This window comes from Paenibacillus sp. 01T442 (genome assembly GCF_056398345.1).
This window is the reverse complement of the sequence record NZ_JBFTPF010000034.1, coordinates 1-57,671: the sequence shown is the minus strand read 5'-3', so window position 1 is coordinate 57,671 and position 57,671 is coordinate 1. Positions and strand designations below refer to the sequence as shown.

Genomic DNA, 57,671 nt, shown 5'->3' with positions numbered 1-57,671 from the left:
AATGAGGATTGATCTGCAGCTGCAGAGATTGATACTCCGCTTTCTGGCGTTCCATCCGAATCTCAGAGTTGCTGATTTCAACCTGAACCACACGGTCAACGGCTTCGGATAGCCGCTTAACCATCAAATTGTAGCGCACCATCAGCTCAACAATCTCATCCTTGTGAGGGGGGAGTGGAATCGTAGCCCAGTTCCCTTTCTCCGTCTCTCTCATCCCGCTTTTCAATACTTGAATCGGCTTCGTAATCGATCTACCGAATCGGTATGCAAGTAAAATCGCCAACATCAATGTAAATAAACCGACAATCAACGTTGTCGAACGAATGTTCATCAAAGGCTTACGCAGTTCACGCAACGGCATAGAAACGACTAGCTGCCAATCCGAATAATCAGACTTCCGACTCACATACATGCGTTCATCCCCTTCACTGCTGTCGATGAAGGAAGAAGTGCCAGCCTTTTCCATCTTTTCTACAAACGCTTTTGGGACATCGGACCCGACTTTCTCCCCATCTGGATGATAGATATATCGGCCTTTATTATCAATGATAAATAAGTATCCATACTTACCTAGATCAATCCCTTTCCATAGGGCAGACAGATCCGCCGATCGCATCTCAATAGCGAGTATGCCGCTCAGTTCAGGCGAGGTGAACCCTCGAAATCGACGAACTAACGTAAGCATTTGATTCTCTTGACCTTCAATGATGGTATGGTTCAAAATACTTAATTTACCGTCAGCCGCTGTATTGGCGAGAAAATATTCGCGCTGCTTCCGCTTATCCTCGGCATTGAAGGATTGTTCACCTACACCGTTATAGTAATAGATGGCATTCAGTTTATCGCTAAGTACATACACGGATGACAACTTTGGATTACGGATAAATAACGGATCGACACTCAGTTCACGAATCGTTTTCCGAGCAATATAATAGTCATATTCCTCTCGGTCTGCCTTCAAATCTACAAACTCCATAACCTGTCTGTTTGTCAAAAGAGAGACAATCGACCGCTCATAATCCTTCAAATACAAATCCGTATGATGAACCGCATTTCCGACGATTTGGTTCATTTGATTCTCAACCATCTCAGCTAACTCTCCGGAAGAAGTCATGTAGGAGAAGATGCCAACACTGCTAAGCGAAAGAATGATAACAATCAAGAAATAAACGAATATTTTCTTCGTTAACCCTCTAATTTTCATTTGATACCCAATCCTGCACGATATTCAGAAGGGGATACGCCAACAATTTTTTTGAAGGTTTTTGTAAAATGTGGGTAATCGTCGTACCCCACATCTGTGGCTACATCCACGATTCGGACATAGGGAATGGCTAACATTTCCTTCGCTTTCATCATTCTTTTATTAATCCGATACTGAACAAAGGTCTCTTGGGTTACTTTTTTAAAAAGCGAGCTGAAATAGGTCGGTGTCAATCCGACCATGGCTGCAACTTGATCCAACGTGATATCCTCAGATAACCTGCTGTCAATATAGCTTTTGGCCTCTTCCATCGGATCTTTAAAGCTTCCACTTCGAACGGCTTGCAAGCCCTTGGCCATTTGAATTAACCCTTTATTAAATGTGTCTACAGCTTCCTTCACACTATCTGCCTGCAAATAGGCCTGCGTGATTGAAGGTGAGTAGTTACGGGCTTGGAAGCGCTTGACTAACAGGGCGTAACAATCATCCAATAGTTCTTTAAGTCCAGCCAACGATAGTTGCACAGAGAGACAATAGTCACGCCAACGATCGATTAAGCTGCCAAGCTCCTCCATTTGCAAAGCCCATATTTGCTGCTCCATCTGATCAATCCACTCAATATAACGGGAAGGCGGCATGTAGCCGCGTGAAGGCTCTTTGATTAACTGATTCAGCATGTCATGGACATCCGCTGTCGTAACAGGTTTTAACATATAATGACGTACACCATAATTCATACTTTTCTGCGCATATTCAAAATCACTGTATCCGGATATCACAACTGTTTTGATTTGCGGGAAATCCTCATGAATGATTCTGCAGAGCTCTAACCCGTCCATTTTCGGCATACGAACGTCTACTAGCACAAGATCAGGCTCGCAAGCTCGAATTCGCTCCAACGCTTCCACGCCATTCTCGGCTGTCTGAATGCGTGAGAAAGCAGGTTGGTACATTTCCGCCATCTTCACGATTCCTCTGCGTATGACAGGCTCATCATCTATGATCAATACATGCATGTCCAGACCCCCTACCCATGTTTCAGAATCAATATCCAATTATGATAACTCACCGTGATCAGTTCTTCAACGGAAGGTGCTACAAACGAATTTGTGCGAAGCGCCACGTGACAGTGCTGTAGGCTTGCGGCTTCTCAGTCGGTCCAGTAAGTTGTCCMTCGTAGGAACCATCTGAATGTTGGATGACAGTTGCTTTCCACAAGCCGCATACCCCGGCCTCATAGTCAAACGATTCCCCGTCATCGTCATATAAATTCCCTTCACCTACCGCATCACCGAAATGAATCAGCTCAAGTGGAACTTGCGTTCCTAGCGGTGGGACATGCGACAGCGCAGGCATCATAGGAATGATTGATCCATTTCTAACAAATACTGGAATTCGTTCCAGACCGCATTGAATCCGAATGATACAACCACCTTCGTATCGTTCCCCCGTCTCTAATCCATACCAGATTCCCGAAGGGAGCAGGACTTCTCGCTCAGTTTCTCCTTCGACAAGTGGAGCAACTAACAGGGCGTCGCCGACCATGTATTGGTCGTCCCATTCCCTCACTTTCTTTTTGCCATAAGCGCCATCTGTCGTGTTCAAAGTTTGCTCAGCTGCTTCAGCTTGGATTGCCTCAGCTTCTGCGATTTCTGCTGGGGACATGACGAATGGCATGGCACGGAAAGGTGGAATTCCCTTCTCCCGGTAAGCGGCGAATGCCGTATACAAGTAAGGCAGCAGTCTCATCCGCAGCTTGATATAGTGGCGAACCGTGTCCTCAACCTCTGGGAAAGACCACGGTTTCGTGCCGTCCCCCCAGGCATTGAGCATCGCAAGGGGCGAGAAGATGACCGTTTGCATCCGTCTGACCCAGTCTTCGGCATTCCTAGCTCTGCGCACTTCCGGCGTCCACAGCAACCCGCTGAAAGAGGCGTTGCATACACCACGAATGAATTGCTTGTGATCGTAAAGATCTGAATACAAGACATAAGGCATGGAGGAAGCCGCGGTATTCGAAGCCCTGACAAGCCCATACGTTCTCCGATTCTTACTGCGGAATAATTCCGTCGTCATCTTTTGAAACATTAACCCGTACATTTGTCTCATCTGCTCGCCATCAAGCCCCGATGGGAACTGAGCGTGCCCAGGAAACATCCATGAGTTGTTGGTCAGATCACTGCCGTCACATTCATCCAGCTTGTAACCCGCTACCCCGATATTGACATGCTCCTCTTCATGCTGCTTCTTATAAAGCGACACAGCTTCATGCAGCGAATAATCTGGCGCAAGCCCTCCCCATACCGAGTGACTCCCCGACAGCGGCTTCAATTCCACATACAACTCACTCTTTGGTGATACAAAGGGATGCTCCCACAGGTTCACACGAAAGCCTTTGCGATCCAGTTCCTTTACGAATTGTTCCGGTTCAGGGAATCGGCTCTTCTCCCATTCATAGCTGACCGGGTAACTGTGGCTGTGCCAACCAGGTTCGAGTCCAATGACATCACAGGGCATATCGTGCTGACGGAATTGCTCTGCTTCTTCGAGCACTTGTTCGTCCGTATACAGCGTCGGAACCCGATGCCAGAAGCCCAGTCCCCACTTCGGAGGCAGCGTGCCTCCACCGCAAAACAAATTATATCTAGCTACGACATCGGATAGGGTTGGTCCACCAAACAAATAAACGTGTGCACCTTCCCTGGGTAGTTTGATCTCCACCCGCGATGCCACGAGTGTCGCTTTCCATCCCTTATCGGTGTTGCGATCCCGTATATCCTCACTTCGTGTTTCCTCTTGTCTCATCGTTGAGCCGCAATACATGGTCACGATGCGCGAAGTATCCACCAACACGCCATACCCGAGATCGCTTATATAGAAGGGTACTGGCGCATGCGTCTCGCCTGTATCTTGCTTAGGATCGCTGTTTACACGCAAATAACGGTTTCTTCCACGTTGATTCATTCTTAATAATTGTAAGCCTGTCCCATATAGCTTTTCTGTGCGATTAAGCGGTATGGATAGTAAAAGATAATCACCAAGATCCTCGATTTCGATGCTTTCTCTTGTAAAAGGAGGATTCACTTGCGGAAGCTGCTGCAGCGCCTCATCTTTCGGTAACACCCTCATCAAAGAGAGCGGTGTTATGCCCTGCGGATTTCCAATCGTAAGGCGCCATACGCCAGGTGCTGTTTGTTGCCAATTCGATGTTTGCACACTCATTTCCCCAATCCTTTATATTGTTGGAACCTCAATGGACATCGTTCTACCGGACTCATTAGCCAGCTTCGTGTAATGAACAAGTGCTTGGGTTTTCAAATAATCCCTGCCACTCGTTTCCGCTTCGCGTCCTTCACGGAGTGATGTCAGAAATTCGGCCAGTGTATCTGTTTCATCAACACCACTTATGTCATCTATAACTTCAACTTTGCCGTCCCGAATAAGGCGAATTTCTTTATCGACGACTTCCATAGCGCCCTCCGTTCCTTCGATTCGCCAATTGCCGCTCCATGGCGTCTCCGTCCCTCTGGCTGAGATCGATGCGTTGTAGCTCACTGTGATACCACCCTCCAATTCAAAGAAAGCATACGCATTAATAAGCGCTCCTTCTTCTTGCCAAGCGCCAATTGGATTGTACAGCTTCGATTGCACCGACTTCCCTTCACAACCCGTGAAATAGCGTATCATATCTAAGTGGTGCACTCCGATATCATCCAGAATACTAACGGTATATCTCCGCTGAACATGGTGGTATCTGTAGAACTGTATGTCCATAGACGAAATACGGCCGATGACACCTTCGTCCAAAAGCTGTTTCATTTTACGAATATAAGGCATCCTGCGGTAATTCTCTGCAATCATAAACGGGAGCTTATCCCTGGCAGCTCGAGCTACGATCTCGATGGATTCCTCATAATCAAAGGAAATCGGTTTCTCGCACAATACAGCCAACTTATGATCAAATGCCGCATGGTTCACTGCTGTGTGCCGCATAGGTGAAGTTACATTGACTAGAAAATCAGCCTTTTCGTTCTGCAAAGCCTCCTCTAATGACGTGTAAAAAGGGAACGGATCATCCAGCATCTTCTCTCTCATTGCTAGATCAACCTCAACAACTGCTGCTAACAATCCTTGATCTCTTAGTCGTTTATACCAACTGAACCCGGCTGAACCTAAACCAACCAATATCGCTTTCATGTATAAAATACCCCCTTAAAGTTCCATAGATTTAGTTGCCTTCATTATAGGAGATTGACCGTCCAAGAAAAACGTATTAACTTACGGCAGTATGTGTTTTTTTACGATTCCTGTATGAGAAAAGACACCCCTCCGCGCATTACATTGCGAGAGGGATGCCTCATTAGACATGCATTTATTTCGTGTCAATCATAATCGCGCCTTGCTTCTTATTCCAACGCTCTGTCGCTTCTTTAATAATCTCAGTGCCGCCTTTGGATTTATACTCTTCGATGACTTTCGGCCAATCGGTGATTGGCTCTTTGCCATAAATCATTTTGATCATGTGATCCACGATGATTTTCGGACCTACGTCTGGTTGAGGCGCTGCAAGATCCGGGAATTTAGCGAAGCTGCTCAAATCCGGATAGAATCCAATACCAGGTAAACCTTCCTTCGAAAGAATCTCATCAAATGCTTTCAAGGTCGTTTTTCCATCATCGTTTAACTGCATTCTTGGTTTATTGTAGGTAGAGTCATGTACCGCCCAAAGTGTTCCGCTGCGGAACCCTTCTTCATCAATTTCTTCCTTCGTTACTGGGAATTTATAGTTGATCGCACCACTGCTGTCTTTGGTATAGGTATCGCCTTCAATCCCGAAGGTAAAGAATATTTCTGCATCCTTGGAAGTCATCATCCAATCGAACATTTTGATAATACCGGCAGCCGTATCTTGCTTCACATTTTTATTGATATAGAACGTACGAACAACAGGTGAATAGTAGAAGTAACCGCCTTTGCCTTCCGGACCCTTCGGAGAAGCAATGATATCCGCTTTAAAGTCTGGGTTGAGCGCTCTTAGCTTGGTTTTGGCCCCTGGTAAACCGGAAGCATTCTGTGACCAAATTCCCGCTTTCCCCGCATCTAGGCTTTTGTTGTAATCTGTTGCGGAAATGGTAGCGAATTCCTTCGGAATCAAACCTTCTTCGTACATTGTTTTATATGCGGTTAGTGCTTTCTGTACATTTTCCGAATCGAAAAATTTAGGAACCACTTGACCATCTACGAGTTCAAATTGATCTTTATACGGCAGTACGTCGTAAGCTCCTAGAAGAACGTCTGCATACTTGAAATTCTCCCTCATTTGATACGGACTCTCGACACCTAACTTCTTGAAAGCCCTTAGGACATTCAGAAACTCATCTACCGTTTTGGGAGCTTGAAGTCCTGTTTTAGCTAGCAAATCGGTACGAATGTAAGTGGCACGACGGGAAGGATTGCTCAAATATTCGGGAATGCCATAAATCTTTCCGTTATACGAAACACTCTCCCACGCTGCTTTGGGTACCATTTTCAACAAATTCGGTCCATACTGCTTCAACAGATCGTCCAGCGGCATGAACACACCATTCTCAACCGAACCTGACATCGACTTACTGCCTGGACCACCGATACTGCCAACAACATCGGGAATATCGTTACTTGCGAACATCACCCCGAACTTGGCATCTTCGACAACCCTAACATCCAAATCCGTATTCGTTAATTCTTCCAGCTTCAAGACCCACTTGTCCTTGTTTAAATCGGGAATTCGAGTGTGGTAACCTGTGCTGACTGTCGTCGGAAAAAGTAACGAGAACTTGACTGGTGCTGCCTTTACATTGCCTGATGGTTGTGGTGAAGCTGTGCCTGCCACTTTTCCATCTGAGGAACWCGCGGTTAGTGCGGTAGCTGCCATCATGACAGCAGCTAAACCTAGACTCATTGTTTTTTTCATTGAAAACCCCTTCTTTCTTCATGTACTGTAAGCGATTCCATCGATCTGTGATTATCATAACGATTAGGATCCGATTTCTGAATGTATAAATTTAAGACGCTATGTGATTTTATACGATTGAGAAAAGAGGCGGCTTGCGCCGCCGTGCAATGGCCGACGGGACGACTTCCTTGCGCACAATATTTATGCGCTAGCGTGCGATGGCCGACGGGACGACTTCCTTGCGCACAATATTTGTGCGCTAACGAGCGATGGCCCGACGGGACGACTCCCTTGCGCACAATATTTGTGCGCTAGGGAGCGATGGCCGACCGGGATTCTTCCCTTGCGCACAATATTTGTGCGCTAGCGAGCGATCGCCGATCGGGTTACTTCCCTTGCGCACAATATTTGTGCGCTAGCGTGCGATGGCCGACGGGACGACTTCCCTTGCGCACAATATTTGTGCGCTAGCGAGCGGTAGCCGACCGGACAGATTCCCTTGCGCACAATATTTGTGCGCTAAGCGTACGATGCCCGACGGGATTCTTCCCTTGCGCACAATATTTGTGCGCTAGCGTACGATGGCCGACCGGACGGATTCCCTTGCGCACAATATTTGTGCGCTAGCGTACGATGGCCGACGGGACGACTTCCTTGCGCACAATATTTGTGCGCTAGCGTACGATGGCCCGACGGGGACACTACAGCTTTGGCGGTCTGGGTGTGAATCAGTTAATAAATTGTAGCGATTGCAGCATGCGCTTCAGCATTGTGGCCGCTTGTGCGCGTGTGGCAGGCTCTGTCGGTGCGAAGCTATTGTCCGATAAGCCTTGAACAAGACCTGCTGTCAGCGCCTGTGCGACGGCTGCCTTCGACCATTCGCCGATCGTCGAACGATCGGCGAAGCGATCAATCACTGTGCTACTGGCTTGGATTTCCTTACCTCCAACTTTCATCGCGCGCATCATCATCGCCACCATCTGTTCGCGAGTAATGTTGGCATTCGGCCTAAAGGTACCATCCTCATAACCGTTAATCAACCCGGCTTGATGCGCCGTGCTAACGGCTCCAGCGAACCAGTCGATCGACTTTACATCACGGAATGCATCTGCTTTCTTCTCTACGAGTCCAAGGGATCGAACTAGCATAGCCGCAAACTCAGCGCGCGTAACTTGCGCCTCTGGTGCAAACTGCTTATCCGTGATTCCGTTAACGATCCATTTATTGGCCAGCAGCTCAACATCCGCCTTGGCCCAATGCCCTGCTAAATCTGCAAATGATTGATTGGATTGGATGACCGTGTACGTACTGTTGTGCGGCGAGCGAATCGTAGCTTCAGATGATCCATTCTTCGTCGTAAGTATGGCTGGTACGAAATGGATCCCATTATTCGCATCGATCCAGAGCGCAGTTACCTTGCCAGGGTCACCTGTCCATGTCCCCAAGCTAAGTGTGCGGTTCACGTAAACGCCACCAAAATCATTCATTTCTTTCCCGTTGACCGTGAGCGTAAATTCGATCGGGTTTGCAACGAGTTGCTTCGCGTTCAACTTGTTCACTGCGGCAGTGACATCGTCTCCGGTTTTACCCGAAACTTTTGAAATTACAACGCTTATGGTTGAATCCTTAGCTATATCTTTAAACAATTGAACTGGCAGCTCATATATGGCACCATTCGCTTTAATCTGAATTACTGTGTTGTTATGCTTACTGATTGCGTTCAGGATCGCTTGGCCTGGCAGTTCCACATTTACGATGGAAGCACCGTCCTTCACTTCAATCACGACGACTGGAATCGCTGATGCTTTCTCCAGTTTATCCCGATCTAAGGTGACTTTCGTAACCGTCTTCCCATCTGCCGTTGTTTCTTTGGTCACTTTGGCATCTTTATCAAGATCGATGATCCCCGTAGTTCCTGAACTTGAACTTGAACTAGTGCCAGTGCCAGTTCCACTACCTGTCCCTGTACTAGGTCCTGGATCCGTCGTACGTTGTGTAACTGTGATTGTTGCTTCTGCCTTCAAGGAGGTGCCCCCAACTGTTCCCAGCACCTTAAAGGTACCTGCCGAGGCATATTGGGAAGCCTCTATATTGCTCCAGACGACGCCTAACTGCTTAGTTGTATTGTCGCTATAAACCGCTGTGACAACCGTTGGCAATACGGGTGCTGTACCCGCTGTTGTCGTTATGCTGATTGGCGAATAGCTGACAATAACAGGTAGTGGAATGTCTATGGCTGTAACTGTAATATTAGCCAAAGCCTTATACGTTACGCCGATGACGGTTCCTTGCACGCTAAAGCTCCCTGCTACAGCATATTGGGATGTATCAATAGCGTCCCAGATAACCCCTCTTTGTCCCGTCGTGTTGTCACTATAAACCGCTGTGACGACTGTTGGTAAAACAGGAGCTACGCCCACGCTTGTTGTGATGCTAATCGGTGCAATCCCTACGATGTCCGTTGACATGTTAAGTAAGGTCGGTGCCGAAATCATAAACTTACGTGAATACAGGTCTGTTCCTTTGGACCTTACGGTCACTTTGGAGAAATCAGTCAGGTTACTCGGTAACAGATAAGTAGTTACGCCTGCTGGTAAATCAGCCAATACTGTTGTCTCATTGTACACCGTATATCCTTCGCTTAAAACATTAGCATCCCACTTCAGCATGTTACCTGAACCGCTAGCTTCCATCGTCAGATGCTGCGGAGGAAGTGGCGCATTGAACACTTGTACTTGTGTCAAGCGTGGAGGTCCCGTCAGATCTGTGCCTGTATTACCACCAGAAGCATTCTCCACCGTTACTTTGAGATATCTGGCATGATAGGTCTTGCCCAAGTTAATAGGGTGCGAACTATCTGCTGAATCGATACCACCATTACTAGTGCCTGTCTCATACGTATAACCTAGGGCTGTCTGCTTTTCCACTTGTTGAAAGGTCATATTGTTAAAATCAGCACTCGATGAATGATCTCCGATCTCATTGGATACAAACACGGTTGCACCCTTTAACCTCGTGGATTTCGCAAACAGTCTAATCTGGCTGAAATCCATCGCCTGCCCAAGGTCGATGACAAAGCTGCCTTTGCGCTCCCCGTCGGTACCCAGCCAAGAATAATTGCCGATTTGGTCCAAATTGGTAACGTTCGTTACCGTCCATTTGGTCGAGTCTTGTAATACACCATTGGTCAATTTGTTAGCATTTCCGTACATATTCGCCGTAGCTGATTGCATCTGAATCGGATTAGCACCACCTGTTGGCCCAACATTGTACGCCTTCTTATTAAGCGCCAAGTTAACAGATGACAACCCTGATGCAACTTTGCTTATGGTGATGTCCGATAGCCCGAGCTGAACGTCATACGCAGAGTTGGTACCGTTAGCAGAGCTGCGGTAGATCCCCCACTTTGGACGCAAATATTGATCAAACGCAGCCGGATACTCGGTCTCAAAGCCACCTGCTCGTTCGGGTCTTCGCCATAAGTCTTTGACACCGTCACCCGTACCTTGATTACCGAAGACTTGATAGACATCCGGACTGTCAAAGGTATATGCCTTGCCCGTCACTTGATCGGTAATCTTAATGGTCAGCCAGCCGCTGTCCGAAATGTGAGCTTTGAGCTCAACTTTAATCCAGTGCCCATCGATTTCTCGTAATGGAATTCGCATTAGCGTCTTATCGCCATCATAACGGTTATGATTGACAACTAGATCACGGTTCGTCGTTCCAGAAATGGACATCGCAAGAATATAGGCGCCGTTCTCCCCGCCATTATTGCCGCCTGGTAAAGTATCAGGAGCTTGTCGATTCGTAGCCTTCAACTGGAAGATATGCCTGAAGTTAGACTGGTTCCACTGGATGCCGTCCGGAATATTCCACATCCACTCATAGGAAACCAAATCGCCTTCGTATGCAACAAAATCGTTATTCGAATCTTCGCTTGGGCGAATCTCAACTCTTTGTCGATCGGTAGTAGCTGCGCCGTCAACGATATAGCCTACACTCGGGTCAAATACACCTTTGTGACCGTACTCGCCATCACGCGTTTTATCCAAGAACTCATTATTCAAACCTCTGCCGTATTCAAAAATCTTGAACACATTTTTTTGCAGTGTGCTATCCCACACACTCTGGATATGATCATCCGCGGCTGTCGCCCGAGGCTGATTACCATAGAAAGCGTGATAAGCGTCTCTAATTCTTTTCGTAACACCTTCTACAGGTTCGTCGGTACCCATGGCTCCGCCTAACACATTGTAAGGAGATACGCCTTCGATTGCGTTCATTTTGATCGTCTTATCATTTGCGCCATAACCACGGGCTATGACATCCAATGCAAATAGCGAAGGTGCGCCGCTGTTGAAGTTGAACGTAAATTCATTCGTGCCTAGTGGCAACTTGGCAAGGTAGGGAGGTGTGAAAGTAACCTTATTGCCAGCAACCGTGTAATCCGTATTTATTAGAAGCGTAGTGTCACCCTTCGTAATGCTCGTAAGCACTTTCCCACCCAGGTTAATCGTTGTCGATATAGGTGCAACCTGATCCCATGTGCTATAGGTGTCCTTAGCTGGCACTAGTGCGGTTGTGTTCGTATACGGATTTTTACCATAAATCGCTAAGGCGGATAGACCCATCATGGAATTGGTATCATTCGCACGCTTATCGCTAGGACCAACCAATACGGTGTTTATCATCACATAACGTGCTGTAAACGGATACAGAAAACGCTTCGTATCATAGCCCCATTGTTGACCATTATACGTCACATAGGACCACAAACCTTCAGTCTCTGTACCACCAGCTAGCGTCCAACCGTTAGCTTTCCAGTCATAGAGCTGTGCCCCAACTGAAGACGTAGGTGAACTTGACCATGCTGCAGGGTCATTGGTGTAATAGACCTCAAATCTTGTAGCATTACTTTGAATATTGGCGATAGTGTTAGGGATTTCAAGGTAAAGCTTATCAATCGTTTTAGGCGCGCCTAAGTCAAGACTTAATGAAAGTGAGGATGGTGAGTAGTCCCCTTTATAAACATCAGGGTTTGCATTCCGCCAATACCCGCTGCCGCCTGACCGCAAAGCATCTACACCCGGATGATCATTGGCTTCCGAGCTTACCTTGAGATTGACACCAGCCTGCGGTGTAAAACGAGATGGATCTAGCAGATTAACAGAGCCTGTCGGTATAACCGGAATAACCGTTACCGAAGGTTCACCGAAAACATTGAATACATTCGCTTTAATTCCGCCAGCACTATTATCGAGTGTGACATCGGATACAAGCAATATATATTGCGCTGCAATCGGTACAGCCAACGTATGATTGGCTTTTTCGTTATTTTCTAGTTGTGTCGTTTTTCCCACGCCTGCGATTGGTTGCCATAGGGCACCATTTGCCGTCTCAAGCGGTTTACGCGTTGCATCTGAAGTCGCTGATAGGGCATTTCCCTCTTTGAGTTCATTAAAAGCTGCAGCATCATTCGCGTAGTATACTTGATAATTTTTCAAAAACTTACTATTACTCGTCCATTCAATTTGAATGTTACTCACATCTATTTTCTTTTCCAGTTGTACGGCCGCCCAGTATTGATAACCATCTGTCTTAGTTAGAGAGCTGTTGGCCTGCCAAGCTGTCGTAGCATTATCATCAATAAAGTTGTTTTTACTATTGCTGCTGCTAGACACAACTTTAAGCGTAGCTCCGGGAGTTACCGCCCAGTTTTTATAACTAGAAAGATTAACTTCAATGAATGGTTTAATATTGGTTGAGTTCGTAATACCCGAGCCATTAAACTCACCATAAATCGTATGAATGCCCGTATGATCTGGATTATAGCCCGATGAGCTCCATGTTACATTCACCGGCTCTATTTTCCCCGTGCTCAGGGTGACATCTAACTTTGAAGGTAAAGCTAAATTGCCAAATGCCGTACCTTGGGAAGCTGAAATCGCAGCTGGCCTTGCCCATGCAACAATATCTTTCGCTTGTGTATTGGGGTTCCAACCGTCAGGGAAAATATAGCTGTCCTCATCCCGTTTGATTAAATGTACGTCAGACAGGTACATGGTTGCTGCTTGCCATTCATCCGCATAAGCTGCATCAGCCGGACTGTTATACAACCCCCGGTAAAGCCCCCATTTGGAACGATTTTGTTGACCCGCTTCAACGGGTAAATCCGTTCTTTCAAGTCTGCCTGTTGTCGGATTGCTCACTTCAGGGCGTCTAGAGGTTTCGGCCGTCATCCCGCCTTCGAACAGCACATCGCCCGACTCCAGATCGACAAGTTTACCGTATACATAACCTTTATCTGCCGTTAAGATCGTTACTTCGAAATCCAGCCAGCGATCTGCGACCTTTTCAAAAGGAATCGTGAATAATGGCTTAATGCGATCTGCATTGCTACCATCTGGATTGTTCCTGAATTCAAGCTGCCCTTTGCCTTCGCTGGAAACTAAGGTCAGTGTAGTCACTGGTTGGCCGGCTGCGTTGCCGGCGATTTCTTTCAATTGGAAGATGTGCCAAAACCGGTGCGGTTCAATGAATTCACCTGCTTTTTTCTCACCAACATCTTGTTGAAACCTTAACGTTTCCGATGGGAGCATAAGTCTCCAATGATGGGTCATAATATCGCCGCCTACGCTATTTGCATCGATGTTGGCTGCGCTGGTATTGCTCTTAATCTCCAATCTCTGCCGGTCACTGCCTACGGCTCCGCGATCACCGTCGTCCCGACCTACACCTCCTGGCGTCACAAAAGGTTTAAATTCGTGAAACCGCAAAATGTCCGAGTTGAGCTTAGACGTGCCTGGTACGCCTGCAATGCCATATTTCGTAAGCGCATTCAAATCATTTCGTCCAATCGTTTGCAAATACATATTGTCTCCCAACCATGATTCATTCACAGTCGAAGCCACAGGGTAGTCACCTGAACGGTCATATACAGATTCTGACCATGGTTTCCCACTGTAAGAAGAAGGGCTCGTTGGACCTTCGATTGAACCTGTACCGCTGCCATTGCCAATTTTGGATGCACCCATCACATCCCACGCGGACTCGCCTGCCTTAATATTCAGTGGCAAGTATTTATCATTTGGCCCCATTGGGCCACTTAAAGAGGGCACTGCCATATCTACCGTAACCGTTATCGTGTATTTTTTGCTATTACTGCTATTCTGGATATCCGTCACTACCAAGTAATATGTCGTGGTTCCGCTTGTTGAAAATTGGTCCATTTTCGCATCGCCTTTGTTAATGCCGCTGGCTGCAAAAGGGATCACCGTTGTTTCGTCTCTTCTGTATAGAACTGCGTTTGCACCATTTGTGGTTATATTCAGCATTTGATAGATGGTACCGTAGGGTAAGGATACGTCAATTGTCGCATCATCGAGATCGACAACTGCGCCCACTGGCTTGTTCACGTGTATGTCCAAAATGCCCAAGTTGTCCTCCGGCGCTGCGTAAACCGTTTCTACTGGATTCATGTTAATTAATGTAAGAACAAGTGCTAAGGAAAGCACTATGCTTACCGCCTTTTTAAGTACTTGTTGCTTCAACATCTTACTGAACATTCTAAAGCCTCCTTAGAGTCAGTTACACCTACTTGAAACAAGGGGTTATCATTCATATTGCAATCGCTTCCATTATAAATGTTAAGATCATCTCCTTCCTCCCCTGCTTGCCTAAGTGTAAATCACATTCTTATTTCCATAGATGGAAAAATTTACGATTGGGGTTGTTTTATTTACGATATGAGCAGCAATCCGTTAGGTCAAAAAAACCACCCCATATACGCTTACGGGGTGGCCGATTTCACGCTATTTGCATTAAGATTTCACCGAACCCACCATCATACCTTGGATAAAATGCTTTTGTAGGAACGGGTACACACACAGGATTGGAATCGTAGCGACGACAATGACCGCCATCTTAATTCCTTCTGGGGATAGGAGCTGCAGAAGTTCCGATGATACATCCGATTGCCCCATCTGATCGGTAAATACAATTTCCCTCAGCCGCACTTGCAGCGGTATCCATTGACGATGATCAATATAGAAGACGGCCTCCGCATAACGGTTCCAGTGACTGACTGCATACATAATGCCCATTGTAGCCATCGCAGGCTTAGATAGCGGCAAGACGATATTCCAGAGTATACGGAACTCTCCGCAACCGTCCATTCGTGCCGAATCCAGCAGTTCCGATGGTAGATTCAAGAAAAATGACCGCATCACGAATAAATTAAAAGCGCTAATCGCCATTGGCAGCATTAAGGCCCAGAGGGTATTCAACATTCCTAATTGCTTGATCAATAAATAGTTGGGAATTAACGGTGCGCTGAAAATTAAAGTAAACAATACCAAAAGTAGAATCGATTTACGAAACAAATATTCAGGTCTGGACAACGGATACGCAAGCGTTGTTGTCATAAATAAATTAATAAAAGTACCAAATACTGTAATAATGACACTATTCCTGAACCCGATCCAGATCGTCGGATCCTCCAAAATAAGTTTATAGCTGCCTAATGTGAAGCCCACAGGCCAAAATGATACATCTCCTGCATTAATGGCCGTGTTATTGCTTAAGGACTGCGCAATAATGTGAATAAGGGGCAGCACCATGCTCAAACCGAGAACACCTAACAATATAAGGTTGAAGATATTAAAAATTTTATGGCCTCTTGTCATAATCATAGCGATTCACCTCCGGTCTCCTTCCGTATCAGTACAAGCCTTCGCCCGTCATTTTTTTACTAAACATATTACTGATCATGATCAACAGTAGACCCACAACCGACTTGAACAACCCAATAGCCGTCGTGTAGCTGTATTGACGATCAACAAGCCCTGCTCGGTACACAAACGTATCAATAATCTCCCCATTCTCATTGTTAAGCGGGTTAAGAAATACGAAGACGCGTTCGAAACCGAAATCGAGGAAATTACCAATTTGAAGCAAAAATAAAATAACGATGGTTGGTAAAATACTAGGAATCGTGATGGAGAACACTTGACGAATCCGACTGGCTCCATCGATTTGTGATGCTTCGTACAGGTCAGGATTAATGCCTGCAATCGCTGCCAAATAGATGATCGTTCCCCAACCGCTATCCTTCCAAACGCCAGAACTAATGAGAATGGTTCGAATGTAGCTATTTTCCCCCAAGAAATAGATAGGCTCAACGCCGAACAAGGAGAGTAGATGATTGACAATTCCCGTGGAAGGGGATAACACCCCAACAACGATGCCTCCGACGATGACCCACGACAGGAAGTGCGGCATATACACCACCGTTTGTACAATCCGTTTATAAGCCATGATGCGTACTTCATTAATGAGAAGAGCCAAGACGATTGGAATCGGAAATGCGAAACACATATCATAAATACCGATTAATATCGTATTTTTTAAAATTTGCAGGAAATCGGTGTAAGCAAACATGCGTTGGAAATGCTCTAATCCTACCCAGTCGCTTCCTTTTATCCCTTTGAAAATGTTGTAGTTTTGAAACGCGATGACCGAACCGAATAATGGGATATATTTAAAAAGTAAGAAATAAATAATTCCCGGTAATGAGATCACATAAATCGGCCAATGTTTTCGCATAAAAGCCCATTTCTGACTCTGCGATGAGAAATTATACATTGATTGATCGGATGGCTGTACTTTGCTGGCCATGTTTTCCTCCCCTTCTTGCATGCTGCATCGATTTGACTTCTTCATCTTACTAGGGTTGTTCCAAGGCAGACATGGTGAAACTTATAGCGCGCTGTGTTTTTTTACGATTAGAACTATGGGAGCGGCGGGAACTATTACAATAGGATCAATGTGCAACCCCGTAGCGCTTCGCTGCACTGTGGTAGAGCCAATGCTCAGCCACATAGATTGCCGTGTCATAATCTATCCAGCCTGCCTCGATCTGACCCCATAGGAAATCGCTCACAATCCGTTTAACAAGCAGAATCTTGCCGTAGCTCCACTCCATGCACCTGGCATCGGATACAATGAGGGAACTTTTCATTGCCGGAAGCGCCTCTAACCGATACTGCATACTATCGCGATAGGTACTCGCACGGAAGTTAAACCACCAATGCCCACCTACATGAACATTCGGAAAATTCCATGCCGCTTGCACAATATCCAAATTGTTAAGCTCGGAGGCCACCACGAGTTCAAAGGTGCAGGCATACGATTCAAACAAGGCAGAGAGCTTCAGGATACGAGTGGGGTCATTGACTGGCGTCGCTGTTCCACACCAAGAACGTTCCACGCCGAGAAACAGCTGTATGAGAAGTCCCCGTTGCTCAGCAGCAGCCCCTAATTCGTGCAGAAGCATCATTAATATTTCATCCTTCGTATTGCCTTGCCCGACTATAACCTTGCGGTTTGCGCTGGCTTCATAGCTCGGCAACGTGGTCATAACACCTGCGTAACCGGCTTCCTTATAGGTATCTAATAACTGAGTTAGTTTCTCTCGCACTTGTGCGAATACCCCAGCTGGATTAGGCGATGACTCGATTTCCTTGACCCAGCCCCCTATTCTCCCATCAATTCGCGGGATTAGGATGGCGTTCTCACGCATGCCTTGAAAATCTGCGTGTTCGGGTATATTCACGACGAATCTGCTCACGTTCAATCGGTCTGCCACCTCTTGCGCCCACGTAACACGCCCAGCGCTCTGTTTCACGGCAGCGTCAGCTTCCTTTACCGAGGCCGCGTCGCGGATGACAATGCCGTATAAATCTCTGAAAATGTGCGTCATCGCCACATTCATCATCGTATTTCGCGATCCATGGTAAGCTTCCAAGAAAGCAGCGATCMGTTCGTCTTCAGGCAGCTCCATGGCATTCGCTGGGTAACCAGCAGCCTGTAGTTCACGAAACAACCAGAAATAGTGGGCAATCTCCCAGAAGTCGCAAGCACAGAGTCGATCCCCCACGAGGTGGGTGTGCGTATCTACAACGGGCAGCTGCATAATCTGTGCCTCAAAATCTTCCTTTCCCTGCTTCATCTGACTATTCATTCTTCTTCCTCCTTCTACACGTCGTATGTCCTGATGGTACATGGATTGTCTGATCTGTTACATGGGATAACTTCCACAGGGTTGTGATTTTTTATGATCGTTGAAAAGGAAGATAAACCGCCGCTGTCCTTGTAGTACTCTGCTCCCATTGCCTCCCCTGCTCGCGAGTTAGTCGATTTTATCGACTAACTTACCTCGCATTACCCCTCAGGCGCACCAGTTAGTCGATTTTATCGACTAACTTCACATTCAAACTTCGTAATACCCGATTTTTAGCTTTAAATTTATACTTTCATTTATGCTGAAAATAAAAAGCACCGAGTAGACTTCAATGTCCACGCGATGCTCTTAAATTATTTACTTAAAATGCTATCGATCAGATCCAATTCTTCTTGTGTGAAATTAGGCTGCTTCAAGGCGGCCACATTATCATCTAGCTGACTCACTTTGCTTGCGCCAATTAATGCAGAAGTCACATGTCCCTTGCGAAGAACCCAAGCTAAAGCCATCTGGGCAAGACTTTGCCCTCGCTCCTGAGCTAATACATGCAATAGACGTGACTTAGCAATCTTTTCTTCCGTAATATCCTCAGGTCTTAGGAACACACTGCCCCCCGCAGCACGGGAATCGGCCGGAATGTTCTCCAAATAACGATCCGTCAGAAGCCCCCTGGCGAGCGGACTGTAGGCGATAGACCCTACGCCTTCTTTTGCCAAAATATCCTGCAGCCCMTGCTCCAGCCGCCTTTCGAACATCGAGTAGTGTACTTGATGAATGATGAACGGCGTGCCAAGACCTTTCAATATTGCTGCGGCTTGCTCCGTTTGCTCCGCATTATAGTTGGACACACCGACATACAGCGCTTTGCCCTGACGTACAGCCTGATCCAAAGCGCTCATCGTTTCTTCCAGAGGCGTCTCTGCATCGAAACGGTGCGAATAATAAATATCTACATAATCCATGCCTAATCGCTTCAAGCTTTGATCAAGGCTGGCGAGCATGCTTTTGCGGGAGCCACGCTCCCCATAGGGACCATCCCACATGCGGTAGCCAGCTTTCGTAGCGATAATCAGCTCGTCACGATACGGTAGCAAATCCTTTTTCAAAATTTGCCCGAACACTTCTTCTGCTGAGCCAGTCGGTGGGCCATAATTATTCGCAAGATCGAAATGCGTAATCCCTAGATCAAAGGCATGGCGCGCTAGCGCTCTGCTGTTCTCGAATAGATCGACGCCACCAAAATTGTGCCACAATCCAAACGAAATCGGCGGCAGCTTTAGACCGCTCTTTCCGCTTCGATTGTACGGCATGTCTAAATATCTTCCTTCATTTGCTGCATAGTTCATCGTATCGTTGACCCCCTAAATTAAAACTACTGTGAATCTAATCTTTATCTAATGGAGATGGTTGCAAGCCCTGACGCCGGAATCGCAAGCTTATGAATACCTGATCTCCAATCGACAGACTGCTCCTCCGTGATTTCACCACAGCAATTGCGAATGGTCACATTCGCTTTCCCCATTTCACTTGTAACCTCTACATAGAGTCCGTCCTGTCTTCTGCCATTCACTACGATCCATTGAGACACTGGCACGGCTGCATCGATAGGCACAATTTGCTCATGATAAGCGACAACAATCTCTCGATCCTCACGAATCGCACGGACTAGCGGATATAACATTTCCGGATTCATTGGCGCAATAGTACCGTCCAGTAGTAGCGTTCGATTTTCTTTCCAGAAAGCAAGCCAGTAGGTTAGCATCTTCAAATGATCGGAAGGCAGCTTATCCAAGAGGACGGATACCTGCGGAACTGAGAATAAACAGTTAATCAACTGCAAGGCAGCACTTTCAACAGGCTCCTCAGGATGCCACATGATCATATCGGCATGAGCCGCTGTATTTCCACAAATCAGCCTAAGATCCAGTGTTCGTACGCGATTCTGGATGCTGTCGTTCGGACAATCGGAAGCGCGGAACATATTGCCGTATTTGCGCATCGCAGGACCAATGTACATTTGACGGAACTCGATCATGATACTAGGGTTCAATTCTCTCAATCTACCGATAGAATCCGTCAATAGACGATCAACAGCAGCAGGTATAGACTCATAATCCTTACCTTCCACTGTGGAAGGCAGCTGCAACTCAGGCGAATAGAACGTATCAATGAAATCAAGCTTAAAGCCGTCCAAGCCCCATTCCTTGACCGCTTTCTCATAGGTATTGATGATATATTCCCGGACATCCGGATATCTCGGATCAAGCACAGCGGCTCCGTGGCCTTCATTAAATCGAAGGATTTTATCCTTGAATCGATTCCATGCCTGACTGTATTTACCGATAAAAGGTACCGAGTACCACAGGATAAACTTCATACCTAAAGCATGAACTGCATCCACATGCCGCTTCATGTCGGGGAATTTTCCCTCATAAGTCTCCCAATCTCCGCAATAGGCATACCCTCTGCGGTTATCTGCAGTCTGCCAGCCATCATCCACGATGACGGCTTCCATCCCTAGCTTTTTGGCAATACGACACTGTTCTTCGATTTGGACGTCTGTGACATTCTGGTGCATACTATACCAAGTCGAATACATCGGTTCCTTGGCAGCCTCTGGAACGAACGCCGGACGATACTCCGGCATCTCGCTCCACCACGCTTGAACGCCATCAAGGCTTTCATAGTAAGGCACATMTCTCGTATCTACGAGGAGCTTCGCTTCATACGATCGGAAAGGGGCTGTAGTCTCTGTAAACAATTGAACGCAGCAATGGAAATCGGCGGTTTCCTCACTGATGCCTCCCGAGTAGTGTACCGTGTTCAGGGCATCTGAATAGGCAAATGTTAGCCTATTACGACCCACACTATTAAATAACGCATAAACAGGTGCAGACGCAGCAGCATTGGAACGCAAAGTACGCATCCAATCGGCCTTAAAGCTCTTATTCCGGTCCTGGGCCGGATGCCAGCTGCCTTGAATATCACAGGCCGGATGTGACCAACGAAGTGTGAGTACGGGAGGCGTTACCGCCTCCTCTGCTTCCAGTCGCAACGTGATGACATCAATACCCTCCTGCAGGTTCTCCGTAAACAGCGTGACGGTGAATCCATGGTCCTCACTCGATAAATGAAAGGAATGGATATCCGTGTTTATGATTTTGTTCACACTGCATCCTCCTGTTGTTGATTCTTATGCCGATTCGGGCCTGCATGGCACCAGACAGTGACAATCGGGTCGTCCTCACTGGAATTGAGATGGTGATCCTCGCCTGGTTCAATAATCACGATGTCTCCCGTCATAACCGGGATATGCTCCCCGTTCATCTCCATCGTTCCCGTTCCCTGCAAAATAAGAAACGCTTCACAATCTCCGTGAACATGGTAGTCTCTTCCTTCAGGACCATCGTTCGTATGGCTGCGGTCGCCACGTTTCGCGAAAGACAGACCGCCTGACGATAAATAAGCCCCTGGTAATACATCCTGCAAAATATGACCGTTCTTCTTATCCTGCAAATCGCTGAAACGCAGCTTTTTCATCTTGTTATTCCTCCATTTGTATGCGGTAAAGGCGGCTTCGGAAATCGCCCTTCCAGATCGGTAAATTAAGTCCTACATGCATGAGTTCGTCTCCCCCAAATATTTCCACACGCGTATCCTGATCTCCCGCATCATAAAGTAAATAATTGCTCTCGGGTGCAAGGCCCTTCAATCGCAATTTCCTGAGAGGTGCGTTCGGCTCTGAGAGTACTTGAAAAAAAGCGACCAAAGCTTCCTTCTTATCCTCGGAAACAAACATCCAAGCCGCGCTAGCGTTTTCAAAAGGGTTTATCAAGCGGTAAAATTCGCCGAACTGGATCACCGGCCGCAATTGTTTATAGAGTGCGACTTGTTTCTTCACGTCTTCCTTGTCCGCTTCCGTGAATGTAGTCAAATCAAGTTCGTAACCGAAGTTACCCGACATCGCCACATGCCCACGCATATCAAGCGGCGGCGTCCGATGTACTTGATGATTAGGAACTGCGGAAACATGAGCGCCCATCGTGCTGATGGGATACACGATACTCGTGCCATATTGAATTTTCAGCCGTTCAACGGCGTCCGTGTTATCACTCGTCCATGTCTGCGGCATATAGTAGAGCATCCCTGGATCGAACCGCCCTCCACCGCCAGAACAGCTTTCGAACAAAACGTTCGGAAATGCCGAAGTTATCCGTTCCATTACTTCGTATAGCCCCAGCATATAACGATGTGCCGTTTCACGTTGCCGCTCTGGCGGGAGTTGGGCAGAACCGATTTCCGTCATATTTCGGTTCATATCCCATTTCACATACGTGATGGGACTGCTCGCAAGTATATCTGTGATGACCTTCACGATGTAATCTCTGACATCTTGACGCGAATAGTCCAGGATCAACTGCTGCCGTGCTTCTGTCCTTCGCCGGCCCGGCACATGCAGACACCAGTCGGGATGTGCCCGATACAGCTCACTGTCTGGGGATACCATCTCTGGCTCAAACCATAGACCGAACTCTAGTCCATGCTGTTTCACTCGGCTTACCAAATCAGGCATGCCTTGTGGGAGTTTGTTACGATCAACGAACCAATCGCCGAGTGAGCTTTTATCATTGTCACGCTTGCCGAACCAACCATCGTCCAGTACTAGAAGCTCTAAGCCGAGCTCCTTGCCCACTCGTGCAAGCTCTTCAATTTTATTCGCATTGAAATTGAAATAAGTGGCTTCCCAGTTGTTAATGAGAATTGGCCTGTGACGATCCCGGAATTGTCCACGGCATAACCGTGTGCGATACAGCCTATGATAGGTGCGCGACATCCCGCCGAGGCCTTCGGCAGAATAAACGAGAACCGCTTCGGGCGTTTGGAAGGCTTCCCCTGGCTCCAAGAGCCAAGAGAAATCAAAGGAATTGATGCCCATCACCACACGCGTCGTTCCGTAAGGGTCCACTTCCGCTTGAGCAACAAAGTTCCCGCTGTAAACGAGGCTGAATCCGTAAACTTCGCCGTGATCTTCATCCGCTTGCTTGGAAAGCAGCACCATGAAGGGGTTCAGAGAGTGACTGCTAGCCCCCCGACGGCTTTCAATCACAGACCCACCTGTGGCAAGGGGGCGTCTTTCGATATGTCGCTCGCGCGCCCATGTGCCTGATAAATGAAGCATATCGAAATCGCTGCGAGACATATCGAGACCGAAGCTCAATGCTCGCAACAGCTTGATGGACTGATTACTCTCATTTACGAATCGAACAGACCGGGTAATGGCATCTAAATCACGAAATACCGTGTACGTGAGAATAGCCTTTAATCCGATCAATTTATCACTCAATACGATATCGATGCTCTCTGCTTCGCTCTCATCCTCCGTGTAGGTCGATGGCAGCCCCTCCAACGGTTCTTTTCCTGCGTAAATCCGGTGGGACTCATAGACGAGTTCACTGACTGTCGTGCCATCTTCCATTTGAACCTGATAGGCAGGAACTCGATAATCACTCCCCCCATATCCCGGATATTCCTGCGGTAATGTGTCCAATGACAGTGTAAGATCATCCAGATCCGTGGATGGAGAGAAAGAGCATCGACGTCTCATTGCGAGCAACCCGCCGGGATTACTGCCTCGTACTTGGCGCCCCCAATGAACATGAGCTACATATTTGGAATTGATCAGTTGCATGATATAGCTCGATGACTTCCCTTGAAGATGGAAGGTTTGCGAATTCGAATTGTACACAATCCCCATTTTGACGCGTCCCCTTTGTGCGTATTAAACCTTGAGATGCTTCCAAGCCCCGCGTTTAAACCTCAAATAAATCAGATTAGATCGGAGAAACTGATCACTTGCAACCGCACTCCATAAACCGATCATGCCCCAGTGGAAGATATAGACAAACAAGTAGCTCAGAACAACCCTGATTCCCCACACGCCAATGAATGTCGAATATAAAGGATAACGGGTATCGCCTGCTCCTCGTAGAGCGCCTCCAAGAACAAATTGCGATATTTGGGACACCTGAATGAATCCTACGATTCGAAGTGCCCAAGCCCCTTCACGAATTATCGTCTCGTCATTGGTATACAGCCTAAGGATATGCGGTGCTAACAAAATAAAAAGCGCCCCCATACAACCGGCCACGATCATGCCGTACTTGCGGACCTGCCACACATAGCGTTCAGCAAGATCGGGTTTGCTTACACCAAGGGTTTGCCCAACTAACGTTGAAGCTGCTATGGCAAAGGCAGCCCCCGGCATAAACGAGATGCCAATGACGCTCGTTACTATTTGTGTTGCCGCGACGGCAACGGTCCCCAATCCCGCACATATTTTCACAAACGTCATAATTCCTAATCGCATAATCAACTGCTCAAGACTGCTCGGAATGCCAATCCGCAGCATACGACTAATCATGGCTTTATCCAAACGACTGATCTCTGACCAGCCGATGCGGACTCTAAATCTTCCGCTGAACATGACAGCAATAAAGCAAATCATAGCTCCGGACTGAACAACCAACGTAGCTATCGCTGCGCCCGTAATCCCCATTTGCGGTAAATCGAGATGGCCGTAAATCAGCAAAAACCCGAGGGTCACATTCACGCAGCCAGCCAGCACATTGATTTTCATCGGTGTTCGGGTGTCTCCCGAGCCTCGCAGAATAGCGGATAAAGCCGACGAAATGGAGGAAAAACCGATCGAGAAAAACATGATCTTCGCATAGGGCAGTCCAACTTGAACGACCTCATCACTAGCGCCCATCAGTTGAAGCAGACTCTCCGCAAAGGTGACTCCAAGTGCCACAATAACGACAGACAGGGCTGTACCAAGCATAAGCGATTGCCCTGCCGCCAAATTCGCATCCCCCATCTTCCCCGCTCCCGTGGAGCGAGCAACGATAACGGTAGTACCCGAATTCAGCGCTGCAAACAGTACGCTCAATAATAAATACGGCTGGCTTGTTAAGCCAACAGCTGCCACGGCAACAGCCCCAAGGTGTCCGACTAGGATCATCATCACCATTTGAGTTGCGTTCATGAGCAGCATCTCCATCAAAGATGGCCCTGCCAATTTGAAAATCATCCGGCGAACAGCTTTATCATCCTGCGGATTTATGGAGGCGGATTCGCTGTATGTCGCTGCATCTGAACTCATGGCTGACCTGCCATCAGATGTTCCAACCAGGCAAATATGCTTTCGTATTGTGCAGCATCTGATCAAACAATACTTCCGCATCGTGGATATCCATATTCACTAACGGATCGTTGATAAACGCCTTGAAGGCTAAGGCTTTGTCCTTTTGAAGAGCAGCCTTCAGAATAAGCTCTTGATTCATCGTATGCTGCAGGACCAGATTATTAACTTCCATTGGAAGCTCACCCGCGTAGACCGGACGCAAGCTATTCGCAGAGAACACTGCATTCGTTTCAACAACTGCTCCCAGTGGAATACCTTTCATTTGGCCAACGTTAGGAACGTTAATATTGGTTACAAATTGCTCAAGTCCAATCAAACCTTTTAACTGCCTAACTTCTTCTTCACCTGATGTCTTAAGCGGTAGTTTCTCCTCGCCACTTAGCAGCTTCCCGTAAAAAAGCTCAGTTGCCGCATGCTTTTCAACACGACTCTGGACCGTCGTTAACCCAAACTTCCAGGATCGAACCGTCTCCGGATCTTTCAAATACCAAGGAGGCATGAACTCTGCCAAGTGGCGATCACCTGCCGCTGCAATAACCCCATAGCGCCGAAACAAATCAAACTTCACGCGGTTCGCCGCCGTATAGGTGTTCGTAACCCAGGCATCTTTGTTGTGTTCAAATCCTGAATCATAGTATTTATCTACAAACTTGCGATACATCGGAAGTAAATCCATATTGTGATACGTGGCTTGATCGATCCAAGTAAAATGGTTAATTCCCAGTACATTCACTTTCACTTGATCGCGATGAACACCTTCAATGMCTTCCATATCGCGAAGCATACGAATCAATAACCCTTGCACGCCGAAAATTTCATGACAACAGCCAATGGCTTTGATTTTGGGAAATACTTCATACAGCGTTCGCGTACAGAGCGTCATTGGGTTCGTGTAATTAAACACCCAAGCATCCGGAGAATATCGGTCGATCGCTTGAGCAATCTCCACATACATCGGGATGGTGCGAAGCGCTCTGAGCAGTCCCCCAGGTCCCGTTGTATCCCCAACGGCTTGGTAAATACCGTATTGTTCTGGCGCATGGACATCGGATTCCATTTCCTCGAAGGTGCCTGGAAGAATCGAGATAAACACAAAGTCGCATCCATTCAGCGCCTCTTGAAGCGTCGGATACGCCTTGTATGTCCACTTGGATTGCGTCTCAGGATAATCAGAAACTGAATTCCCCAGCTTTTCATTATTTTTGGCTTTCCCGTAGTCAAGATCATACAAGCGAATCGTTCCTGATAATTGACCATCCAGCGCCAAATCGGCAATCAAATTTTTAGCCCAATACATTGAGCCGCCGCCAATATAAGCGATTTGGATATCGCTGACTTTCTCATGAGCAAATTTCATGTTACGCCTCCTTCATGATGTAGAACCGCCTAGCATTAGCTACCAGTATAGAAAACAATTCCACATTAGGGGATGGCAAAAATTAAGTGGGGTTGTGATTTTTTACACTTTTGCATAAGAGAAACTAAAAAACGCCTGCCCTCTCAAGAGGACTGGCGTTACATGATGGATGCAATATCGGAACGTGAGAAGGGGAACGAGGATGCGCTATTGCGAACAATTACGTGAAATGTACATTGCAAGGGAACTACGGTACCTTATTTTGCCGAATAACACTAAAAATCACGAAAATCGAACAAATAGAGTACCTACGTTCCGCTTTGAGCCAATTTCGATCGATTTCGATTAAATAGCGCATCTAGGTTCCCTTTCACCTCGTGCTTACAGCAATCGCTGTAAGCGTAAGATCGTAAACCGGTTGCGCACGAACAGCGCATCCTGCAGCGACGCCTCCACCAGCGCAGGCTCCACGCCCAGCTGGTCCGGCGCTACAGGCCCCTGCACCGCCGCGAGCCACGCAGCAAGCTGCTCTGGCGGCGGAACCGCCCGGGCGATGCTGAGCACATCGCCCCAACAAGCCGCGATGCGCGCTTGCAGCGCACGCGCATCCCCACCCATCGCCGACGCATTCTCGGCGATGATGGCTTCGGCCATGGCCCCGTAGGCCGCCCGGATGCGTTCCGCATCCGTCTGCGCACTCGGGGCCTGCCCTGCCGCTAGGCGCGCAGCGGCCTCGTCGGCCGTGAGCTCCAGCAGCGCCTGATAGCGCTGCGCCATGAGCACGGTCGCGACGCCGACCTTCGCGCCGTGCAGCAGCGCCCGGCGGCGCTGCTGCAGAAGCACCATCTCCCAATAATGGGAGAGATGGTGCTCAGCCCCGGAGGCCGGCCGAGAGTGGCCGACCAGGAGCATGGAAAGGCCGGATAAGATCAGGCCTTCCATGAGACGGCGCATGCCCAGCTCGGTGCGCTGCGCAATCTCTTCTAGATGTGCGGTGCACAGCTCCACCGCCTCCAAGGTCAAGCGAGCACTCAGCTCGCAGTAGTGCTCATCCAGCAGCACGCGGCCGAGTGACCAGTCCGCGAGCGAGGTATGCTTGCCGAGCATGTCGCCGACGCCAGCCGCAATCATGGCTTGCGGCGCTGCAGCAAGCAGCCCCAAATCAGCGAAGATCGCCTCTGGCGCTGAGCAAGGTATCGTCATTTTGAAGCCGCGAACGATGAGTGGAGCGCCTACAGAGGCAAATCCGTCAACCGATGGTGCTGTCGGTACGGAAAGAAATGGCCGATTCGTACGATGACTAACGAAACGCACAATGTCATGGAGCGTGCCTGAACCCACGGCGATCAAAGCCTTCGATGTCAGTGACGTGTCTAACATCAACTGAACGATAGCTTCCTCGTCCGCTGMTACTTCCCCCATCTCATTCTCACGAATGACACAAGTACCAACCTTCACCTGGCCATCTTCCAATAGGGAGCGCAGCTTGTCACCAGCCACAGCGTATGTATTCGCATCCGCAACGAGCGTTATTTCTTCATAGCCCGCTTCTCTCACATAATCAACAACATTAGCTAAAGCATCTCGTTCTATAACAATACGGCGAATCGGAATCTCATGCTTTTGCCCGCAGGCGCACGCAAAGCTTTTACCCAACCACTCATTTAACAACTCACTCATATCTCTCATCTCCTAACCTGTACGTACAAGTTATTCTCTCACCTATTCTAGCGCAACCTATGCTATAATAAAAGCCATTCTATCAGACTTTTTGCACGAAAAGAGGAGAACGAGCCCCTCATGCCGATCCAGACCGAAACCGAGCTGTATGCACCGATTAAACACTTCTTCGAGCAGCGTGGCTATACCGTCCGTGGCGAAGTTAAGCACTGTGATTTAGTCGCAATTCGAGGCGATGAGCCCCCGGTTATTGTTGAATTAAAAAAAAGCTTTAATATCCCGCTCCTCGTCCAAGGAATTGAACGGCTGCGGCTAACGCAAGACGTCTATGTAGCCTTCGAGCTGCCGAACAAAGGAAAAGCCCCCCACCGCTTACAATGGGAGGATATTCGTCGACTTTGTCGCATGCTTGGGCTCGGCGTATTGACAGTCCAATTCTACAAACGCAAACAGCCCACAGTCGATCTCGTCTGTGAGCCTACTCCTTATACTTTACGCCCCAACAAGAGGGCTTCCGGCAAGTTAATGACGGAATTCAATGAGCGCAGCGGCGACTATAATGTTGGCGGTAGTTCTCAGCAGAAACTTATGACCGCATACCGAGAGAAATCGTTGCACTGCGCATATCTAATGCAGCAGCACGGTCCACTCAGTCCACGCAAGCTGCGCGAGATGACCAGCAATATGAACGTGAGCTCACTTCTGCAGCAAAACTACTATCGTTGGTTTGTCCGACAAAGCCGAGGCATCTATCATCTTACCCCCACTGGCGAGAAAGCCTTAGTAGAGTATGCACACGTAGTTACTGCTTTCCCAACGATAACCATCCCTTAGTCTTTACCTTAATTATCTATACAGATTAAACCAGAGTTTCTCCGTTATGAAAATAGAGTTGTGCCATCACCTTAATAGCCTTCAGAATCGGATTTAGAGAAAAATAAAGTTATCTCACAACGCTATTTACAATAATTAAGCGATTATCACCTTATTTTTCCCAATAGAGTTGTGGTATCAACTTATTTCTCGAAATGACCGGAAATAGTGACCCTAAGACCGAATCACAACCCGATGAACATTCGCCTCTTCATTCATTCTTAGCAACGCCTTGTTGATCCAAATGGCCGCCTGTGAGCCTTCCCCCATCGCGATCGTCACTTGCTCCGCATGGACGCCGACATCGCCAGCCGCCCAGACGAAAGGAACACTCGTCATTTTACTGCGAGGATCGGTCATCACATGCCGATTCTCCATGCGTTCTGCACCAAGCTGACGAGCCAAATCCGACTTCACTTCATTCCCACCGAAAGCGATAAAGCCTCGTTCTGCTTCCAGCCGTCTGCCATCTTTAAGCACAACTCCCTGGAATCGTCCGGGCGAATCCACCACAACCTCATCCAGATCTTCCGTCAAATAAGTAATGCCTTTGTTCTTCATTTCCATAAGAAGCTCACTTTTCACGGCCCGATTTTGGTGATTCACATACGTCATTTGCTCGGTTCGATGACGGAGTTTAATCGCCATAGCTGCCCCTGTATCACCTGAGCCCATCACTAGCGTATTGCGATCCTTGATCTCATATCCGTCGCAGTCGGGGCACACGTATACGGTTAACCCCAAGCATTCTTTCAGGTTCGGGAGTTCAGGCATCCGGTCCAATAAGCCAGTCGCCAGCAGAAGCGTCCTCGCTTCATAGCCTCGGCCACTTTTTCCCCATAGCTCGAAGCCGTCACCGATTCTTCCTTTGGCGACAGCCTGCACAATTTCATCTTGGACAAAAGCTACCCCTAATCGCTCAGCTTGCAGCCTGCCTAATTGGCGCAGTTCATCCCCCGATACTCCATCGGGCCAACCTAGAATATTATGATAGCTCCTGCACAGGGTCGAACGTCCGTAACCTGCATCAACCACAAGTACTTTGTGCTCATATCTGCCTAATTGAATCGCCGCTTGAAGCCCTGCAATGCCTCCTCCGACGATCAGAATATCTACTTTCTCCATCTGCACAATGCCCCTCTTCTCCAATTCACTACCATCTAGGATAACCGAATTGTAGGCCTCTAATCCTTACCAAGGTAGTCACTTTTGATCACGAAGCATTCCAAGAAGCGTATTCGACATCGAATATTGAATTCAGCCGGAAATTCCGGTGCTCACGTAGCTTCCACTACGCTCCGCTCCTCATTTCCTATCTTCTTTCAATCTTCTCGGTGCTGAAAACTGGACTTGTTGAACTTGCACTTATTTCCCTATCGATTCTTAATCGACCAGATCAAACCAAATTGCGTCAAAGCGGCCAGCAGCAGGATCCATGGAATAAGACCGCCATCCAAATCGCTCCCAAAGGTAATCAGAACGAGAATGGAAATAACCCGCCCCACATTTAAGAAAAATTCCCGCACGACCACGCTTTCTACCTTTAATTCCCCCTTAAGAGGAAGCCTCGCAATAAGGCTGTAATAGTACCCTGTCATAGTATTCCCTTGCAGCGGTGCAAAGATGGAGTACAGAATCATAAAGCCGACCACAGACCACACATTTAAACTTCCTATAATACAGGAGACCCCAACGAGATAACCCACAGTCGAAATGGTCAAATACATCCTTGCCCTGCCCGCATTCGCGTACTTCGAAATAAAGATCCCCATGACAATACTTAGACTCGAATAGAGGACACCTAGGTAACCAACCAAATCTTCCCGCGGCAGTACTTTGAATAAAAGGATGTTAGGTAGAAACAACATCGTGCCCTGTAGCAAGCCCATTCCGAAGAAGCCAAGCAGCGCATTCGACCACTCTTGCTTTTTCTTCATAATGAGCCCCGTATATTTCAAATAATACACACGGTGATGTCCGCTTGACGCCTTAATTTTCAAAGAGATTAACGCGGCCAATAGAAACATGAAGAAAGCAATGGAGAAGACGATGGTGTATCCGCTTAACCCTTCTTTCATTCGAATGATGAAACCAGCAAGTGCTGGCCCTGCAAGCGTAGCCGCTGTGAAAAACATCATATTGAAAGCGAGATAGCGAATACGGTTCTGCTCCGTCGACACATCATACATCAAAGTTAAATAACCGACCCAGTAGAAGCTGCTAGCCAGTCCATTAAATATGGCAAAAAGCACGTAATAATCAACAAGCCGTTCCCCAGCAATGCTCACACTTAAATAGAAGAGACCAACCAGTACAATACCCAGTCGGTACGCTACCATACGGTCCTTCTTCTTAATCATATAACCGCCAATGGCGAACCCAATCGGTGTTAAGATGTACACGATTATGTTGTAGGTTCCATTCACGACAACACTATGCGTTAACCGCCACAAATATAAATTGAGAAACACCCCTGACATGGAAGCACCAAATTGAAAAATGGAATGAATAACTAAAGAAATGACTGCTTCTCGTGATAGTCTTTTCTCAAGTGGCAGCGCATTCCCTCTGCCCTGCAGCCAAGCTCTGATATTAAGATTCATGGTAAACCTCCAGTCCTCTTCATTGTAACAGCCATTTCCACATCTGTTAAACAGCAAAAAGCCTCAGCATTGGCGCTGAGGCTTGACGTACGTCTAGATTCGGGTTACTTCTTAAGGCTATCCCATGTTTTCTGGAATTCTTCCAACATTTGATCCTTCGTATACTTCTTAGCAACATAACCTTGCATGATATCGCCGAATTTCTTACTGGAAGCTTCTCCACCTGGGAATTTGAACCAGTTCCAGCTCAATGTTTTGCCAGCTTTGCTGTAAGCGATAATGTCTGCTGCTAATGGTCCAAGTACTTTCTCGTCAGCAGGAATGGATTTGAAAGCAGGGATAAACTTGAATTCATCTGTGATATATTTCTTACCGATATCGGAGGTAACCATCCAGTTCAGGAATTTCTTAGCTTCGTCTTTAACTGCAGAGTTTTTGTTGACTACCCAGTTATTCGGTACACCTACGAACAATTTGTCGTTAGCTGTTGCATCATCGTTGATCGGCATTGGCAAGAAGCCAATTTTGATGTCAGGGTTTGTTTTGGTAATTTGAACTTGTGTCCAGTTACCTTGTTGCGTCATTGCCGCTTTCCCCGTAGCGAAATCCGTTACTTGTGTATTGTAGTCGGTTTGCAGCGGGTTTTTGTTGCCATATTGCAATTGCAAGTCGAACAATTTCACCCATTGGTTGAACACTTCGTTGCCTGGAATTTTCGCTGTACCTTTATTCAAGCCATCGATGAACGCATTCGGATCCTTTTGATAAGCAAATGGAAGGTTCACGAAATGGTTTCCAAGTACCCACCACTCGGCATAGCCTGTTTCAAAAGGAGTGATACCCGCATCTTTCAGCTTTTTAGCCGCTGCTTCTAATTGAGAGAACGTTTTTGGAAGCTCTGTGATGCCGGCTTTGGCAAACAAATCTTTATTGTATTGGAAGCCATATCCTTCAAGGTTAAGTGGTTGACCGTATAGCTTTCCACCCTTTGTCATTGGCTCTTTCGCAACGTCAACAAGATCTTTCACCCATGGTTGATCGGATAGATCTTCCAAGTTATCGATCCATTTATCTAGGTCTGTGAAACCACCGTTGTTGAAAATATCCGGTTTGTCACCTGCGTTAAACTTCGCAAGAAGCGCCGCGCCGTAGTCAGCTCCACCGCCGACAGTGTCGACTTGGATTTTGACATTCGGATTCAACTTCTGATATTCTTGCACCATTTTACCAAGCTGGTCTGCGATCTCAACTTTGAATTGGAAGATTTTAATGGTAACTGGCTTGCCGCTAGCAGCAGGCGTTGTTGTCGCTGTTGATGTACCCGTAGTTGGAGCAGGACTTGCTGTCTCGTCTTTTTTCCCGCAACCAGCTGCTAGTACGGATAAGGATAATACTGCTGCCACTGAAACCATTGTTAATTTTTTCATGTAGGTAATGCCTCCCTTTAACTTGTTTCTTCATTTAAACTCGCTTACTTATTCTTGCCTTGCTTCCTTACATGATTCATTGTAAACACTTACATCCTGGCTTAACACCGAGTATATTGAACATAAAGGTGGAATATCTTGAACATATTTGCAATTATGTCACCCTTTTACTGAACCCGCTGTAATCCCTTCTACGATGTGCTTCTGCAAGAACAAGAAGAAAATGACGATCGGCAATACGCTTAGTGTTAACCCAGCAAGCGCTAAATCCCATTGTTTCGTATATTGTCCAAAGAACGAGAAAGTAGCAAGCGGAATGGTCCGCAGCTCTGGATTACCAAGTACGAGAGATGGAAGTAGATAGTCATTCCAAATCCATAAGCTGTTCAAGATGATGATGGTAATCGACATTGGCTTGAGCAGTGGAAATACAATTTTCCAAAACACACCGTACGCTGAGCTGCCATCAACTTTGGCTGATTCCTCAATTTCGAGTGGAATGGATTTAATAAATCCATGGTACAAGAACACATTTAAGGAAACGCCGAATCCATAATAACATGCTACCAATCCCAGCTTACTATCCATAAAGCCAACTTGGCTCGCTACGCGAACTAGTGGAATCATGATCGACTGGAATGGAATAACCATGGCTGCAACGAAAGCTAAGAAAACAAGATTATTGAATTTACTTGCCCTTCTCACCATGCGATACGCCGCCATTGAGGAAATGACTACGAGTCCTACATTACTCAAAACAGTAATGAACAAAGAGTTGAAGAACGCCTTCGGGAACTTCATGATGCTCCATACTTTGGTGTAGTTATCTAGATATAGAGAGCTTGGCAGCTTCGCCGTATTCGCTGCTAATTCAGGGAACGTTTTTAAGGAATTCGCGATGACGAAGTAGAACGGAATCAAGAAGAGTAAGGCAACTAGAATGCCAAGAACTTCAAGAGCAAATAAGCGACCTGTATACTTTTTGACGGAAGCCATTAGACCTCAACCTCCTTGCGCTTGGTGTACATCACTTGGATGGTTGAAATGATGGCAACCACGATGAAGAATACGAGAGCTTTGGCCGTACCTAAACCATACCGATTGTTACGGAAAGCTTCTTGATAAATATTGATGGAAACCGACTCTGTGGAATTGAACGGTCCGCCTTTCGTCAAGGAGAAGTTCAAGTCAAAGATTTTGAATGACCACGAAATCGTCAAGAACAAGCACACGGTGACGGCTGGCATGATGAGCGGAACGATGATGCTTCGTAATACTTGCATGCGGGATGCGCCATCAATATACGCTGCCTCGAGCATATCCTTTGGCACATTCGACAAGGCCGCTATGTAAATAATCATGAGATATCCAGCGCCCTGCCACACACTAACGATTACGATCGCCCAGAAAGCGGTCGGTGAATCACCTAACCAAGGCAATTCGAAGAAACCGATATGCGTGAGACTGCCAAGGGTTGCAAACCCTTTTACAAAGATAAACTGCCAGATAAATCCAAGCAATAAACCACCGATTACATTCGGCATAAAAAAGATTGTACGTAATACATTCCTCGTTTTCAGCGATTGCGTGAGCAATAACGCCAATAAGAAGCCTACAAGATTCGTCAGAATCACGTTCGTCACGGTCAATCGAGAAGTAAAGTTAAAGGCATTGCGATAGTCCTTATCATGGAATAGAATTTGTTTGAAGTTCTCCAGTCCATTGAAGGTCACTTTCGTTGTTACGCCATTCCATTCGGTAAACGAATAATAAATGCTCATCAGAAATGGAATCAAGACCACGATGCCAAAAAAGACTAACGCAGGTCCGATAAATACCCATTGCTGAAGCCATCCGGAAAGCATTCTTTTTGTTTTCACTGGGAAGTCCCCCTTACCATTCTGCTACTATACCCCAAGTATAGAGTGCCGCAGTACCCCAAAACACAGACGATCGTGACCCATTAGGTGGAATTTGTTGACCTCTCCTGCTACAATGTAGGGGAAAATCCCATTATAGAAACCGAGCTGATGAAGTCTGATACGACACAGTATTCGTAATAAATTGATCTTATTTCTGCTAATTGCCACTCTTGTGCCTTTCCTTACCTCCCTTGGCGTCTCCTATTTCTTCACCAAACAGAAGGTGACAGAAGATACGCTGACTAACAATTCCGCCCTGCTCTCACAAGGTAAAACGAACCTCGTGAACTATCTGGATGGGGTGGTTCAAGCCTCCTCCACCATTTACACAGGTAGGAATATAGCTGAGCTTGGCCAATTTTATGAGATCATTCAAACGCAGTCGGAGATTAATTATCAGAGCGATAAAGTGATCAAAAGCGGTTTGCAGGTCATGTCACATTCGGTTAAAGAAATCAAACAAATTTACCTGTATGCCGCTGTTAGCAACAGTTCTTTTCTTACCCACAATGACATTCAAGTAAGCATGGCTGGTAAATATGAGGGACTGCAGCCGTTCCCTGCGGGCAAGCTTGTGTATTTCGAAATCAAACATCAGAACAATTTGTATGGCATGTCACTCTCTGCATATTCTAACCCAACACCCGTTATTTCTATGCACCGTAATATCATGTACTCACCTAGTAATCAATCCATTGGTGAGCTTATTATTGATTTGAATTTGGACCTCGTTTCTAATATTTCTCAAGGCTTATTCACCCATAATCAAGAGGAACTTTACATTTTAGATGAAACGGGACGTATCGTTTTCGGTCCTGATCCAAGCAAGTGGGGACTTCAATTAGATGATAATTGGGGGGATGAAGCTGTTCACAGTACCCTTGACAAGGGGAGCTATGAATGGTCGAAAGGTGCTTTTGCAGGGATTAATATGTATGAGAAAATGCGTACAGACTATTTGAACTGGACGATTGTAAAGCGTCTTCCGTATGAGCAGCTCACCAAGAACGCTCGCCAATTGACTTTCATTAACGCTCTCATTCTGTCATTTTCGATGCTCATTGTTATGGCTGGCACGGTCTATATTAGCATTCGTTTTACAGCTCCAATCAAACAACTGATTCGTTACATTACACGCATTCAAACGGGACAAGCTGGACTAGGTGATCATCAGAGCGACATTGAGTTGACCAGATCCGATGAGATGGGGATACTTGCGAACCGTTTCCATGGACTTATGCAGGATTTGAATCAAATGGTGATGCGCGAATATCGGTTAGAACTAGCGAATAAATCGAATCAGTTGATGGCGCTTCAGGCGCAAATTAATCCGCATTTTCTGAATAATGCCTTACAATCGATCGGAACATTGGCCCTGCAGCATGAAGCACCTAAGATCTACACCCTCATTAATTCGTTAGCTAAAATGATGCATTACAGCATGAACACGAACGAATCTGTCGTTCCTCTTCGCAAAGAAATTGATCATATTAAAGCGTATTTGGAGCTGCAGAAGCAGCGTTTTGAACACCAATTTGATATTGTCTATGCGATTGAAGAGGGGACTGGGACCATTTCTATTCCTAAAATGATTCTTCAACCGCTTGTCGAAAATTATTTCAAGCATGGTTTTAAACCTAGCCAGTCGCAAGACGTCGGTCTGTTGCACATCGAATCAGAGAAGCTGACTACCCCTGAAGGAGACTACTTGAAGCTTACCGTGGCGGACAATGGTATAGGGGTGACAGATCAACGGCTCCATGAGGTCCGAAGTCGACTGAAAGCATCATCCGTTGCTGATGATTCCTATATCGGTTTACGTAACGTCCTAACGCGTATCCAGCTCTATTTTAATGATGAGGCAACTTTGGAGATTGACCATGTTCATCCCCAAGGCGTGCGGATTGTCATCCATATTCCGATGAAAAAGGGGGTTACCTGATATGAAAGTACTACTCGTAGATGATGAGAAGCACGTGCGCGATGCCATCCGACTACTGGTGAATTGGAAGCAATACGGGATCGATACCATCCTAGAAGCGTCCGATGGAGAAGCTGCGACTGCCCTGGTAAACAGTGAACATCCGGAGATTATTATGACCGATATGATGATGCCCATTATGAACGGCGTCAAGCTTCTTGAATGGCTGCATCGCCATGCGCCTGACGCCAAGACCATTGTCATAAGCGGTCACGATGACTTCTCTTTACTGCGGCACACTGTGAAGTATGGTGGGACGGATTATATTTTGAAGCCGATAGATCCGGATCAATTGAACGAAGCTTTGGACAAAGCGATTCAAACTTGGCTCAAGGATGAGGAGCAGAGGCATGCCAATCGCGAGCTGAATATCGAGGTTAACCAATTCAAGCCTATTTACTGGGATAAGCTGCTTTCCGCGTTAATAGCCGAACCTGGCACCTACGAACCAGTGGCTGACCAGCTGGAGCGTGAGCTGCATTTATCCCGAAGTGTTGCAACCTGTCGTGTTGCGATTCTTTCCTTAGATACCATGGAAGCTAGTATTAAAAATAAATTCAGTCAAAATATCGATCTTCTCCTCTTCTCTCTAATTAATATTTGCAATGAATTTCTTGTCCCGCATAAGCGCGGCTATGCCTTCCGGCATTTGCACAATTCGAATGAAATTGTGCTGTTCATCTGGGCGGCGCCAGCCATGGCAGAAGAACTGTTGGCAACAATTAATGATGGTATTCGCACCGCCTTGCATGCCAGAGTAGATTTCGGGATTGGAAGTTGCCACAGCTTTCCTATTCAATTGAAGCTATCCTATCAGGAGGCGCGAGACGCCTTGCGGCAGCGTAACCTGACAACCAAAGAAACGTGGATTCATACCAACTGGCTCCCGAGCAAGGGAACTCAGCAAACGTTAACTTTCCACCAATTTGATGAGCAAATTCATCTTGCCCTGCGCAGTGGAAATGTCGAGCAGATCCAGGATATCGTTCAGCACTTGATGGATGCCATCAAAAGTTGTGATGTCATTACACCTGCGCAGCTTGAGCACTGGTGGGGGGAATATCGGGTGATGATGCGCCGTTGGATCCAGCAATTGATTCCGGATAGCCGTGAGGAAGACATACAGCCGTTACTTCTTGAAGATAACGCAGCCGCGATTATTACGCTTGACGAAAAAGGCTTATTGTCCCTAACCCTCTGGCAGCAAGAGCTGACCCGCAGCCTCATTCAAGTGTCCAAGCTCCATCTGGAGAGCCAGCATAAAGATAACAATGTCATTTTCGAAATCGCTAGCTTTCTCGAAAAGCATTATCACGAGGATATTTCGCTTGCGGATATTGCCAGTCGGTTTTATCTTAGCCGCGAGTACATCTCGCGCAAATTCAAACAGGAGTTTAGCGTCAATCTCTCTGATTACTTAGGACAAATTCGGATGAGCAAGGCCAAGGTGCTGCTCTGCAATCCGAATCTTCGCATTTCCCAGGTTGCTGAGATGGTTGGTTATCAGGATGAGAAGTATTTCAGCAAAGTTTTCAAAAAAATGTCGGGTATTACCCCAGGTGAGTATCGAAAAACGGCGAATTCTATCTAAAGTTCCGAGAAAATAATGGAATATGCTATACTAGTAGTCAGAGGTGATTTTCATGAGTATGCCCATAGAGAGCGCAACGGCGAATTCTTTTCCCCGCACGTCGAAAGCAACCCGGGTCAAGAAGAAAACGTATGTCTTCCTATTCGTGGGTTGGGTCATGCTGATCGCAGTCGGAGTAACAGCTACGATGATGTACACTGAACATCTGAGGCAACAAATATCGACCGATATYGCACAGCAAACCCAGCAGCAATTACAAGTTATTCAGCAAGATTATCAGAATCAAGTCTCTCAGTTGAAGGATAGTGTATCTACCGATATGAAGACTTTGCAAGCCAAGGTAGATTCATTGAATGAATTACTGGCATTCACCAAGGATAGCGCTAACAGCAAGACCGATAATAGTAATCAACTTTATACCCAGCTCGCAGACGTCAAGAAGAAGCTAGATGAGCTGACCAAAAATCTGGATGTGTTGAAATAATGACAGCGAATTCGATTCAGCAAATCAATCGTGTTATGTTGCTGGCCTGCGCACCTTTTCTAGGTATGCTGATTTGGCTGCTCTTCGTCTCCCTGGATATTTCCATCCCAGTGAAGTCTCCAGTTACTTCAACACCGATCAATCTAGCGCAAGAGACGACCACTCTTAACAGCCTGTTGACACAGGCGAATTCGGATGCGGTCCAAACGAAAACCGTTATTCAGCAGTATTTCCAGCTGTACGAGAAGAGCACGGCAGAAGTTACCGCTATGCTCCAAAGCGCAGCTTCCCAAATCGCCAAACCCGGACTTATCTATGATGCACGGATTACAGCTAAGCTTGGCAGTCCGATCCGTCAAGCCACCTCTGGCAATATCGACATTCAGCTATTCGCTTTGAATGAAAAACATTATTCAGGTTATGCTCTTAAAGTGAAGCTCAAAAGCGATAAAGCCATCAAGCTCGTATTGGGGAATGATAAGCTCGGCTCCAGTGAAACGACTTTGGCCGCAGCTTCGCGCTATGGCGCTGTTGTTGGCATTAATGCTGGCGGCTTCGCGGACGATAACCGCGGTAAACGCTATCCGCTCGACACAACCGTGATGAACGGGAAATATGTCAACGGCTTCTTCCCCACCAACAATGATACAGCCTTCATCGGCTTGAACAAAGATCGCAAGCTGATTGGCGGCAAATTCAGCTCACAATCGGAGCTCGATAAGCTGAATCCGCTGATGGGTTCGACCTTCGTTCCTGTGCTGATGAAAAACGGCAGCAAGACGTCCATCCCGTATCAATGGCAAAGCTCACCAGCAAGAGCAGCTCGAACCGTGATGGCCAACTATAAGCATGACCAGCTCTTATTCCTTGTCACGGATGGCTACGATGAGAGCGGCAACTCAGGCGCTACGCTTGCTGAACTGCAGGATAAAATGCAGCAACTAGGCGTGGTGGATGCTTATAACTTGGATGGCGGCGGCTCAACCACGCTGGTCTGGGGTGGCAGCGTGATCAATCGCCCTTCGGATGGTAGACTCCGTCCGCTTGCTACGAACTTCTTGTTTTTCAAATGACCCAAATTATTCACACAATATTCGTTTCTTTTTTGGAGATGGTTGGGTATAATAAGCGTTAACTATGCAAAATAAACGTTTAACCCTATAGGGGATGCTTACGAAGTCAGTTTTCTGCCGAAAACTTTAGGAGGTGCAGCAATGTTCGGTTTATCCACAACATTTTGGCTCGTTAATTCCGTTTTTCTATTATTCATCGTTGCTATGTTGRCGGCTTCCTATAACGAGGACAAAACAAAAGGCCTATGAGAAAACCTCTATCGAGGTCAATCAATGATGAGCGACCGCGTTTAGATGTAGGTTTTATCGCCAATAAGAAAGCTGTTTTCGTCTAACGAAAACTTATACTTTCTTATGTGGTAAGCCAAGAAAAAAAGCATCGCCTTCTCCACTTGGAGGAAGCGATGCTTTTTCTTTTTTTTAACTACTAGGCTCTCGCCTTAAGCAGGTTCATTTCAGTTACACAAACGCCGCAAATATAACGATCTTTGAATTCACTGACACTTTCCATGCTACCGCAGAACACACATTTCGGACGATATCTCTCGAGAATGATATGGTCACCCTGTACTAGAATTTCTACAGGATCTCCCTCGTTCATCTGGTACCGCTTTCTCAACGATTTAGGTAATACGATTCGTCCCAATTGATCGACTTTACGTACGACTCCAGCTGGCTTCATCATAGGACTTCACCTCTCTTTTCCCAGACGTTTTCTACACTTCCGGTAATTTCACATCGACCAACATTTCCATATCGAGCTTACCGATACTATTCGCCGTGAATCATGAAATTCCTTCTGCTAAAGCCCTAAAAACTTTCTTTTCTTGTCAAAAATGTCGGTCGAGCACCAATAAACATAGGATGTAAGTCCCCCTACTCAAGACCTACAAACCCTGTCTGGCGTAATCCCTCATATAAAATAATAGCTGCAGAGTTGGAAAGATTTAACGATCTTACCGCGTCGGACATTGGCAACCGGATTAAGGTATCCGGATGCTGACGCAGCAGCTCCTCTGGCAGCCCCTTGGTCTCTTTACCAAACACGAAGAAATCGCCATCTTGGAAAGCAAAATCAGAGTAACGTTTGCTTGCTTTTGTCGACGCAAAGAAGAATCTATGCCCCTCATACGCTGCCATAACCTCATCGAAAGAATCGTGGTAATGAATCTTCACCGAATGCCAGTAATCTAAGCCAGCTCGCTTCAGGGTCTTATCATCGGTGTCAAAGCCAAGTGGTCTCACCAAATGAAGATGAGCACCTGTTGCCGCACATGTGCGAGAAATATTGCCTGTGTTCGCAGGAATCTCAGGTTCTACTAATACAATATGAAAAGCCATCTCTATTCATTCACCTCATTCTCTATCCTATTATAACCTGTTCTGGAATGCAATTTAACACAGCGTTAACTTTATCTTAATATCGCGATGATAGAGGTACGTCATACTAGAGATATCCTTCATTAAAAGGAGCATACCTAAAATGAAAAAGAAAATTCTAATTGTTGATGACGAACCTTCCATCTCCATGCTGATTGAATTTAACTTGAAGCTTGCCGGATTCGAAGTACACTGCGTGTTCGACGGAGAAGCTGTCTTCGGTGCTATTCAATCTTTCCGCCCTGATCTCATTGTCCTTGATCTCATGCTGCCCAAAATGGACGGCTTACAAGTATGCCGCAAGCTGAGAAGCCAGAATAACCTTGTTCCGATTATTATGTTAACGGCTATGCAGGATCTTACCGATAAAATTGCAGGTTTGGACAACGGTGCAGATGATTACATGACGAAGCCCTTCTCACCGCTAGAGCTCGTTTCCCGCATTCAAGCGATTCATCGCCGTATCCAGACCCTGCCTTCTACGACGGAAGAAGCACCGATTGCCATCGGCCAAATCTCCGTCAAAGCCGAGCAACGCGAAGTGACGATGAATGGCGCTCCAATCGAGTTGACACCGAAAGAATTTGAATTGCTTCTATTCCTCTGCAAACATCGTGGGAAAGTGCTTAGTCGACAACAGCTGCTTCACGGCGTCTGGGACTATCACTTCCTCGGGGATACGCGCATCGTTGATGTCCATATCTCTCATCTCCGTGACAAGATAGAGCAAAATGCACGTCACCCCGAATATATCATGACCATCCGCAACGTCGGATATAAATTGACGGAGCCTGTTATTAAGGAGTCTTACGCTTAAGCTTAGTTTAGGACTCCATCACGCAGGTCATGAAAAAGCCTCATCCAGTAGAAATCCTACTTGGATGAGGCTTCTTTCTATTAACCTTTCAGTTCTGCTGCGGCTTGCTCAGCTTGCTTATGCTCCAATGATTCGGTTAAGCGCTCTTTACTCATGAGAACTGCTGCTATGACAGCCAAAGCTGTTGGAATCAGTGCCCACATGAATGTATATGAAATTGAGGAAGATAAGCCAGCTGTAATTTTATCAAGTACAGGTGTAGGGATTTGAGCGCGCATTTCAGGTGCCAGGAGCACCCTAGGATCACTAAACGCCGGATTGTCAGCCATGTTGCCTTGCCCGCTTCCAGCGAAAATTTCCTTGAGCTGCGCTGTGAAATCATTCCGTTGAATGATTCCGAATAGTGTAATCCCTAACGTCATACCTAGGGAACGAACGAAAGAGACTGTTGCATTCACAGAACCACGTTGCGACGGATCAAAGTGATGGATCGCTGCATTGGAAAGTACGGAGAAACTCGCACCGATACCCACACCAACGACAATCATGCACATTGTCACATACAAGCGGCTTGTATCCGGTTCAAGCTGTGTCAACATGAACATGCCTGCTGCTAGAATGACAACAAAGACCATCATAATGTTCCGGTATGGCATCTTATTCATTAAGAAACCGCCGCCTACCGCTGAGAATACAGAGCCTACCATCATAGGCAAGAGTACGAGCCCTGAATTGGTCGCTGTTCCGCCAAGTACACCCTGAATATAAATCGGAATATACACAGATGCCGTGATAAAGCCCATACCGCTCAATAATCCAAGCGCATTACTTGTCGTAAACAAACGGTTCTTAAACATCGGGAATGAAATTATTGGTTCGATTACTTTTCTTTCAATGAGGATAAAGCAAATCGTTAGCACAGTGAAAGCTGCAAACAGTCCGATAATTAAGCTGGAATCCCATGCGTATTTATTTCCACCAAGCTCAAGGGCAAACATCATGCTGACAACGGCACCAACAAGCGTAGCGGCACCCCACCAGTCGATTTTCTGCTTCGTATGAATCGGTGATTCTTTGTAGTAGATCGCAATAAAAATTAGTGCCAAAATACCAAGAGGAATATTGACATAGAAGACCCAATGCCAGTTAATATAGTCCGTAATATAGGCGCCAAGCAACGGTCCAAAAATACTGGACAAACCGAATACCGCACCGAACAAACCGCCTAACTTCCCGCGTTGCTCGACGGGTACCGTATCAAACATGATCGTGAACGCAATTGGAATCAGTGCTCCGCCACCGATCCCTTGCAGTGCTCGGTAGATACTAAGCTGTACAATGCTTTCTGCCGTACCACACAAGATGGAAGCGATCAAGAATACAATTAATCCAAAAATGAAAAAACGTTTACGCCCGAACATATCGGACAACTTCCCAAAAATTGGCATACCCGCCATTTCAGCGACCATATAAGCCGATGTTACCCATACAAACTTATCTAGTCCACCGAGATCTCCTACAATGGTTCCCATCGCTGTGGCAACAATTGTATTATCCATTGATGCCATTAACATGGCCAAGAGTAGACCTGCTAAGACGAAGCCTACTTTATTATTTGAACTCGTCATTCGTACACATTCCTTTACGATTTGTTTTCGCCTAACACCCTACACTTACAGGCTTATTACAACTTGCGTGATTCTTTCACAATGGCACCCTTCTTCTTCTCTAAGTGTACCTTGTATTCTACTAGATCGACTTCACAACCAGGACCGATGACAACTTGGTTGCCGCGAACAACTTTCGCTCTCGTGTGCTCCACGTAGATATCATCCCCTTCAATAACCGATACCGTTACCTTGGCATGCGGTGAGGGTCTGAAGAACAAGCTAAACGGATGAAGCAGACTCGCTTTGCGAATTCTGATTTTCTCGCCGCCAATCTCTTTCGCCGTTGAATCTTGGAAAAGCCTGATGTCGATCTCTCCTGCGTTCAGGAGTCCCCCAACATCAAACATTCCCTTTAGATTAAACACATCGACTTCGCAATCCCCTCCTGCAGCGATATGCCCTTTAAGTGCGATCTTGGTGCCTTGCATATGCCCTTTCACTTCAATCGTCCCTGAACCAGTAAATGACCCAATTTCTGCATCACCACCGATACTCACCGTCCCCGAATTTTTCATTCTATCGCTTCGAACATTTCCCCTCAATGCAAAGGTGCCCACAATGCCCGCTTCGCTTGCCTGCAAGTTACCTTCCATCTCTAATGTTCCGATACATTTCAGAAGCCGGCATTTCGTATCGCCTTCAATGATGCCTTCTCCAACAATTTTCATTCGATCATACAGSCCCCCTGCCGCGGTAGAGCTGCCTGTAATCTTCAAATTACTAATTAGCGAACGTTTGTTTGCATCTATTCCCATTGTACCTCAAAACCTCCTCTCTTGCTACACTTTTTCACTGCGTTTCACCTTAGATTGCTTATCTTGCTCGAGCTTTGCGGTATATTCGATGAGCCCGATCTCACAACCAGGTCCAATTGTAATATCCGCTCCTCTTACGACATCAGCCGTTGTATATTCCAAGTAAATATGGTCACCTTCGATGGTTTGAACCGTCAAATGATTACCAATTCCCAGAGGCAGAATCTTCAGCCAACTTGCCAAGCCAATACCCCGCTGCTTACGTATTTGGATCCGTTCTCCGCCGATCTCTGAGATTTTACTATGCCCATGCAAAGTAACAAGAATCGTATCTGCATTAAGCGTGCCAACCTGCAGCTTGCCGTTGGCATTAAACTTCTCCGCCTCACAGTTGCCTGTTATGATTGAAGCTCCATTAATTTCAAGGTTCTCGCCAACATAATTGCCCTCAATCTTGACTTTACCATGAATTCGGGTACGCTTGGCTTTCAGATTCCCCTGAATATTTAGCGTTCCATGCAATTCTGCCGTTTCAGATGTAATACTGCCATTCACTTCTGCGCGCCCATTTAGCGTAAAATCGGAACATATAACGTCCCCTTCCAGACGCCCCATTCCGTCTATTTTAACCGAACGAAAGCTACCACCATTAGAAGATCCTATTCCGGAAATCATCAATTTACGCTTCAATTCTGCTGTATGCATCGTGTCACCTCCTCACGTTGTTGTTATTTTCAGCTTCAGTTCTTCAATCTTCTTCGCAACCTGTACCCGGAGTACGACCTTTACGCCTTGCTCGAAGAACAACTCACTGCCTGTCGTAACGAGTAGAAATAAAGTTAAGCCCATCTTACGTATATAAATCAGATCACAAGGCTTGCCTTCGAACTTGGCAAATTGCTCTTGCATCGTCAGAAGCAAGTGTTTTCCTTCATCCAGGCTCATTTCACCGGATTGTAAGCAATCTTCTAATAGGAACAGAAACAACGTTTCTTCAAAGCTGAATACCGCGGTCCCTCCCAAAAATGGAGATGCATAGTCTATGGTTTGCAGAGAAACAATGTTTCGTTTAACTAGCTCTATTTTGTCTATTTTCATGTCATTTGGCACGATAGAGAACACATCCGCTAATTCATCCAGCGATAAATCATCCTTCATATTTATAATTTTATCGATTCGCGCCAGCATCTGCCCCTTCGGAAAGAACGTTTCCTGCCCCGTAAAAGCTGATTTTCGTATAAACCATTCCTCAGGAACTAAATTTTTGCGTTTCCAGCGATATAATTGACCATAAGATATCCCTGTTAGCTCGAGAAGCTCCTTTTTCGATATCAAATCATCATCCAACGTACATCCCTCCTTCGCCATTTCAGATTAACATAACATTGTTACGCAGTAAATCAGCCTTGAGACTGAATACCCAAAACTAGAATACCCAAACCTATCTCCACCGCCATATACAAATTAAATGGATTTGATGTAGTTATTTTTGCCAATTCTCGGCTCTCTGAAGCAATAGATGGATTTCCTACAGTTAATTTCCGCTATATTCCACCAAACGGCCGATCATCCTCCAATTAGCTGTACATTTTCCATCTATTCACTAAATCCAAGGAAAATCAGCAATATTAGCTGTATATTTTACATTTATTTGAAGATCTAGCTACTCAACTGACCACGCTACTTCTACTTCCTCTCTACCTCGCAATAACCAGTAAGGCACCATCACCACAACATATTAGGTAAGGGTAAGCTTCTCTTACCCTAGAACATCAAAAAAACCACCCAGCAACCGCTGAGTGGTTCATTATCCTCTATATGCTTACATCTTAAAATACAAAGTCATCGTCCGTCAAAGCCTCAACGTGAATCGTGCGCACGTAACCATTGCCCTTTTTGGAGAAAAAGTCATGCTGCTTCGTCTTCGTACTCAGTCCGTTCAATACAATCGGGTTGATCTCCTCTTCCGGGAACATCGGTTCAACGCCCAAGTTCATAAACGCTTTATTCGCGTTGTAGCGCAGGAATGCTTTCACTTCGTCTGCCAGACCCAATGGTCCGTACAGACTATCCGTGTAGCCTTCTTCATTCGCATGAAGCTCTTTCAACAGCGCACACAACGTCCCGTACGCCTCGTCTTGCTCGGCAGGGCTTAGCTCCGCGTAGACCTCTTGTGCCAGCACGCCTATGTACAACCCGTGGATGCTCTCATCGCGCAAGATCAAGTCAATGATCTCACCGCTGCTCGTCATTTTACCTTGGCCAGCTAAGTACAACGGATAATAGAAACCGCTATAGAACAAATAGCTTTCCAGTAGAACAGACGATGCCATCGCTAGATACAGCTCTTTGGTCGTATTAATATTCTCATAGTAATGTGAAATCTTATTCGCCTTAAATTGCAAGTGTGGATTCCGCTCCACCCATTGAAACAGCTCGTTGATCTCTTCTGTCGTAGACAGCGTTGTGAAAATCGAACTGTAAGACTTCGCATGGATCTGCTCCATCATCCCCATGAAGCTAAGCACAGCTTTGCGCTGCAACCCATCCACATGCTCAAGAATCTTCGGCATCCCGACGCCGCCCTGCATGGTATCCAGCAAAGTTAGACCGCCAAGCACCTTCATATAGAGCTCACGTTCAACGTTGCTGAGTGTAATCCAGGACATTTTATCATCAGACAATGGAATTTCTTCATCTGTCCAAAATTGCATAATATTTTGATTCCAAAACGTAATCGTGAAATCATCATCGGGCCGGTTCCAATTCACCGCTTTTTTGACGATTGGTTTATTGATCGTTGGTGCACTTGTCATAAGTGGTAGTCCCCTTCCTAATTATACTGAGCAGCTTACACATTCCTCAACAGATAGCTGATTGGTTCGTGTGTAGTAGAGCGATTTAAGTCCTTTGTGTGCCGCATACAGGTATAATCTAGCAAGTTGTCTTGTTGAAACATCACTGTTTACGTGTAAAATGGTCGAGATCCCTTGATCCACATGTGTTTGAATCTCCGAGATGAGGTCAAGAATCTTGAATTGATCCATTTGATAAGCGGATTTATAGTAGAAGAAATTGTCACGAGCCATGAATGGCATCGGATAATACGTTGTCGAATTCGCATACGTACGTGTCTCAATCGGTTCAACAATTGGCATAACGCTGGATGTTGAATTTTGGATATACGAGATGCTTTGCGTCGGCGCTATTGCCAAACGGTACGCATGGTAAAGACCGTGCTTCTGAACGTCAGCTTGCAGTGCTCTCCAATCACTAGGTGACGGAATCGGCATGCCTTCGAATAATGCTTTCACTTTATCCGAGAGTGGACGGTAATCTGTTTCTGTATAACGGGTAAAATAGTTCCCATTCGCATATTCCGATAGCTCAAAGCCTTCAAACGTTTGTCCGGATTCTTTGGCAATCTCCATGCTTTTCTCAATGGAATAGAAATTCATCGCTGCGAAGAAGGTGCGAACGAAATCCTTCGCTTCAGCACTTTCATAAGCAATTTTGTTCTTGGACAAATAGCCGTGCAAATTCATAACGCCAAGACCGACAGAGTGCAGCTCACGGTTCGCTTTGGCAACACCTGGCGCATTGTGAATCGTCGTCATATCACTCACCGAAGTTAGGGCGATCATGCCTTCGTGCACAGTTTCGCGCAGCTTTTTACGATCCATCACATTGGCAATATTCATCGAAGCTAGATTACAGCTGATATCTCGAAGAATAGTGTCTTCTTGACCGTAATCATTGATTTCGGACGTTTCCTGCAGTTGGAAAATCTCTGTGCACAGATTGGACATCTTGATCGTCCCAATCCCCTTCAAAGCATGATCCTTATTCGCATTCGTACGATTCATCATATATGGATAACCGGATTCCAGTTGAGTAGTCGCAATTTTGGTCAGCATATCACGTGCATTCATGATGACTTTCTTCTTTACTTTCGGGTTCGCTAAGAGTTCATCATACATCTCATCCATGTCCAGATCGTCCATGTGCTTGCCATAGGCTTGCAGAACCGTGTAAGGAGCGAAAATATGTAGAGGCTTGTTCTCCTCCGCTAACTTATAAAATTTATTCGGTACAATAAGACCAATCGAGAGTGTTTTCAAACGGGATTTCTCATCCGCGTTAATTTTCTTACTATCAAGGAACTCCATGACGTCCCAGCCAAAAATGTTATAATACGCCGCGCCTGAACCTTTGCGTTGGCCCATTTGATCCGCATAGGAGAACGCATCTTCCATCAGCTTAAGAACAGGAATAATTCCTTTCGCTGCGCCCTCAACGCCTTTAATCGTTTCACCGCGCCCACGAAGCTTCGATAAGTTCACCGCTACACCGCCGCCAATTTTGGAAAGCTGCATACACGTTGCTAATACATAGTTGATGGAATTCAAGGAATCATCCATTTCTAACAAGAAGCACGATACTAATTCACCGCGACGGCTCTTGCCTGCGTTCAAAAACGTAGGTGTCGCTGGCTGCAAGCGCTGCTCCATCATCGATAGGGCAAGCACGCGTGCTGTTTCGGCGTTTCCGCGACCCAAGTACAAGGCTACGATCGCTACGCGATCAGGGAAATGCTCCAGGTACAACGTCTTATCATCACTGCGCAAAGCGTAATCTGTATAAAATTTCGAAGCTGCCATATACGATGCGAACTCGAATTGATTGTCATGTGCCACTTGATACACGCTGTTAACTTCATCTTCGGTGTATTTGTCATAAACGTTCTCGTAGAAGTTATTGTCGATCATATAACGAACCTTCGAAGTGGTATCGGGGAATGTGAGGCTTCGGCTGTGGACTTCCTCTATGAACACCTTAACAGCTTCTTTATCCTTCTCTAATTGAAAAAAACCATCCGTACCGCGTTGCATTAATTCATTATTAAGTTCAATGTGCCGCAATTGCTTGTACCCCCTGAACAAATCGTTCTACATCATTTTTAGTGCCGGATAATTCGAATTTGGTTAATACGGGAACATCATAAAGTGCTGAGATCGTATCTGCGCTTTTGGCGAAGCCGTCTCCCCAGTTGCGATTACCGCTTGCTGCAACGCCTTGAAGACGAGAAGAATTACTTTCTAGGAAAGAAGCTACCTTCGGAGGAATTTGTCCAAAGCCAGTTGTATACGTCACGAGTACGAATGGCTCGTCCATTGTCATCGCTTCCTCTATTTGAACCGCGGGCATCTGGAGCTTCGCAATAAAACGGCGAACATTTCCAGTCTTCGAATCGTAAGCAATCAACATAGCTTCCGTCTCCTATCATTGTCAATTCTCTATCTTGTGCCATCACTTGAGGGTAACCTATATGTAGTAAAGATACTAATTCTATCGTCTGTCATTCGCGAGTTCATCTACCCATTAATCGACAGAATCTGCATTTGCTTTACGGCTCCGTAAGCGGTCAAAAAAGCTTGAAACCTGCGGTTTCGCTTGATTTCCGGCTTGTTTTGAGCCTTCTGCTAGCAATCTCGCAATGCGCTTTTTATCACGACATCTAGTTGATAGATTCAAATTTATATCAATATATTGTGTTTGTCAACGAGCAATACGACCTATTTACAATTCCAAAACACGCAATCCTAGACGGGGCGTGGCTCGCTGGGTTTAGAAAAAATTTTTTCGTTTTTTACTTGATTTTTTCGGAAATGTCGAAATGACTAGGACATTCATCCTCTACTAGATCTAGTCCAAACTCATCTTCCAATTACCGCTTTTAAAGCTGCTCAGAGACTCTCTACAGGCTTCTAAACCATTCGATCGAAACTACATGCCTCAGCACAAAAAAAGCTATTCACGCGCACACGAGGGTGCCATGAATAGCTTAATTCATTTTCTCAACTGTTGCGTTGTTGGAAATCCGTCATGAAATCAGCGAGTGCTTTACATGATGCGTAAGGAACTGCGTTATACGTGGAAGCACGTAGACCACCGACACTGCGATGACCTTTCAAGCCAACGAACCCTTGCTGTTCGGTTTCTTTAATGAACTTCTTCTCTAGCTCTTCATCTTGCAATCGGAACGTAATATTCATCGCAGAACGGCTTCCTAGATCTACGGGTCCACGGTAGAAGCCATTGCTGCTGTCAATTGCGTTATAAATAAGGCCTGATTTTTCTACATTATTCTTCTGAATAACCGTCAATCCGCCTTGCTCTTCAATCCATTTCAACACCAGATTCACCATATAAATGGAGTATGCTGGCGGTGTGTTATACAAGGAATTGTTTTTGCTATGCGTTTCATAACGCATCATGGTTGGGATTGTTTTTGGCAGATCAACAAGTAGATCGTCTTTAATAATCGCAACGGTCACACCAGATGGTCCAAGGTTCTTCTGTGCTCCCGCATAGATCATGCTGAACTTGGAAACGTCGACTGGACGGCTCAAGATATCACTGGACATGTCACCAATCAGAGGAATGTTGCCTGTTTCCGGAAAGCTTTGGAATTGCGCGCCTTCAATCGTCTCATTGGACGTGATGTGCAGATAAGCTGAGTTCGGATCTAAGTTAATGTCACTCAATGCAGGAATTTTCATAAATTTCTGTTCTTTCGAACTAGCCGCAAGAGAAACTTCTCCGAATAGCGCTGCTTCTTGCACAGCCTTCTCGGCCCAAGCGCCTGTCAGCACATAGCTGCCAACCTTGCCTGCCTTCAAGAAATTCATAGGGATCATGGAGAACTGAGAGCTCGCTCCACCTGTCAAAAAGAGAATTTKGTACCCATCTGGAATACCAAAAATACGCTTTAATAACGCTTGTGTTTCATTGTGCACTTGCTCATATTCGCTACTCCGGTGAGAAATTTCCATAATGGACATGCCAATGCCTTTAAAATCAACAAACTCTTCTTGTGCTCTCTGAAGTACTTCGAGAGGTAAAGCCGCAGGCCCTGCGTTAAAGTTATAGGCCCTGTTTCCCATGAGTGACCACACCTTTGCGTTTTGTATTATGGCTATGATAGCAATATTCTGTGCAAGCATCAAGTAAAACCTCAAACAGGCTATACGAGACTTGTCAGAATTCCTCGATAAATCGCTACCATATCTTCCAGCTTCATTCGTACAAGTCCGCTAGAAGACGGACACACATAATCAATAACGCCTTCTACCATTGGCTGCGGTTGACTCCCCCAGGAAATGCCTCTTCGGCCGCTATACTGCTCATAGACACCCTTCCCCACGAAGCAAACTACCTTGGGTCGGTAGGCCTCAATTTTCGCTTTCAGAATATGTCTGCCCTCTCGATACTCGTCTGCCGTAATTTCTGCTGCTGTCAAAGAAGGGCGTGCCACGATATTCGTGAATCCATAACCAATTTCAAGCAGATCGCCATCCTCTTGCGGCTTGTAGAGCCTTGGCGTTAAACCCGCCTGCAACAAGATACGATAGAATCGATTGTTGGGATTCGCATAATGATGCCCGGTTTCCCCTGATCGAATACTCGGATTATAGCCAACGAAGAGAATTTGCATCCCCTCCGCAATATGATCTGAAATTGCCGCTAGTTCCAACCGTGCACCTCCTACAAGTTAAATGAACTTTAAATTTTCATACGTTTTACCTAGCACTGTTGCTGTATCCCCATTTAACCATGAGTCAATTAATGTACTATAGACAGAACGGAAATCAACCTCATATTTCAAATCTCCATTATCTAAGTTACTCAAGCTCGGATAGGCGCCGTATAGACCGCCCTTTACCTTGCCGCCAATGACAAACATCGGTGCCGCTGTTCCGTGGTCGGTTCCACCGCTGCCATTCTCTTTAACACGGCGTCCAAACTCGGAGAACACCATGACAGCGACGCGATCCTGCAACCCTTGTGCCTGCAAGTCCTGATAGAATGCAGTTAACCMTTCATCGACCTGTGTCAGCATTTGTGCATGCTGCAGTTTCTCATCCGCATGATCGTCGAATCCCCCTACTTCTACATTAAAGAGCAGCGTCCCTGATTTGCCAGCCAGCAGTTTCGTTACAAGCTGTAAGTCCCTTGCAAAATTCGTATTGGGATACTCAATTTTCTTCGTATAAGTGGCTGCCAGCGATTGGATCGCTTCAACGCTCCTATAGGCTTCCGATCCTCGAGCAGAAATGACTCGCAATTGATTGGGTGAATTCGATGCCCCGTACATATCCAAGAACGCTTTGGTTATTCTATTCTTGTCCATCAACGCTGTCTTAGGATCAAATACATGATAGGACTCCAGAGATTGAATCACGGGAAAGCTTGATTGATCAGAGGTGAAGGCTTTGCTGCCTGATCCGCCTATTTGAATCACTTTTAGCGGATTCGGATTCTTCTGTAAGGAAGATTCCGCATACCGTGCCAACCAGCCGCTGCGGCTCATTTTCGCAGGCTCAGCGGTTTGCCAAATTTCCATAGAGCGAAAGTGTGAATGATTAGGCTCCGGATATCCAACTCCTTGTATAATAGCCACTTTACCTAATTTATACAATGCGGCTAATCCTGTGAGACTAGGATGTAAGCCCACGTGAGAATCGAGCGCCAGTATTTCCTTCTGTTCATAAGCAAGCGTAGGCCGAGAATCATAATAGAGGCCCTGTCCATATGGAATCAAAGTATTGATCCCATCATTGCCGCCGCTTAACTGCACAACAACCAACACCGGCTCCTCCACGCTAAGTTCGGGACTCCCTGCCCATAGGGATTTACCCGTTTCTGTGAAAAGTGCACCGCCAAGCCCGAGGGTTGCGAATAACGCCGTACCTTTGATCAGAAAATCTCTTCTCGTTAATTTCACAAGTTTCCCCCCCTATTTCATTTGAGCTTCAGGACTAATCAATACAAGCTGCAGGAGACCTCGTAAGCCTGTTAATTTTTGCTTTGTTTGAGTTGTATGTACAATGGTGTCATCGGCGTAAGCACGCAAACTCGCTAGCGTTTGCTCGGATAAGTCCGAGATGCCCATGAGCTCCGCATAGCGCTTCACCCACTCGATAGGTGAGTCCGCTTGATTGGGTTGGAACGCTGGCGCGTTCAGCTGTTGTCCGTTCATTTGCTTCGCGATGCCCTCGGCGAACTGATACCTTGCCAACAAACAGTTCGTTGTGAGCCAAGAGGCGCCCCCTCTCCAGCCTGCAACATCAGGAGGGACGAATAGTTCCTGCCCCATCTTTCTCATCGCTTGTGCATGCCCCTTGGCGACAGAGAGATTGCTGCATTTCAGGATACCCGCTACATAATCTGCTGGTGTTTTAATAAGCGACATCCGAATGGTATCTGCGTAGAATTCATCGGAGAGGAATAGTTCCTGAAGCACTTCCCCCACCGTATTCTTCTGAGTGATTAATCCAGCTATGGTCTGAATCCAACGATCGGAAGGTGTGTCAGTTGCCAAATAGTTCAACAACTTCGTCGCTAGAAACGTTGGCAATGCTTTCTGGTGAAATAGGATATCAATCACATCGTCTGCATCTAATTTGCCGCTTTCCCCGAGCAATGTCTTGGGATCGTTATCGTGCTGTTTGGCATTGTAATTGACCTTATGATCATTTTTATTGTACGTCCAGCCTGTAAAAGCGCGCGCAGATTCCTTCACATCCATTTCGGTGTAGTGACCGATGCCAAGTGTGAATAGCTCCATCACCTCACGGGCATAATTCTCATTCGGCTTGCCTTTCTTATTCTGATTCACATCCAGCCAAATCATCATGGCAGGGTCTTTGCCAATTTCAATAAGCAGCTCTTTGAAATTCCCCAATGCATATTGACGGAATATTTCATTTTGCTTCGCCATGAGCGACGCATCTTTCACTTTATAATTCGCCGTCGCGAAATGCCCATGCCAAAACAACGTCATCTTCTCGATGAGCGGCGCAGGTGAGTTCACCATCCGATAAAGCCAGTACATCTGTTGATCTACTAGTAAGAGCGGATCCAAGGCTTTCTTCCCGTCCGCATGAAACTCGTCAAAGGAGGCTAGCTTCGGGGCCTTGTCGATCAACGCTTCACCCGTTACTAAACGTCGAACCGTTTCCTCCCGCCCTAACGCTAAGCAAGCTGCAACTTCTTCCCTCGCTACACCAAATCCCGCACGCAGTAAAAGATGAACAACTTCCTTGTTGGTCCACTGGACTCCCATGATCTCCCCACCGTTCATTTTTTCCATACTGTACCATATAAATGTGTCAAAAGTATGTAGAAATACAAATAACCAAGTCTAGTGACTTGGTTGTCTGAACTCGTATTCACATGGGTTCGAAACGTTACTATTTCACTGATCCCACGAGCTGCCCGGCAAGCTGTAGGAACGATCCAACAACACGTCGCACTCGCTTATCGACATCCGGATGAATGTCTTCGAAGTTGGCGTCTCCATGGAAGCTCTTGCGTTGCTCGCCACCAATCGAAATCCATTCTGGACTGTTAATCCCGTGTAAATTTCGGACTGTTGTCTGCATCTGAGTCAGCGAACTGACAGCCACCGCTCCCCCTGAGGAGCTGACGGACAGCACCGCTTTGTTATGGAAATGATCCTGTCCAACATGATCAAGCGCATTTTTGAGCACACCTGACATACCACTATGATACTCAGGGGTCGCTAGAACAATGGCATCAGCGGACAACATCGCCTGTTTAAACGCCCCTAATGCTTGGTGATCATTACCATTATCTTCAGGTGTATAGAAAGGTAATGGCGTCTTATATAGATCTATTAGTGTTACTTCATGTTGATCTTGTGTTGCCAAATACTCAATATATGTGGCAAGTCTTGTACTCGTAGCAGCTCCATGATTGCTTCCTGCAACAATCGTTATTTTCATCGTAAATTCATCCTTCCTTTATAAAAGAAAACTGCTCCTCCATAGCGTCCTATGAAGGGGCAGTTCCTATGATCATATCCTATAAGTGCTAAAGATTAGCAATCGAAGTAAAGGTTGTACTCGTGTGGGTGAATACGGATTGCAACTTGTTTCGCTTCGCCGCGTTTCAAGTCGATGTAGTTATCGATGAAATCTTGTGTGAATACGCCGCCTTCAAGCAAGAAGTCGGAATCAGCTGCAAGAGCATCCAAAGCTTCGTCTAATGTACCAGGAACGCTGCGGATTTCAGCTTTCTCGCTATCAGACATTTCATAGATGTTTGTATCAAAAGGACCGTATCCAAGAGCACGTGGATCGATTTTCTTTTTGATACCGTCAAGACCAGCCATCAACATTGCTGCGAAAGCAAGGTACGGGTTAGCTGTGCTGTCTGGTGTACGGAACTCAATACGACAACCCTTAGGTGTCACAGCCGCGATTGGAATACGAACTGCTGCTGAACGGTTACCTTTGGAGAATACAAGGTTTACCGGAGCTTCGTAACCAGGAACTAGACGTTTGAAGGAGTTTGTACTTGGGTTCGTGATCGCGATCAACGCTGGAGCGTGATACAGGATACCACCGATGTAGTTGATAGCCATTTCGGAAAGGTTCGCATATGCGCCTTTTTCGTAGAACAATGGGTTACCTTCGTTGAAGATGGACATATGAACGTGCATTCCGCTACCGTTGTCACCAAATAGTGGTTTCGGCATGAAAGTTGCAACTTTACCATATTCTCTCGCTGTGTTAGCAACGATGTATTTGTATTTAAGTAGATTGTCTGCTGTTTTAGTCAAAGTGTCAAAACGGAAGTTGATTTCAGCTTGACCAGCTGTTGCTACTTCATGGTGATGACGCTCAATGCGAAGACCTGCATCAGCAAGCTTATTACACATTTCGGAACGGATATCTTGTTGAGAATCCATAGGAGCTACTGGAACGTAACCGCCTTTTACTGGAACTTTATAAGCAAGGTTGCCGCCTTCTTCTTTACGAGCTGTGTTCCAACCAGCTTCTTCGGAATCAACTTCGAAGTAGGATTTGTTCATACCATTTTCGAAACGAACATCATCAAAGATGAAGAATTCGGATTCTGGTGCGAAGTATGCTGTTGTACCAACGCCTGTTGTTTGCAAATATTCTTCAGCCTTTTGAGCGATGCTACGTGGATCACGGTCATAACGGTCGCCTTCAGGTGTATGGATGTTGCTCATAATAATCAAAGTAGGGTGTGCTGTGAAAGGATCCACATAAGCGGTTTCCGTATCTGGCATCATTACCATGTCAGATTGTTCAATACCACGGAATCCTGGGATCGACGAACCGTCGAAAGCTACGCCATTCACGAAAGTTTCTTCATCTACTTCAGTAGCTGGTAGTGAGATATGTTGTGCTTTACCGGCAAGACCTACGAAACGAAAATCTACCCACTCAATATTCTTTTCCTTGATAAGGTTCAACACGTTTTGAACTGACATTTAAAAAACCCTCCCATTTCCGTACATTCAACGTACTTTGCATGATTAATGTTCTTCTTTTGCTTGTTTTCTTTCACATATTATATAGCGATTCCTCTAACACAGTCAATACTTATGTCAGGTATTTTTTAAAGGAGTGTAAGCTATTCTTACACTCACACACAATTTTCACATGTATCCAAAAACAGGAAACGAGTTTCCCCATTTTCTGGAGAAACCCGCTCTATGAAAACCATATATTACGCCAAAATGGCTTCTTTCTTCGTATCAAACTTCTTACCAAGTAGTGGAGCAAGCTTCTCAAGATCAGATAGCAAGTGGGCAAATTGATCTGGGAACAACGATTGTACGCCGTCTCCTG

General features: G+C 46.2%; 42 protein-coding genes and 1 pseudogene (1 of these 43 running past the window's edge). 6 read left to right on the top strand and 37 right to left on the bottom strand.

The genetic code is table 11. From position 1 onward, the window contains the following. The 16 genes from AC1DLM_RS22010 to AC1DLM_RS21935 all read right to left on the bottom strand — a co-directional run. Positions 1-1,204: the 5' portion of a cache domain-containing sensor histidine kinase gene (locus tag AC1DLM_RS22010; protein ID WP_477571197.1), read on the bottom strand. It extends 632 nt beyond the left edge of the window; only the first 1,204 of its 1,836 coding nucleotides appear in the window; its start codon is at positions 1,202-1,204; the stop codon falls past the left edge of the window. Further along, entirely contained in the window at positions 1,201-2,220 is a 1,020-nt protein-coding gene (locus tag AC1DLM_RS22005) for a response regulator transcription factor (RefSeq protein WP_477571196.1), read from the bottom strand. Before AC1DLM_RS22005 ends, AC1DLM_RS22010 begins: the two co-directional genes overlap by 4 nt. Positions 2,221-2,299: 79 nt before the next feature. After that, complete coding sequence (locus AC1DLM_RS22000) at positions 2,300-4,426, bottom strand: glycoside hydrolase family 31 protein (protein WP_477571195.1); 2,127 nt, start codon at positions 4,424-4,426, stop codon at positions 2,300-2,302. Between the two features lie 12 nt (positions 4,427-4,438). Continuing rightward, positions 4,439-5,401: a Gfo/Idh/MocA family protein gene (locus tag AC1DLM_RS21995; RefSeq protein WP_477571194.1), complete on the bottom strand. Its 963-nt coding sequence runs from the start codon at positions 5,399-5,401 to the stop codon at positions 4,439-4,441. Between the two features lie 175 nt (positions 5,402-5,576). After that, positions 5,577-7,157 carry an extracellular solute-binding protein gene (locus AC1DLM_RS21990; RefSeq protein WP_477571193.1) on the bottom strand — a complete coding sequence of 527 codons (1,581 nt, stop codon included), beginning with the start codon at positions 7,155-7,157 and terminating at the stop codon, positions 5,577-5,579. Between the two features lie 710 nt (positions 7,158-7,867). Then, complete coding sequence (locus tag AC1DLM_RS21985; protein WP_477571192.1) at positions 7,868-14,707, bottom strand: S-layer homology domain-containing protein; 6,840 nt, start codon at positions 14,705-14,707, stop codon at positions 7,868-7,870. A 255-nt stretch (positions 14,708-14,962) separates the two neighbouring features. Further along, positions 14,963-15,832, bottom strand: coding sequence for a carbohydrate ABC transporter permease (locus AC1DLM_RS21980; RefSeq protein ID WP_441991133.1), 870 nt, complete (start codon positions 15,830-15,832; stop codon positions 14,963-14,965). Between the two features lie 28 nt (positions 15,833-15,860). Continuing rightward, on the bottom strand, positions 15,861-16,817 hold the full coding sequence (locus tag AC1DLM_RS21975) for an ABC transporter permease (protein ID WP_477571191.1): 957 nt from the start codon (positions 16,815-16,817) through the stop codon (positions 15,861-15,863). A gap of 145 nt (positions 16,818-16,962) precedes the next feature. Then, positions 16,963-18,162, bottom strand: coding sequence for a glucuronate isomerase (locus AC1DLM_RS21970; protein ID WP_477571190.1), 1,200 nt, complete (start codon positions 18,160-18,162; stop codon positions 16,963-16,965). A 353-nt stretch (positions 18,163-18,515) separates the two neighbouring features. After that, complete coding sequence (locus AC1DLM_RS21965; protein WP_477571189.1) at positions 18,516-19,508, bottom strand: aldo/keto reductase; 993 nt, start codon at positions 19,506-19,508, stop codon at positions 18,516-18,518. A 44-nt stretch (positions 19,509-19,552) separates the two neighbouring features. After that, positions 19,553-21,331, bottom strand: coding sequence for a glycoside hydrolase family 36 protein (locus tag AC1DLM_RS21960; RefSeq protein WP_477571188.1), 1,779 nt, complete (start codon positions 21,329-21,331; stop codon positions 19,553-19,555). Then, on the bottom strand, positions 21,328-21,702 hold the full coding sequence (locus AC1DLM_RS21955; protein ID WP_477571187.1) for a cupin domain-containing protein: 375 nt from the start codon (positions 21,700-21,702) through the stop codon (positions 21,328-21,330). Before AC1DLM_RS21955 ends, AC1DLM_RS21960 begins: the two co-directional genes overlap by 4 nt. 4 nt (positions 21,703-21,706) lie before the next feature. Continuing rightward, positions 21,707-23,917, bottom strand: coding sequence for an alpha-galactosidase (locus tag AC1DLM_RS21950; protein ID WP_477571186.1), 2,211 nt, complete (start codon positions 23,915-23,917; stop codon positions 21,707-21,709). A gap of 24 nt (positions 23,918-23,941) precedes the next feature. Next, positions 23,942-25,324 carry an MATE family efflux transporter gene (locus AC1DLM_RS21945; RefSeq protein ID WP_441991128.1) on the bottom strand — a complete coding sequence of 461 codons (1,383 nt, stop codon included), beginning with the start codon at positions 25,322-25,324 and terminating at the stop codon, positions 23,942-23,944. Positions 25,325-25,337: 13 nt separating this feature from the next. Further along, entirely contained in the window at positions 25,338-26,723 is a 1,386-nt protein-coding gene (locus tag AC1DLM_RS21940; RefSeq protein WP_477571185.1) for a family 4 glycosyl hydrolase, read from the bottom strand. Between the two features lie 381 nt (positions 26,724-27,104). Then, positions 27,105-28,403 carry a sn-glycerol-1-phosphate dehydrogenase gene (locus tag AC1DLM_RS21935; protein WP_477571184.1) on the bottom strand — a complete coding sequence of 433 codons (1,299 nt, stop codon included), beginning with the start codon at positions 28,401-28,403 and terminating at the stop codon, positions 27,105-27,107. 120 nt (positions 28,404-28,523) lie between these two features. On the opposite strand from AC1DLM_RS21935, the gene AC1DLM_RS21930 reads away from it, so the two are divergent. Continuing rightward, positions 28,524-29,237 carry a DUF2161 domain-containing phosphodiesterase gene (locus AC1DLM_RS21930; protein WP_477571183.1) on the top strand — a complete coding sequence of 238 codons (714 nt, stop codon included), beginning with the start codon at positions 28,524-28,526 and terminating at the stop codon, positions 29,235-29,237. A 213-nt stretch (positions 29,238-29,450) separates the two neighbouring features. On the opposite strand, the gene AC1DLM_RS21925 is transcribed toward AC1DLM_RS21930, so the two are convergent. The 5 genes from AC1DLM_RS21925 to AC1DLM_RS21905 all read right to left on the bottom strand — a co-directional run bounded on the left by AC1DLM_RS21925 (position 29,451) and on the right by AC1DLM_RS21905 (position 35,171). After that, a complete protein-coding gene (locus AC1DLM_RS21925) occupies positions 29,451-30,401 on the bottom strand; it encodes an NAD(P)/FAD-dependent oxidoreductase (RefSeq protein WP_477571182.1) in 951 nt (316 codons plus the stop codon). Positions 30,402-30,649: 248 nt separating this feature from the next. Then, positions 30,650-31,879, bottom strand: coding sequence for an MFS transporter (locus AC1DLM_RS21920; RefSeq protein WP_477571181.1), 1,230 nt, complete (start codon positions 31,877-31,879; stop codon positions 30,650-30,652). A 104-nt stretch (positions 31,880-31,983) separates the two neighbouring features. Then, positions 31,984-33,306, bottom strand: coding sequence for an ABC transporter substrate-binding protein (locus AC1DLM_RS21915; RefSeq protein WP_441991122.1), 1,323 nt, complete (start codon positions 33,304-33,306; stop codon positions 31,984-31,986). Between the two features lie 159 nt (positions 33,307-33,465). Further along, positions 33,466-34,302 (bottom strand): carbohydrate ABC transporter permease, encoded by an 837-nt coding sequence (locus AC1DLM_RS21910; protein WP_056624650.1) that lies wholly within the window; start codon positions 34,300-34,302, stop codon positions 33,466-33,468. Beyond that, positions 34,302-35,171, bottom strand: a complete 870-nt coding sequence (locus tag AC1DLM_RS21905; protein ID WP_477571202.1) for a carbohydrate ABC transporter permease — start codon at positions 35,169-35,171, stop codon at positions 34,302-34,304. Before AC1DLM_RS21905 ends, AC1DLM_RS21910 begins: the two co-directional genes overlap by 1 nt. A gap of 199 nt (positions 35,172-35,370) precedes the next feature. Here AC1DLM_RS21905 and AC1DLM_RS21900 point away from each other — a divergent pair, with 199 nt between their 5' ends. The 4 genes from AC1DLM_RS21900 to AC1DLM_RS21885 are packed head-to-tail and all read left to right on the top strand — an operon-like array spanning position 35,371 to position 40,357. After that, positions 35,371-37,170: a cache domain-containing sensor histidine kinase gene (locus tag AC1DLM_RS21900; RefSeq protein ID WP_477571180.1), complete on the top strand. Its 1,800-nt coding sequence runs from the start codon at positions 35,371-35,373 to the stop codon at positions 37,168-37,170. Between the two features lies 1 nt (position 37,171). Next, positions 37,172-38,800, top strand: coding sequence for a response regulator (locus tag AC1DLM_RS21895; RefSeq protein ID WP_477571179.1), 1,629 nt, complete (start codon positions 37,172-37,174; stop codon positions 38,798-38,800). Between the two features lie 52 nt (positions 38,801-38,852). Then, positions 38,853-39,284, top strand: coding sequence for a hypothetical protein (locus AC1DLM_RS21890; protein WP_171630002.1), 432 nt, complete (start codon positions 38,853-38,855; stop codon positions 39,282-39,284). Continuing rightward, positions 39,284-40,357, top strand: coding sequence for a phosphodiester glycosidase family protein (locus AC1DLM_RS21885; RefSeq protein ID WP_477571178.1), 1,074 nt, complete (start codon positions 39,284-39,286; stop codon positions 40,355-40,357). Before AC1DLM_RS21890 ends, AC1DLM_RS21885 begins: the two co-directional genes overlap by 1 nt. Positions 40,358-40,784: 427 nt before the next feature. Here AC1DLM_RS21885 and AC1DLM_RS21880 read toward each other — a convergent pair whose 3' ends face one another. Both AC1DLM_RS21880 and trmL read right to left on the bottom strand, forming a co-directional pair. Next, positions 40,785-41,039, bottom strand: a complete 255-nt coding sequence (locus AC1DLM_RS21880) for an AbrB/MazE/SpoVT family DNA-binding domain-containing protein (protein WP_441991146.1) — start codon at positions 41,037-41,039, stop codon at positions 40,785-40,787. Positions 41,040-41,233: 194 nt separating this feature from the next. Next, a complete protein-coding gene (gene trmL / locus AC1DLM_RS21875; protein ID WP_236289492.1) occupies positions 41,234-41,698 on the bottom strand; it encodes a tRNA (uridine(34)/cytosine(34)/5-carboxymethylaminomethyluridine(34)-2'-O)-methyltransferase TrmL in 465 nt (154 codons plus the stop codon). Positions 41,699-41,840: 142 nt separating this feature from the next. Here trmL and AC1DLM_RS21870 point away from each other — a divergent pair, with 142 nt between their 5' ends. Beyond that, positions 41,841-42,554, top strand: a complete 714-nt coding sequence (locus AC1DLM_RS21870; protein WP_056624673.1) for a response regulator transcription factor — start codon at positions 41,841-41,843, stop codon at positions 42,552-42,554. Positions 42,555-42,634: 80 nt separating this feature from the next. Here AC1DLM_RS21870 and AC1DLM_RS21865 read toward each other — a convergent pair whose 3' ends face one another. From AC1DLM_RS21865 to AC1DLM_RS21800, 14 genes and pseudogenes are all read right to left on the bottom strand, one after another. After that, complete coding sequence (locus AC1DLM_RS21865; protein ID WP_477571177.1) at positions 42,635-44,182, bottom strand: MDR family MFS transporter; 1,548 nt, start codon at positions 44,180-44,182, stop codon at positions 42,635-42,637. Between the two features lie 56 nt (positions 44,183-44,238). Continuing rightward, positions 44,239-44,979 (bottom strand): hypothetical protein, encoded by a 741-nt coding sequence (locus AC1DLM_RS21860; RefSeq protein ID WP_441991117.1) that lies wholly within the window; start codon positions 44,977-44,979, stop codon positions 44,239-44,241. Between the two features lie 24 nt (positions 44,980-45,003). Then, the gene (locus AC1DLM_RS21855) at positions 45,004-45,684 is read right to left on the bottom strand and encodes a polymer-forming cytoskeletal protein (RefSeq protein WP_477571176.1); all 681 of its coding nucleotides are present in this window, start codon (positions 45,682-45,684) and stop codon (positions 45,004-45,006) included. 12 nt (positions 45,685-45,696) lie between these two features. Further along, positions 45,697-46,326 carry a YhbD family protein gene (locus tag AC1DLM_RS21850; RefSeq protein WP_477571175.1) on the bottom strand — a complete coding sequence of 210 codons (630 nt, stop codon included), beginning with the start codon at positions 46,324-46,326 and terminating at the stop codon, positions 45,697-45,699. A gap of 482 nt (positions 46,327-46,808) precedes the next feature. Next, positions 46,809-47,795: a class 1b ribonucleoside-diphosphate reductase subunit beta gene (nrdF, locus tag AC1DLM_RS21845; protein ID WP_477571174.1), complete on the bottom strand. Its 987-nt coding sequence runs from the start codon at positions 47,793-47,795 to the stop codon at positions 46,809-46,811. Positions 47,796-47,816: 21 nt separating this feature from the next. Next, positions 47,817-49,901 (bottom strand): class 1b ribonucleoside-diphosphate reductase subunit alpha, encoded by a 2,085-nt coding sequence (gene nrdE, locus AC1DLM_RS21840; protein WP_477571173.1) that lies wholly within the window; start codon positions 49,899-49,901, stop codon positions 47,817-47,819. After that, positions 49,888-50,247 (bottom strand): class Ib ribonucleoside-diphosphate reductase assembly flavoprotein NrdI, encoded by a 360-nt coding sequence (gene nrdI / locus AC1DLM_RS21835; RefSeq protein ID WP_056609533.1) that lies wholly within the window; start codon positions 50,245-50,247, stop codon positions 49,888-49,890. The genes nrdE and nrdI overlap by 14 nt, the downstream gene beginning before the upstream one ends. A 590-nt stretch (positions 50,248-50,837) precedes the next feature. Then, positions 50,838-51,926, bottom strand: a complete 1,089-nt coding sequence (serC, locus tag AC1DLM_RS21830) for a 3-phosphoserine/phosphohydroxythreonine transaminase (RefSeq protein ID WP_477571172.1) — start codon at positions 51,924-51,926, stop codon at positions 50,838-50,840. Between the two features lie 80 nt (positions 51,927-52,006). Then, complete coding sequence (locus AC1DLM_RS21825; protein WP_477571201.1) at positions 52,007-52,477, bottom strand: mismatch-specific DNA-glycosylase; 471 nt, start codon at positions 52,475-52,477, stop codon at positions 52,007-52,009. A 57-nt stretch (positions 52,478-52,534) separates the two neighbouring features. After that, positions 52,535-53,767: a DUF1501 domain-containing protein gene (locus tag AC1DLM_RS21820; protein WP_477571171.1), complete on the bottom strand. Its 1,233-nt coding sequence runs from the start codon at positions 53,765-53,767 to the stop codon at positions 52,535-52,537. Positions 53,768-53,779: 12 nt separating this feature from the next. Further along, positions 53,780-55,108 (bottom strand): DUF1800 domain-containing protein, encoded by a 1,329-nt coding sequence (locus AC1DLM_RS21815; protein WP_477571170.1) that lies wholly within the window; start codon positions 55,106-55,108, stop codon positions 53,780-53,782. Between the two features lie 127 nt (positions 55,109-55,235). After that, positions 55,236-55,790, bottom strand: coding sequence for an NADPH-dependent FMN reductase (locus AC1DLM_RS21810; RefSeq protein ID WP_477571169.1), 555 nt, complete (start codon positions 55,788-55,790; stop codon positions 55,236-55,238). 95 nt (positions 55,791-55,885) lie between these two features. Continuing rightward, positions 55,886-57,310, bottom strand: a complete 1,425-nt coding sequence (gene glnA, locus AC1DLM_RS21805) for a type I glutamate--ammonia ligase (protein WP_171630017.1) — start codon at positions 57,308-57,310, stop codon at positions 55,886-55,888. Between the two features lie 239 nt (positions 57,311-57,549). Next, positions 57,550-57,671: pseudogene (locus AC1DLM_RS21800) on the bottom strand (3-deoxy-7-phosphoheptulonate synthase); the annotation flags it as partial.

Bases quoted from the DNA above. Each gene is read 5' to 3' on its own strand.
- AC1DLM_RS21880 (WP_441991146.1), bottom strand. From the start codon at position 41,039: ATGAAGCCAGCTGGAGTCGTACGTAAAGTCGATCAATTGGGACGAATC.
- AC1DLM_RS21895 (WP_477571179.1), top strand. From the start codon at position 37,172: ATGAAAGTACTACTCGTAGATGATGAGAAGCACGTGCGCGATGCCATC.
- AC1DLM_RS21910 (WP_056624650.1), bottom strand. From the start codon at position 34,302: ATGGCTTCCGTCAAAAAGTATACAGGTCGCTTATTTGCTCTTGAAGTT.
- AC1DLM_RS21920 (WP_477571181.1), bottom strand. From the start codon at position 31,879: ATGAATCTTAATATCAGAGCTTGGCTGCAGGGCAGAGGGAATGCGCTG.
- AC1DLM_RS21980 (WP_441991133.1), bottom strand. From the start codon at position 15,832: ATGATTATGACAAGAGGCCATAAAATTTTTAATATCTTCAACCTTATA.
- AC1DLM_RS21975 (WP_477571191.1), bottom strand. From the start codon at position 16,817: ATGGCCAGCAAAGTACAGCCATCCGATCAATCAATGTATAATTTCTCA.
- glnA (WP_171630017.1), bottom strand. From the start codon at position 57,310: ATGTCAGTTCAAAACGTGTTGAACCTTATCAAGGAAAAGAATATTGAG.
- AC1DLM_RS21950 (WP_477571186.1), bottom strand. From the start codon at position 23,917: ATGGGGATTGTGTACAATTCGAATTCGCAAACCTTCCATCTTCAAGGG.
- AC1DLM_RS21885 (WP_477571178.1), top strand. From the start codon at position 39,284: ATGACAGCGAATTCGATTCAGCAAATCAATCGTGTTATGTTGCTGGCC.
- AC1DLM_RS21905 (WP_477571202.1), bottom strand. From the start codon at position 35,171: ATGCTTTCCGGATGGCTTCAGCAATGGGTATTTATCGGACCTGCGTTA.
- AC1DLM_RS21915 (WP_441991122.1), bottom strand. From the start codon at position 33,306: ATGAAAAAATTAACAATGGTTTCAGTGGCAGCAGTATTATCCTTATCC.
- AC1DLM_RS21870 (WP_056624673.1), top strand. From the start codon at position 41,841: ATGAAAAAGAAAATTCTAATTGTTGATGACGAACCTTCCATCTCCATG.
- AC1DLM_RS21995 (WP_477571194.1), bottom strand. From the start codon at position 5,401: ATGAAAGCGATATTGGTTGGTTTAGGTTCAGCCGGGTTCAGTTGGTAT.
- nrdF (WP_477571174.1), bottom strand. From the start codon at position 47,795: ATGACAAGTGCACCAACGATCAATAAACCAATCGTCAAAAAAGCGGTG.
- AC1DLM_RS21865 (WP_477571177.1), bottom strand. From the start codon at position 44,182: ATGACGAGTTCAAATAATAAAGTAGGCTTCGTCTTAGCAGGTCTACTC.
- AC1DLM_RS21930 (WP_477571183.1), top strand. From the start codon at position 28,524: ATGCCGATCCAGACCGAAACCGAGCTGTATGCACCGATTAAACACTTC.
- trmL (WP_236289492.1), bottom strand. From the start codon at position 41,698: ATGGCTTTTCATATTGTATTAGTAGAACCTGAGATTCCTGCGAACACA.
- AC1DLM_RS21925 (WP_477571182.1), bottom strand. From the start codon at position 30,401: ATGGAGAAAGTAGATATTCTGATCGTCGGAGGAGGCATTGCAGGGCTT.
- AC1DLM_RS21815 (WP_477571170.1), bottom strand. From the start codon at position 55,108: ATGGGAGTCCAGTGGACCAACAAGGAAGTTGTTCATCTTTTACTGCGT.
- AC1DLM_RS21810 (WP_477571169.1), bottom strand. From the start codon at position 55,790: ATGAAAATAACGATTGTTGCAGGAAGCAATCATGGAGCTGCTACGAGT.
- nrdI (WP_056609533.1), bottom strand. From the start codon at position 50,247: ATGTTGATTGCTTACGATTCGAAGACTGGAAATGTTCGCCGTTTTATT.
- AC1DLM_RS21945 (WP_441991128.1), bottom strand. From the start codon at position 25,324: ATGAGTTCAGATGCAGCGACATACAGCGAATCCGCCTCCATAAATCCG.
- AC1DLM_RS21955 (WP_477571187.1), bottom strand. From the start codon at position 21,702: ATGAAAAAGCTGCGTTTCAGCGATTTGCAGGATAAGAAGAACGGTCAT.
- AC1DLM_RS22005 (WP_477571196.1), bottom strand. From the start codon at position 2,220: ATGCATGTATTGATCATAGATGATGAGCCTGTCATACGCAGAGGAATC.
- AC1DLM_RS21855 (WP_477571176.1), bottom strand. From the start codon at position 45,684: ATGCATACAGCAGAATTGAAGCGTAAATTGATGATTTCCGGAATAGGA.
- AC1DLM_RS21825 (WP_477571201.1), bottom strand. From the start codon at position 52,477: ATGCAAATTCTCTTCGTTGGCTATAATCCGAGTATTCGATCAGGGGAA.
- AC1DLM_RS21985 (WP_477571192.1), bottom strand. From the start codon at position 14,707: ATGTTCAGTAAGATGTTGAAGCAACAAGTACTTAAAAAGGCGGTAAGC.